44 protein-coding genes (1 of these 44 running past the window's edge) are annotated in these 57,671 nt (G+C 66.7%); 19 read left to right on the plus strand and 25 right to left on the minus strand.

The genetic code is table 11. The features are described 5' to 3' along the window. Positions 1-114 precede the first annotated feature (114 nt). From gyrA to ABWO17_RS13975, 4 genes are all read right to left on the minus strand, one after another. Complete coding sequence (gene gyrA / locus ABWO17_RS13960) at positions 115-2,553, minus strand: DNA gyrase subunit A (RefSeq protein ID WP_353119550.1); 2,439 nt, start codon at positions 2,551-2,553, stop codon at positions 115-117. Between the two features lie 255 nt (positions 2,554-2,808). Continuing rightward, complete coding sequence (gene gyrB / locus ABWO17_RS13965) at positions 2,809-5,205, minus strand: DNA topoisomerase (ATP-hydrolyzing) subunit B (RefSeq protein ID WP_353119552.1); 2,397 nt, start codon at positions 5,203-5,205, stop codon at positions 2,809-2,811. Positions 5,206-5,509: 304 nt separating this feature from the next. Further along, complete coding sequence (locus tag ABWO17_RS13970) at positions 5,510-6,676, minus strand: DNA polymerase III subunit beta (RefSeq protein ID WP_353119554.1); 1,167 nt, start codon at positions 6,674-6,676, stop codon at positions 5,510-5,512. A 138-nt stretch (positions 6,677-6,814) separates the two neighbouring features. Then, complete coding sequence (locus tag ABWO17_RS13975) at positions 6,815-8,149, minus strand: DnaA ATPase domain-containing protein (RefSeq protein ID WP_353119556.1); 1,335 nt, start codon at positions 8,147-8,149, stop codon at positions 6,815-6,817. Positions 8,150-9,068: 919 nt separating this feature from the next. Between ABWO17_RS13975 and ABWO17_RS13980 the strand changes: the two genes are divergently transcribed. Further along, complete coding sequence (locus tag ABWO17_RS13980) at positions 9,069-10,394, plus strand: M23 family metallopeptidase (protein WP_353119558.1); 1,326 nt, start codon at positions 9,069-9,071, stop codon at positions 10,392-10,394. Between the two features lie 542 nt (positions 10,395-10,936). Here the strand turns inward: ABWO17_RS13980 and ABWO17_RS13985 are convergent. Together ABWO17_RS13985 and ABWO17_RS13990 are read right to left on the minus strand one after the other, a co-directional pair. Next, positions 10,937-12,709, minus strand: a complete 1,773-nt coding sequence (locus tag ABWO17_RS13985) for an SDR family oxidoreductase (protein ID WP_353119560.1) — start codon at positions 12,707-12,709, stop codon at positions 10,937-10,939. A gap of 213 nt (positions 12,710-12,922) precedes the next feature. Beyond that, positions 12,923-13,429, minus strand: coding sequence for a peptidylprolyl isomerase (locus tag ABWO17_RS13990; protein WP_353119562.1), 507 nt, complete (start codon positions 13,427-13,429; stop codon positions 12,923-12,925). Positions 13,430-13,722: 293 nt separating this feature from the next. Between ABWO17_RS13990 and ABWO17_RS13995 the strand changes: the two genes are divergently transcribed. Beyond that, on the plus strand, positions 13,723-15,555 hold the full coding sequence (locus tag ABWO17_RS13995; RefSeq protein WP_353119564.1) for an FAD-dependent oxidoreductase: 1,833 nt from the start codon (positions 13,723-13,725) through the stop codon (positions 15,553-15,555). Positions 15,556-16,254: 699 nt separating this feature from the next. Here ABWO17_RS13995 and satP read toward each other — a convergent pair. Then, positions 16,255-16,806, minus strand: coding sequence for an acetate uptake transporter (gene satP, locus ABWO17_RS14000; protein ID WP_353119566.1), 552 nt, complete (start codon positions 16,804-16,806; stop codon positions 16,255-16,257). 418 nt (positions 16,807-17,224) lie between these two features. Next, positions 17,225-18,730, minus strand: a complete 1,506-nt coding sequence (locus tag ABWO17_RS14005) for a class II fumarate hydratase (RefSeq protein ID WP_353119822.1) — start codon at positions 18,728-18,730, stop codon at positions 17,225-17,227. A 790-nt stretch (positions 18,731-19,520) separates the two neighbouring features. On the opposite strand from ABWO17_RS14005, the gene ABWO17_RS14010 reads away from it, so the two are divergent. Both ABWO17_RS14010 and ABWO17_RS14015 read left to right on the plus strand, forming a co-directional pair. Further along, positions 19,521-20,600, plus strand: a complete 1,080-nt coding sequence (locus ABWO17_RS14010) for a glycosyltransferase family 2 protein (protein WP_353119568.1) — start codon at positions 19,521-19,523, stop codon at positions 20,598-20,600. Positions 20,601-20,744: 144 nt separating this feature from the next. Then, complete coding sequence (locus tag ABWO17_RS14015) at positions 20,745-21,932, plus strand: hypothetical protein (protein WP_353119570.1); 1,188 nt, start codon at positions 20,745-20,747, stop codon at positions 21,930-21,932. 225 nt (positions 21,933-22,157) lie between these two features. On the opposite strand, the gene ABWO17_RS14020 is transcribed toward ABWO17_RS14015, so the two are convergent. From ABWO17_RS14020 to topA, 4 genes are all read right to left on the minus strand, one after another. Continuing rightward, positions 22,158-22,940, minus strand: a complete 783-nt coding sequence (locus tag ABWO17_RS14020) for a hypothetical protein (RefSeq protein WP_353119572.1) — start codon at positions 22,938-22,940, stop codon at positions 22,158-22,160. 74 nt (positions 22,941-23,014) lie between these two features. Next, positions 23,015-23,794, minus strand: a complete 780-nt coding sequence (locus ABWO17_RS14025) for a hypothetical protein (RefSeq protein ID WP_353119574.1) — start codon at positions 23,792-23,794, stop codon at positions 23,015-23,017. A 74-nt stretch (positions 23,795-23,868) separates the two neighbouring features. Next, entirely contained in the window at positions 23,869-24,543 is a 675-nt protein-coding gene (locus ABWO17_RS14030; protein ID WP_353119576.1) for a pesticin C-terminus-like muramidase, read from the minus strand. 500 nt (positions 24,544-25,043) lie between these two features. Then, on the minus strand, positions 25,044-27,320 hold the full coding sequence (topA, locus tag ABWO17_RS14035) for a type I DNA topoisomerase (protein WP_353119578.1): 2,277 nt from the start codon (positions 27,318-27,320) through the stop codon (positions 25,044-25,046). A 184-nt stretch (positions 27,321-27,504) separates the two neighbouring features. Between topA and ABWO17_RS14040 the strand changes: the two genes are divergently transcribed. The 3 genes from ABWO17_RS14040 (at position 27,505) to ABWO17_RS14050 (ending at position 33,088) form a co-directional block, all read left to right on the plus strand. Continuing rightward, entirely contained in the window at positions 27,505-28,494 is a 990-nt protein-coding gene (locus ABWO17_RS14040) for a M48 family metallopeptidase (protein WP_353119580.1), read from the plus strand. Positions 28,495-28,806: 312 nt separating this feature from the next. Beyond that, complete coding sequence (locus ABWO17_RS14045) at positions 28,807-30,120, plus strand: VgrG-related protein (RefSeq protein WP_353119582.1); 1,314 nt, start codon at positions 28,807-28,809, stop codon at positions 30,118-30,120. A gap of 460 nt (positions 30,121-30,580) precedes the next feature. Continuing rightward, positions 30,581-33,088: a heavy metal translocating P-type ATPase gene (locus ABWO17_RS14050; RefSeq protein ID WP_353119584.1), complete on the plus strand. Its 2,508-nt coding sequence runs from the start codon at positions 30,581-30,583 to the stop codon at positions 33,086-33,088. A 108-nt stretch (positions 33,089-33,196) separates the two neighbouring features. Here ABWO17_RS14050 and ybaK read toward each other — a convergent pair whose 3' ends face one another. Continuing rightward, positions 33,197-33,661 carry a Cys-tRNA(Pro) deacylase gene (ybaK, locus tag ABWO17_RS14055; RefSeq protein WP_353119586.1) on the minus strand — a complete coding sequence of 155 codons (465 nt, stop codon included), beginning with the start codon at positions 33,659-33,661 and terminating at the stop codon, positions 33,197-33,199. Positions 33,662-33,852: 191 nt separating this feature from the next. Between ybaK and ABWO17_RS14060 the strand changes: the two genes are divergently transcribed. From ABWO17_RS14060 to ABWO17_RS14070, 3 genes are all read left to right on the plus strand, one after another. Next, on the plus strand, positions 33,853-34,338 hold the full coding sequence (locus ABWO17_RS14060) for a DUF2318 domain-containing protein (protein ID WP_353119588.1): 486 nt from the start codon (positions 33,853-33,855) through the stop codon (positions 34,336-34,338). A gap of 188 nt (positions 34,339-34,526) precedes the next feature. Further along, a complete protein-coding gene (locus ABWO17_RS14065) occupies positions 34,527-35,729 on the plus strand; it encodes an ABC transporter permease (RefSeq protein WP_353119590.1) in 1,203 nt (400 codons plus the stop codon). Positions 35,730-35,840: 111 nt separating this feature from the next. Further along, entirely contained in the window at positions 35,841-36,554 is a 714-nt protein-coding gene (locus tag ABWO17_RS14070; RefSeq protein ID WP_353119592.1) for an ABC transporter ATP-binding protein, read from the plus strand. 128 nt (positions 36,555-36,682) lie between these two features. On the opposite strand, the gene ABWO17_RS14075 is transcribed toward ABWO17_RS14070, so the two are convergent. The 6 genes from ABWO17_RS14075 to queA all read right to left on the minus strand — a co-directional run bounded on the left by ABWO17_RS14075 (position 36,683) and on the right by queA (position 41,610). Then, positions 36,683-36,973, minus strand: a complete 291-nt coding sequence (locus ABWO17_RS14075; RefSeq protein ID WP_353119594.1) for a sll1863 family stress response protein — start codon at positions 36,971-36,973, stop codon at positions 36,683-36,685. A 385-nt stretch (positions 36,974-37,358) separates the two neighbouring features. Beyond that, positions 37,359-37,901: a 2-oxoacid:ferredoxin oxidoreductase subunit gamma family protein gene (locus ABWO17_RS14080; protein ID WP_353119596.1), complete on the minus strand. Its 543-nt coding sequence runs from the start codon at positions 37,899-37,901 to the stop codon at positions 37,359-37,361. Continuing rightward, positions 37,901-38,692, minus strand: coding sequence for a thiamine pyrophosphate-dependent enzyme (locus ABWO17_RS14085; RefSeq protein ID WP_353119598.1), 792 nt, complete (start codon positions 38,690-38,692; stop codon positions 37,901-37,903). The genes ABWO17_RS14080 and ABWO17_RS14085 overlap by 1 nt, the downstream gene beginning before the upstream one ends. Then, a complete protein-coding gene (locus ABWO17_RS14090) occupies positions 38,692-39,777 on the minus strand; it encodes a 3-methyl-2-oxobutanoate dehydrogenase subunit VorB (RefSeq protein ID WP_353119600.1) in 1,086 nt (361 codons plus the stop codon). Before ABWO17_RS14090 ends, ABWO17_RS14085 begins: the two co-directional genes overlap by 1 nt. Before the next feature lie 4 nt (positions 39,778-39,781). Then, the gene (locus ABWO17_RS14095) at positions 39,782-40,021 is read right to left on the minus strand and encodes a 4Fe-4S binding protein (RefSeq protein ID WP_007525344.1); all 240 of its coding nucleotides are present in this window, start codon (positions 40,019-40,021) and stop codon (positions 39,782-39,784) included. Between the two features lie 281 nt (positions 40,022-40,302). Further along, positions 40,303-41,610 (minus strand): tRNA preQ1(34) S-adenosylmethionine ribosyltransferase-isomerase QueA, encoded by a 1,308-nt coding sequence (gene queA, locus ABWO17_RS14100; protein ID WP_353119603.1) that lies wholly within the window; start codon positions 41,608-41,610, stop codon positions 40,303-40,305. Positions 41,611-41,819: 209 nt separating this feature from the next. Between queA and ABWO17_RS14105 the strand changes: the two genes are divergently transcribed. The 6 genes from ABWO17_RS14105 (at position 41,820) to ABWO17_RS14130 (ending at position 48,682) form a co-directional block, all read left to right on the plus strand. Beyond that, positions 41,820-42,380 carry a hypothetical protein gene (locus tag ABWO17_RS14105; protein ID WP_353119605.1) on the plus strand — a complete coding sequence of 187 codons (561 nt, stop codon included), beginning with the start codon at positions 41,820-41,822 and terminating at the stop codon, positions 42,378-42,380. Positions 42,381-42,545: 165 nt separating this feature from the next. Continuing rightward, entirely contained in the window at positions 42,546-43,808 is a 1,263-nt protein-coding gene (gene coaBC, locus ABWO17_RS14110; RefSeq protein ID WP_353119607.1) for a bifunctional phosphopantothenoylcysteine decarboxylase/phosphopantothenate--cysteine ligase CoaBC, read from the plus strand. Then, positions 43,790-44,872, plus strand: a complete 1,083-nt coding sequence (locus ABWO17_RS14115) for a hypothetical protein (protein WP_353119609.1) — start codon at positions 43,790-43,792, stop codon at positions 44,870-44,872. The genes coaBC and ABWO17_RS14115 overlap by 19 nt, the downstream gene beginning before the upstream one ends. 280 nt (positions 44,873-45,152) lie before the next feature. After that, on the plus strand, positions 45,153-45,902 hold the full coding sequence (locus ABWO17_RS14120; RefSeq protein ID WP_353119611.1) for a slipin family protein: 750 nt from the start codon (positions 45,153-45,155) through the stop codon (positions 45,900-45,902). Positions 45,903-46,254: 352 nt separating this feature from the next. Further along, complete coding sequence (locus ABWO17_RS14125; RefSeq protein ID WP_353119613.1) at positions 46,255-47,262, plus strand: NAD-dependent epimerase; 1,008 nt, start codon at positions 46,255-46,257, stop codon at positions 47,260-47,262. A 631-nt stretch (positions 47,263-47,893) separates the two neighbouring features. Beyond that, positions 47,894-48,682 carry a ParA family protein gene (locus ABWO17_RS14130; protein WP_353119615.1) on the plus strand — a complete coding sequence of 263 codons (789 nt, stop codon included), beginning with the start codon at positions 47,894-47,896 and terminating at the stop codon, positions 48,680-48,682. Between the two features lie 43 nt (positions 48,683-48,725). Here the strand turns inward: ABWO17_RS14130 and ABWO17_RS14135 are convergent, their stop codons facing one another. Then, positions 48,726-49,136, minus strand: coding sequence for a hypothetical protein (locus tag ABWO17_RS14135; RefSeq protein WP_353119616.1), 411 nt, complete (start codon positions 49,134-49,136; stop codon positions 48,726-48,728). Between the two features lie 91 nt (positions 49,137-49,227). Here ABWO17_RS14135 and ABWO17_RS14140 point away from each other — a divergent pair, with 91 nt between their 5' ends. The 3 genes from ABWO17_RS14140 to ABWO17_RS14150 all read left to right on the plus strand — a co-directional run bounded on the left by ABWO17_RS14140 (position 49,228) and on the right by ABWO17_RS14150 (position 51,952). After that, on the plus strand, positions 49,228-50,160 hold the full coding sequence (locus ABWO17_RS14140) for a ParB/RepB/Spo0J family partition protein (RefSeq protein ID WP_353119617.1): 933 nt from the start codon (positions 49,228-49,230) through the stop codon (positions 50,158-50,160). Between the two features lie 31 nt (positions 50,161-50,191). Further along, positions 50,192-51,217 carry a bifunctional heptose 7-phosphate kinase/heptose 1-phosphate adenyltransferase gene (locus ABWO17_RS14145; RefSeq protein ID WP_353119619.1) on the plus strand — a complete coding sequence of 342 codons (1,026 nt, stop codon included), beginning with the start codon at positions 50,192-50,194 and terminating at the stop codon, positions 51,215-51,217. A gap of 330 nt (positions 51,218-51,547) precedes the next feature. Beyond that, entirely contained in the window at positions 51,548-51,952 is a 405-nt protein-coding gene (locus ABWO17_RS14150) for a DnaJ family domain-containing protein (protein WP_353119621.1), read from the plus strand. A 110-nt stretch (positions 51,953-52,062) separates the two neighbouring features. Here the strand turns inward: ABWO17_RS14150 and ABWO17_RS14155 are convergent, their stop codons facing one another. The 5 genes from ABWO17_RS14155 to aspS form a co-directional block, all read right to left on the minus strand. After that, positions 52,063-53,619 carry a transcription antitermination factor NusB gene (locus ABWO17_RS14155; protein WP_353119623.1) on the minus strand — a complete coding sequence of 519 codons (1,557 nt, stop codon included), beginning with the start codon at positions 53,617-53,619 and terminating at the stop codon, positions 52,063-52,065. Then, a complete protein-coding gene (locus tag ABWO17_RS14160) occupies positions 53,616-54,620 on the minus strand; it encodes a DUF116 domain-containing protein (RefSeq protein WP_353119625.1) in 1,005 nt (334 codons plus the stop codon). Before ABWO17_RS14160 ends, ABWO17_RS14155 begins: the two co-directional genes overlap by 4 nt. 264 nt (positions 54,621-54,884) lie before the next feature. Beyond that, complete coding sequence (gene fmt, locus ABWO17_RS14165; RefSeq protein WP_502914923.1) at positions 54,885-55,970, minus strand: methionyl-tRNA formyltransferase; 1,086 nt, start codon at positions 55,968-55,970, stop codon at positions 54,885-54,887. A 31-nt stretch (positions 55,971-56,001) separates the two neighbouring features. Further along, positions 56,002-56,556 carry a peptide deformylase gene (def, locus tag ABWO17_RS14170; RefSeq protein WP_353119629.1) on the minus strand — a complete coding sequence of 185 codons (555 nt, stop codon included), beginning with the start codon at positions 56,554-56,556 and terminating at the stop codon, positions 56,002-56,004. Positions 56,557-56,784: 228 nt separating this feature from the next. Further along, positions 56,785-57,671, minus strand: partial view of an aspartate--tRNA ligase gene (gene aspS / locus ABWO17_RS14175; RefSeq protein WP_353119631.1) — the 3' portion only. Its footprint extends 991 nt past the window's final position; 887 of the gene's 1,878 nt are visible here — the last part of the coding sequence; the start codon falls outside the window, past its right edge — the gene reads right to left on this strand; the stop codon is at positions 56,785-56,787.

Consider the following 57,671-nt stretch of genomic DNA (forward strand, 5'->3'; position numbering starts at 1 on the left):
CTTACCATTTCGTACCATTTGAAAAGTTTTGAAGGATGGAGAGGGGGTACGGGGGCGAGGAAGGAAACTTTTTCAAAAGTTTCCTTCCTCTCCCCCGGTTCATCTTTCCTTCTTTTACTCTTCGCCGTCCACCACTTCGCGTTCGTCGATGCGGTCGAAGCCGACGACGAGGGCGCCTTCGTCCAGGCGCACCAGGCGCACGCCCTGGGTGGCGCGGCCCACGCTGCGCACGTCGTCGAGGCCCATGCGCAGGATCTTGTTGGTGGAGGTAAGCAGCACCAGGGCGTCGTCGTCGCGCACGGGCATGGCGCCGATGACGTCACCGGTCTTGGGGGTAACCTTGAAGTTCTTCACCCCCACGCCGCCGCGCGACTGCACGCGGTACAGGTCTGCCTTGGTGCGCTTGCCGAAGCCGTTGGCCGAAACGGACATGATCATGGAGGTGGTGTCTTCCTCTGCCAGGATGACGCCGGCCACCACGCGGTCCTTGTTGCGCAGGGCGATACCCTTGACCCCGGTGGCGCTGCGGCCCATGGGCCGGACGTCCTCGCACTGGAAGCGGATGGCCATGCCGTCGTTGGTGGTGAGCACGATGTGGCAGTTTTCGTCCACCTCGCGCACCATGATCAGTTCATCCTCGGGGCGCAGGCCCACGGCGATGAGACCGGTCTTGCGGCACTTGGCGTACAGCGAGGCGCTGGAGCGCTTGACCATGCCGCGCCGGGTGACGAACAGGAAGTACCTGTCCTCGGCGAACTCGCGCACGGTGAGCACGTTGGTGACCAACTCGTCCTTGTCCAGTTGGACAAGGTTGGCGATGTGCACGCCCTTGGCCGTACGGCTGCCTTCCGGCACGCGGTGCACCTTGATCTGGTGCATGCGGCCATGGTTGGTGAACAGCAGCAGGTACTGGTGGTTGGTGGTGGTCAGGAAGTCCTGCACGAAGTCGTCTTCGGACGTGTGCACCCCGGCAATGCCCTTACCGCCACGGCGCTGCTGCTGGTAGTTGTCCAGCGTGGTGCGCTTGATGTAGCCGCGGCGCGACAGGGTGATGACCACGTCCTCGTCGGGGATCAGGTCCTCGATGTCGATGCCGTCCAGCTCTTCTTCCAGCACCTCGGTGCGGCGCTTGGTGGCAAAGGTGTCGCGCAGTTCGCCTATCTCCTCGCGGATGACCGAGCGCAGCACCTCGGGGTTTTCCAGCACCGACTTGAAGAATTCGATCTTCTTCAGCAGCTCGTTGTATTCCTCGATCAACTTTTCATGTTCGAGGTTGGTCAGGCGCTGGAGGCGCATGTCCAGGATGGCCTGGGCCTGGGCCTCGGACAGCTCGAAGCGGCCCATCAACGCATCCTTGGCGTCCTGCGGCGTCTTGGACGCGCGGATCAGGGCGACCACCTCGTCGATGTTGTCGAGGGCGATGCGCAGGCCTTCCAGGATGTGGGCGCGCGCCTCTGCCTTGCGCAGGTCGTACCGGGTGCGGCGGATGATCACCTCGCGCCGATGCTCGAGGAAGATTTCCAGCGCCTGCTTCAGGTTCAGCAGCTGCGGGCGGTTGCCCACCACGGCCAGCATGTTGATGCCGAACGAGCTTTCCAGCGGCGTGTACTTGTACAGCGCGTTGACCACGATGTCGGGGATGGTGCCGCGCTTGAGGTCGATGACCACGCGGATGCCCTTGCGGTCCGATTCGTCGCGCAGGTCGGCCACGCCGTCGATCTTGCGCTCGTTGACCAGCGCCGCGATCTTTTCCACCAGGCTCGACTTGTTGAGCGCGAAGGGAATCTCGCGGATAACAATGGCTTGCAGGCCCTTCTTGCGCTCTTCGATCTCCACCTTACCGCGCACCTTCACGGTGCCGCGCCCGGTGGTGTAGGCGTCGTACAGGCCCTGCCCGGCGTAGACGAAGCCCGCCGTGGGGAAGTCCGGACCCTTCACATGGTCCATCAGGTCTTCCACGGTGCAGCCCGGCTCGTCCACGATGTGCAGCAGGGCGCCGCACAGCTCGCCCAGGTTGTGGGGCGGAATGTTGGTGGCCATGCCCACCGCGATGCCCGACGAACCGTTCAGCAGCAGGTTCGGCACCTTGGTGGGCAGCACCGAAGGCTCGAGCAGGGTGTTGTCGTAGTTGGGCCTGAAGTCCACCGTCTCCTTGTCGATGTCGGCAAGGAATTCGCCCGCCAGGCGGGACATGCGCACTTCGGTGTATCGCATGGCCGCTGCGGCGTCGCCGTCGATGGAGCCGAAGTTGCCCTGCCCGTCCACCAAAGGATCGCGCATGGAGAAATCCTGCGCCATGCGGACCAGGGCGTCGTACACGGCGGAATCGCCGTGCGGGTGGTACTTACCGATGACGTCACCGACCACGCGCGCCGACTTCTTGGGCGGGCGGGTGTAGCCGTTGCCCAACTCGTGCTGGGCGAACATGATGCGCCGGTGCACCGGCTTCAGGCCGTCGCGCGCATCCGGGATGGCACGGCCGATGATCACGCTCAGGGAGTACTCGAGGTACGACTTCCTGAGCTCCTTTTCTATGCTGACCTGTTGCGACACTGGCTTGCCTCGCTTCTCGATGGGCTGTCACTATTGCGGCCATGCCCGGAGAGAACAGATTTTTACTGAGCCTCCGGCGGTCTGACGACAACCATGGAGGGGAGATGTTTTTTACGCCTCCGGCGGGCAGGGGGCTTGCCCCCTGCACCCCCTCAATAGGGAGAATAACCACCCCGATAAAAAGTTTGGGGGGGAGGGGTCCGGGGAGGGAGACCCTTTCCAAAGGGTCCCCTCCCCGGCACTCGCCAAACTCTTCTAGATATCCAAATCCTGCACGGACAGGGCGTTGCGTTCGATGAACTCGCGGCGGGGTTCCACCCGGTCACCCATGAGTTGTTCGAAGGCCTCGCTGGCTTCTTCGGCGTCGTCCACGTTGACGCGGAGCAGGGTGCGGTTTTCCGGGTTCATGGTGGTTACCCACAGCTGTTCCGGGTTCATTTCGCCCAGGCCCTTGTAGCGCTGGATGTTGATGCCCTTGCGGGCCTCGTCCAGCACCAGCCGGAACAGGTCGAAGATGTCCTCGGCCTCACTGGTTTCGCCCTTGCGGTCCACGGTGCAGCGCAGGCTGCCGCAGCGGGTGCGGATGTCGGCCAGGGCGTCCCAGGCCTGACGGTACATCTTGGAGTGGAAGAACTCGGCCCCCACGCGGGTGCGGTGGCCGTTGGTGTCTTCGAAGACCACGAAGGTGCGGCTGTCCTCGTCGGTGTCCTCGTGCTCTGCGGACACGGTGTATCCCCGCTCGGCCAGCCACTGGCGCAGGCCGTTGGGATCTTCTTCGGTGAACCACTGGGGTTCGATGCGGGTCTGGTACTCGATGAAGGCCAGGAACAGTTCGCGGGCGATGCCGATGTTTTCCACGTCGCGCACCTTGCCGGAAACGAGTTCGATGGTCTTCATGAGCGAGACGATGTCCGGCCCGGTGAAGGCGCAGCCCGATTCGGTGCGGATGATGATGTCGTTGCTGATGCGTTCCAGCAGGAAAGCGTTCAGCTCCGGATCGTCCTTGATGAACTTTTCGAAGCGGCTGCTGTGCACCCGGTACAGGGGCGGCTGGGCGATGTACAGATGGCCCCGGTCGATGAGTTCCTGGTACTGCCGGAAGAAGAAGGTCAGCAGCAGGGTGCGAATGTGCGCGCCATCCACGTCGGCGTCGGTCATGATGACGACCTTGTGGTAGCGCAGCTTGTCGTAATCGGTGTCGTCCTCGCCTATCCCCGCGCCCATGGCGGTGATGAGGGCCTTCACTTCCTTGTTGGCCAGCATCTTGTCGAAGCGGGTGCGCTCGGTGTTCAGGATCTTGCCGCGCAGCGGCAGGATGGCCTGGGTGGAGGGGTCGCGGCCCTGCTTGGCCGAACCGCCTGCGGAGTCACCTTCGACGATGAACAGTTCCGATTCCGCCGGGTCCTTGGACTGGCAGTCGGCCAGCTTGCCGGGCAGCGAGTTGTCGGACAGGGCGCCCTTGCGGCGCACCAGTTCCTTGGCGCGGCGGGCGGCGTCGCGGGCGCGGGCGGCGTCCACGGCCTTGTCGATGATCAGCCGGGCGTCCTTGGGGTTTTCGCCAAAGTGCACGTTCAGCTTGTCGTACACGATGCCGGCCACCAGCCCCGCGATTTCGCTGTTACCCAGCTTGGTCTTGGTCTGGCCTTCGAACTGGGGCTGCGGCAGCTTGACGGAAACCACGGAGGTCAGGCCCTCGCGCACGTCGTCGCCGGAAAGCACGGTGCCCTTCATCTTCTTGACCAGGTCGGGCTGGCCCTTGATGTAGCCGTTGATGGCGCGGGTAAGCGCCGTCTTGAACCCGGCAAGGTGGGTGCCGCCTTCCTTGGTGCGGATATTGTTGGCGAAGGTGAGCACGTTTTCCTTGTAGCCCGCGTTGTACTGCAACGCGAAGTCCACGGTAACCCCGTCGGTCACCCCTTCCCCGTCGATGATGGGGTGGATGCCGCTTTCGCCGGAATTCAGGTCGCGCACGAACTGGCGGATGCCGCCGTCGGCCCGGAACACGTGGGTTTCCGCGCTGCGCTCGTCGGTGAATTCTATTTCAAGGCCCTTGTTGAGGTACGACAGTTCCTCGAACCGCTTGCGCAGCGTCTCGTACGAGTACTGCACGGTCTCGAAGATTTCCTCGTCAGGCTTGAAGTGCACCGTGGTGCCGTGGTTGGCCGATTCGCCCAGGAAATCCAGCTGCCCCTGCACCGCACCGCGCGCGAAACGCATGCGGTGGCGCTTGCCGTCGCGGCGCACGGTCACTTCCAGCCACTCGGAAAGGGCGTTGACGCAGCTCACGCCAACGCCGTGCAGCCCGCCCGACACCTTGTAGGCGTCGTTGTCGAACTTGCCGCCCGCGTGCAGCTTGGTCATGACGACCTCGACTGCGGGCTTGCCCTCCTTGGGGTGCAAATCGACCGGGATGCCGCGGCCGTTGTCGCTGACGGTCACGCTGTTGTCGAGGTGCAACTTGACCACGATGCGCGTGCAGTAGCCCGCCATGGCCTCGTCGATGGAGTTGTCCACCACCTCGTACACAAGGTGGTGCAGGCCCCGCGCATCGGTGGACCCGATGTACATGGCGGGGCGCTTGCGGACGGCAGCCAGACCCTCGAGGATCGTGATGCTGTCTGCGGTATAGGTCTGTCCCGTGGGAGTGGTCATCTTTGGGAGTGTCTCCAACTTACGGATTTTCAGCGTTCAAGGCTTGGGGGTGAGGCTTTTTTTACGCCTCCGGCGGGCAGGGCACCCCGCAAAAGGTATCTTTGTCCAAACGCACACGGCGCACATGGCACCGGAAAACGGACTACCTATCAAACCCATTCAGGGGGTGCAGGGGGCTTTGCCAGCTCTGCTATCGCCATCCGTAAGGTTCGCGCTTCGCGCTTACCTAACGGCTGCCGTCCTGCCCGCCGGAGGCACACAAAAACCGTACCTTCCGACGGGGCGCGCCCCACGCAAGAGAGGGTTATACCTCTTCTTCGCTATAGTAGGTTTCTTCCACGATCTTCATGGGCATGATGATCACGGTGTATTCGCTGTCGTCGCTGCCGCTGAGCCCGCAGGGGCCTTCGCTTCCGGTCAGGGTCAGCCCCAGCCGTTCCGAGCGGTAGTGGCCCATGATTTCGATCAGGTTGCGGGTAGGGAAGGCGATTTTCTTGATGTCGCCGCTGTAGGTGGCTTCCAGGGTTTCGGTGGCCGAGCCCACGTCCTGGCCCTGGGCGGACAGCATCACCTCGCCGTTGCCGCCGTTGCCGTCCAGATCGAAGTAAGTGCAGCGGTTGGAGTCGGTATTGAAGATCAGCAGGCGGTCCAGGGCATCCATGGCGTCCTTGCGGGGCAGTTCCAGCCTGGACACCGAATCGGACGACAGCTTGGCCAGGAAGTTCATGTAATCGGGGTACTGGTAGTACGACAGGGGCAGGCTGAAGGTTTCCTTGCCGTCGCCGGTGCGGAAGTGCAGGCGCTTTTCGGAGATGTTCAGTTCCACCTCGTCGGTACCCAGCCACTTCTTGAGCTCGCCCAGGTACTTCTTCTGGATCAGGATGCCTTCGGGCGGCAGCATGGCCATGAGCTCGTCATGGGCGAAGCGCAGCATGGCGAACTGGTGGCCGTTCAGGCCGCAGGCCTCGATGGTGTTCTGGGCGCCGGGCTTCAGGGACAGGCAAGCGATGGCTTCCACCGCGTCCTCGTCGCTGATGCAGAAGGCGATGCGGTCGATGAGTTCCTGCAGATAGTCGCCGGACCACATCACCGAGCCGTCGGCGGGGAATTCAGAAAAGTTCTGGAACCACACCGGGTCGTTCACCGGCAGCTTGTACTTGCGGCGGCCCTGCTCGATGAGCAGGTTGCCGCTTTCGCCGTCCAGCTTGAGGGTGATCTGGCCGCCGGGCAGTTTGCGGAGCAGGTCCACGAAGGCGCGACCCTGCACGCCTGCCAGACCCGGCTGTTCGATGTCGGCGGCGTAGGCGCCCCGAAACTCGATGTTCGAGTCGGTGGCCAGCACGCTGAGAGAACCGTTCTCGGCCTTCAGCCAGATGGAGCGCAGATAGGCCGCGCCCGTCTTGGCGGGAATGATGCTGGCGGCCTTCTGCAGGCCTTCGATGACATCTTCCTTCTGTATTCTCAGAAACATATCTGGATCTCCTGTTGTAGTAGCAGGGCCTGTGTCCAGGTGCGCAACCGGTTCAACATGTGGAAATGAATTGGAATTTCCGGGAACATCACAATGCACCGCGAGGGAACCGAAGGAACAGCCGAAAGGGGGTCGGGCTCATTCGGCCCGAGTTAGGCACTTTCTTTTGAGGTCGGTTACCAAAAGTTGCATATCTTTGTCACTTTGCTGTAATTGCTTGATTTTTCGTACCGCGTACATGGCGGTGGAGTGGTCCTTGCCGCCGAACACCCGGCCCAGGGCCGGAAAGGAGCTGCCCAGCAATTCCCGGCACAGGAACATGGCCACCTGGCGGGCCTGCACGATGTGCTGCTGCCGCTTGTCACCCACTATGTCGCGGGCAGGGATGCCGAACTGTTCCGCCGTGGCGGCGATGACCGCCTCTGGCGTCAGGCTGTTGCCCTTGCCGCTGTCGGTGTGGCGCAGGATCTGTTCCAGTTCGCGGTCCTGGATATCGCGGTTGACCAGCTGCCGATACGCCCCGACCTTGACCAGGATGCCTTGCAGGTGGCGAAATTCGCGAAACCGCTGGGCCAGGGTCAGCGCGTGTTCCTTGGAAAGCTGGATATTGCGCGAGCGGCTTTGCTGCTGGATGAACTTCAGCCGCACGTCAAGGTCCGGTTCGCGCAGTTCGACGATCAGCCCCCATTCCAGGCGCGAGCGCAGCTTGGGTGACAGGAAGTCCAGGTCGGTCAGCTTGCCCGAGCAGGCGAAGACCATCTGCTTGCCGTTGTCGTGGAAGTGGTCGAAGGCAAAGGTCAGCTCGTCCTGCAGAAAGGGCAGGTCGCGCAGGCGTTGCAGGTCGTCCACCACCAGCACCTCGTGGGTGCACAGGCGGCTGCGGGCCTGCTGGCGTTCCTGCGCTGCGGCCGCGCCCGTGGCGGAAAGGCCTTCGAAGCGGGTGCCCAGTTCGTCCACCGCGCCGCAGAATATGGCGTTTTCATCGCGCGATCGGCTCAGTTCGTTGGCAATGGCGCGAAGAAGGTGGGTCTTGCCGTTGCCGTTGCCGCCGCAGATCACGAAGGGGTTGTAGGCCCTGTCGCGCGTGTCGCGGCCATCGCGGGCCACTTCCTTGGCCGAGGCCACGGGGAACTGGTTCTTGCGGTTGCTCAGGAAGCTGTCGAACGTGAACCGCGCGCCGAAGGGGTAGTCCAGTTGGCGGGCCGCCTGGGGTGCCGGTCCACCCTGGGGCGGGCCGCCGTTGCCCGAGGAATAGCGCAGCACGTAGCCGTCGCCCAGAAACTCGCGCAGCCGCGATTCAAAGGTGACCTGCGCCGTGGCCGAAAACCACTGGGCAAAGAACGGGTGCGGAAACTGGACCTCCAGCCGCTTGTCGTTCGTGCTCAGGGTGATGGCCAGCGGGTCGTACCACTGGCGCAGATCCTGCTCCTGGCAGGTCTGCTGAAGGTGTTGGCGCAGGGCTTTTTTCAGCACGGGCGGTGGATCGGTCCTGTGTGAACCCGGCCTAGCCGGGCATTGCGGGTGCGGGGAACGCGGGCCGGGTACGTGTATCGACGGTGCGCGCCGTTGCCTTGCATCTCCAGAGCCTGCGCCGCCGCAAGGCCACCCGGAGAGGGGGTGCGGAAGCAGCGCGGACCGGGGTGGAGGAGTACGGCGAATTGCCGTGGCCCAAGTGCGCATCATTATCATATTGATCGAATCGGAACAAGGCCGGGTGATGGTCCGGACGCGGTCGGTCGGCGGAACGGCATCACCGGCCCGCCGGGTGCGGATTTGCGCCGGGAAGGCTGGCGCCGGGCCGCTTTCTGGCCCACCCCTGTGCCGTGCGCTTTCGCGCGCGGGGTGCTTGGAGCGGCGCAGGAGCAGGCTGTGGGCGTTGTTGCGTGTGGTGCTCCGTTCGCGAACCGGTGGGCACGGCGTGCGCACATGTCGGTTTTATCGCGCCACGGCACCCGCTGGGGCCGCGAGAGGGCCGTTCCGCATCTCGGTCCGGCCAGCTCCGGTTTCGCGCGGCAGGGGCCATTTGTGCAACGATGTGCAGAATCAGTCGGCTGTCTGGACAATTCCCCACGGCGCGGCTAGGGTTGTCCCGTACCTTTCGGTTGGACCCGCCCGCTTGCAGAGGGCGCGCCCCCATTGCCTTCCCGGCCACACGTGCACGGCAAGGCACCCCCCGTGGGCGCTCCCGGTGGCCACCCTGGCCCAGCCACGATCAGCCAGGCGAGTGCCCTCTCCGGTCTTTTCTGTTTCTCGGACCGGGCCACGCGGCGCGGGGCCGCCCCATCACCGAAGCGCAGACCGCACCGGCCCACTCCGGGCGGCATGACAGCCAGCACCGGCTTGTTTTGTCACCCCGGCCGTTTTTCCGGTCTGCCCCATCGCACGAGGTTTCATGCCGTTGCCTTCCGCCAAGCGTTCCGGAATCGTCCTCCTGATCATCCTGCTGCTGGTCGCTGCGCCGTACGTGCTGCGGCGCGGACAGCAACCCGCCGATACTTCCGCCGACACCACGGCGGTCGACTGCAACGCCACCGCACCCGCCGGGCAACTGCCCCCGGAACTGCGCCCCGGACAGCACGCTGACGGCGCCGCGAACGGCCAGCCCGAGGTGGTGGAGGGGGTTGTCTCTTCCGGCGACACGGCGGGCAAAATATTGCAGGAATGGTTGTCCTCGGTGGACGTGCACACCATGGTCGCCGCCTGCGAGAAGGTCTATTCGCTGGCCCGCCTGCGCGCGGGGCAGCCGTACACGGTGGTGGCCAACGCCAGCATGGGCGGTCTGGAGCGTTTCGAGTACGAGATCGACAACGCGCAGAAGCTCATCGTCAGCAAGACGGACGATTCCTTTGCCGCACGGGTGGAACCCATCCAGTACGACGTGGACGTGGTCCGGGTCGAAGGCACCATCGAAGCCAACCTGTTCCAGTCCGTGGCCGACGCGGGCGAATCGCCCACCCTGGCCATCCGCCTTGCCGACATCTTCGGCTGGGAGGTGGACTTCATCCGCGACATCCGCGAGGGCGACAGCTTCACCGTGCTGGTGGAAAAACGCTTCCGCGACGGCGAATTCAAGGGCTACGGGCGCGTGCTGGCCGCCATCTTCACCAATCAGGACCAGACCCATCGCGCCTACCTGTTCCACGACGACCTCGGCATTCCGCAGTACTACAACCCGGAAGGCGCCTCCATGCGGCGTTCGTTCCTGAAGGCCCCGCTGTCGTTCACCCGTATTTCCAGCGGGTACACCATGACCCGCAAGCACCCCATCTTCAGCGACGTGAGGCCCCATCAGGGCGTGGACTACGCCGCCCCAACCGGTACGCCGGTCAAGGCCGTGGGCAACGCGGTGGTGGCATCCGCCGGGTGGGGTAACGGGTACGGCAACCTGATCATCCTGCGCCACGCCAACGGCTACGAAAGTTACTACGGCCACCTTTCCGGCTTCGCGCGCGGGGTGCGCAAGGGCGCCACGGTGAAGCAGGGCGACGTGATCGGCTACGTGGGTGCCACGGGCTGGGCCACCGGGCCGCACCTGGACTTCCGCCTGAAGAAGGACGGCAAGTTCATCAACCCCACCAAGAACATCAGCCCCCGCTCCGAACCCGTGGCCCGCAAGCTGCTGCCCGACTTCCGCCGTCAGATGGACGCCATTCGCCCGTATCTGGACGGCGAGGGGGACATTGCCACCCTGGATGTGCAGAACTTGCCCAGCATCTAGATTTTACTGCATATAATTACGCACACGGCGCGTCGTTCCCTGCGGGGGGGCGGCGCGCCGTTGCGTTGCGGGGATGGGCAAGCCATCGGCAAGCCGCCGGTTGGCGGTACAGCCATGGGCGTGCCGTATTCCTTGCGTGCGGGGCTTTTCCGGGGGGCGGGCAGCGGGATGGTGTCCGTGCGGCAAGTGACCGATGCGTGTCGGTGGGGATTGCCTGTGTTTGGGGCGCCGGAGGCACTGTTCATGATGTGCGTTTCGCGTGAAACATATTGAAAATATGGAGCAAACAGCGAACAGGTGGGCCTGTGATCGCTGGTGCCGATGTGGTGATGGATTGAGCCGTACTCGGCAGATACCCGGCCTGCTGGTGACAGCGAATGTGCGCAAGCGTGTCACCACGCTGGAATACAAGGCATATTTTGGGAACATCCGGCAACGGGGCACACGGCACGGCGGCACCGCCAGGCGTTGGGGTGGTCATCCGGCCTGTTTGCCAGCAGTGTCGGTAGTAGGGCAGCTGGGCCCTGCGGCGGCTGGGTGGGTCAGGATGCCGAAGAGGATTTTCCGTCAGGTGCCCCGGGCAGGGCACAGGCGAAATTGCGTTGCGCGGGCAGGCGGAAGGGAGGCCGCAGCACCGGCGCCCCCGTTGCCGTGGCGATGGACGCCAGCATGCCCCGAAAGATGCGCCCGTGCACCGGAAGCAGGGCATACCAGTACGCCAGCCCGGCCAGCCCGCGGGGCAGGAACCATGACTGCATCCACAACTCGGTGGCTTGGGCACCCGTGGGCGTTGCCCCGGCATCGTCGCCGTGTTCCGCATCGGAAACCGGGCGCACCACGAATTCCAGCAGGGCGTCGCCGGGTACCTTCATTTCCGCCAGTAGCAGCAGGCGCTTGCCGGGCTGCACGTCCAGCACCCGCCAGAAGTCCAGCGCATCGCCCGTGCGCAGGGTTTCCGGGTCGCGCCTGCCGCGCCGCAGTCCCGGCCCACCGACCAGGGTGTCCAGCAGCCCGCGCAGCCGCCACAGCGTGTTGTCCTGATACCAGCCGGTATCACCGCCGATGCGCTCCACGGGTTTCCACACGTCTTCCGGGGTCGCCGCCAGCCGCACCCCCCAGCCATCCCCCAGCAGATGACCGCCCGCGTACTCCGCATCGCCGCAGGCCACCCATTCCGGAACGGCGGGACTGCCCGCGTCGGTCCAGCGGGTGGGCACCGCGTGGGTGCGCAACCGGTCAAGGGCACGACGGATGGCCTCGTCGCAGGGCAGCAGGTCTTGCGGAATGATGTCGCGGATGCGCGTTTCGCCGCACACCACCCGTTGGCGCAGCCCGTGGATGAGCGGCCGGGCCAGCGCCACCGGCACCGGGGTGACCAGATGCAGCCAGTGGGCGGAAAGTTCCGGTGTCAGGAAGGGCACGGGGATGATCAGCCGACGGCGCAGGCCCGCCTCGCGGGCGTAGATGTCGAACAGTTCCCGGTAACTTGGTATGTCCGGCCCGCCGATGTCGTAGGCCTGCCCTGCCGTTTCGGGATGGTCCAGACAACCGGCAAGGTATTCCAGCACGTTGCTGATGGCTATGGGCTGGCACTGCATGTGGACCCAGCGCGGGGTGATCATGACCGGCAGCCGGTCCACCAGATAGCGGATGATCTCGAACGAGGCGCTGCCGGAGCCGATGATTTGCGCCGCGCGCAACACGGTAAGCGGTGCGTCGGCAAGGGCCAGTATCTCGCCCACCTCCGCGCGGGAGCGCAGGTGCTCGGACACGCGGCTGGCCCCGTGCTCTTCCTTTCCCGTTTCCGGGGGCAGCAGCCCGCTCAGGTAGATGACCCTCGGCAGCACGTCTTGCACCCCGCGCAGCGATTGCAGAGCCCGCACCATGCAGTAGGCCGCCTTGCGGTCGGCATCGGCAAAGGCGGCAACGGCGGGGTTCATGGAATGCACCAGGTAGAACACTGCGTTGCACCCGCGCAGGGCCTCGCGCAGGGATGGCTCGTCCAGCATGTCGCCGCGCACGATGTCGCAGCCGGGGTGGGTCGTCCATGGGCGCCCCGCCAGCTTGGCCGGGTTGCGGGCCAGCGCGCGGACGTGCCAGCCGCGTTCCAGCAGCAGGGGGGCCAGGCGCCCACCCACGTACCCCGTGGCCCCGGTAATCAGCACGGTGCCCCGTTTGGAAGTGGTGTGGGGTGCGGGCGCAGCGCCGGAACCGGCGGCCCCGGCATGTTCCGGCCCCGGATGCCCGCCCGAAGGCGTGCCGGACCATGAATCGGTGGCGGAAGCGCCCTGCGTGGGCGTGGTGTTTGCGGGCATGGGGCATCCTTGCCGCTGATGGGCAACTGGTGGGCGGAGTTTTCGCAGTCTGCCCGCATGGTGCCGTACCCCGGCAGGACTGTCAAAGCCGCAAGCCGTTTCCCTGCACTGTTCCCTCAGTGCGCCCGCAGCGTTGCCGTGCCCTGAAATCGAAAAGGGAGGAAACGCCCGTGGCGTTCCCTCCCTCGCGGATGCGTGCGCTGTGCTGCGCGGCTATTCGAAGCGGCTCACGCCGGTGATGACCACCATGTCCGCCGGGGCGTCGGTGTGGATGCCCTGGGGCTTGATTTTCAGCTTCTGGATCTTGTCCACGGTGTCCATGCCCTCGATGACTTGGCCGAACACGCAGTACCCCCAACCTTCGGCGGTTTCTTCGGTGTGGTCGAGGTCGGCGTTGTCCACGGTGTTGAGGAAGAACTGGGCCGCGGCGCTGTGCGGATCCGCCGTGCGGGCCATGGCGATGGTGCCGCGCAGGTTCTTGAGGCCGTTGTTCGCCTCGTTGCGCACCGGGGCGTTGGTGGGCTTTTCTTCCATGCGCACGGAAAGGCCGCCGCCCTGGATCATGAAGTCCTTGATGACCCGGTGGAAGATGGTGTTCTTGTAGAAGCCCGAATCCACGTAGCCCAAAAAGTTGGCCACGGTGGCGGGGGCCTTTTCGGCGTCGAGTTCGATGAGGATATCGCCGGAAGAAGTTTCCAGCAGAATGACGGGATTGCTCATGGGTGTCTCCTGACGGGGAATGTTGCCCCCTCTTTGCCGTCAACCCGCACGAAACGCAAGGGCCGGACCAGGCACTACCCGGTGCCTGGGGGCGCACCTGCACGCACAAGGAACCGCTCGCGCGTCTTCTTCCCGCTTGCCTGTGTTGTTCCGCGTGGCTACACCATGCTATGGTACCGCCAGCAACCGCCAGCAACCGGCATGCAGCAGGCACCCCCCTGATGCCCCCCTGATGTCCCCCTGATGCCTGCCGGAGCCCGCGCACCCCAACGCAGCACCCAAGGAGCCACCCCATGAAGCTCAGCGTTTCCAACTCACGCGGCAAGGATGCCGCCGACCGCGACTGGTTCATCCCAGAGGACGGGCGCAAGCAGCTGACCCAGCTGTTTGCCAAGCTGCCGAACCCCGTGGTGCTCGACGTGTTCACCGACGGCGATGAAAAGAACGCCTTCAACGGCTACACCCGCCGTTTTGCCGAAGACCTTTCGCTGCTCATCGACAAGATTTCCATGCATCACCACGCGCTGGATTCCGAAGAAGCCAAGCGGCGCGACGTGACCCTGTCGCCCACCCTGTTCGTGGGCACCGGAGAGGCGGACCCGGCGCTGGACTACCGGATTCGCTTCACCGGAGCGCCGCTGGGCGAGGAAGGCCGGGCGCTGGTGGAATCCATCTTTCTGGTGTCGTTGCGCCAGTCGGGCCTTACAGAAACCTCGCGGCGCATCCTGTCCGAACTGAAGGAACCGCGCAGGCCCCGGGTGTTCTCTTCTCCGGGGTGCCCGTACTGCCCCGGCCAGTTCATGCACGCGGCCAAGTGCGCCATAGAGCGGCCCGGCCTGGTGGAGGCGGAATGCGTCAATTCCGACGAATTCCCGGACCTGTCCAAGAAGTTCGGTGTCGGCTCCGTGCCGCACACCCAGTACGACGACACCCACAAGGCCATCGGCCTGATGCCCGAAGAACGCTTCGTGCTGGAAATGGTCACCCTGAAGAACGCGGAAGAGCTGATGCGCGAGCACGGCATGGAACCTGGCACAGGGTTGGGTCACGAAGGGCATGACCATGCTTACGGGGGCCACGGTATGGACCCCGAGGGGCTGGACGTGGTGGAAACCGACATGGTGGTGCTGGGCGCTGGCCCGGCGGGCCTTTCCGCCGCCATCTACGCCGAGCGCAGCGGCATGAAGACCGTGGTGCTGGACAAGTCCGTGGTGGGCGGCCAGGTGACCGTGACCCCGGTGGTGGAAAACTACCCCGGTTTCACCGACATCGCCGGGCTGAAGCTGGTGGAGGTGCTTTCCGCCCATGCCCGCCAGTACGCCACCGTGCGCGAAGGCGAAACGGTGCACGAGGTGAAGATCGGCAAGCTCATCGAGGTGTACACCAACCGCGCCGTGTACCTGTGCAAGGCGCTGGTGTTCGCCACCGGGGCCCAGTGGCGCAAGCTGGACGCGCCGGGCGAGGGCCGCTTTTACGGACGGGGCGTGTCGTACTGCGCCTCGTGCGACGGGTTCATGTACCGGGGCAAGCGGGTGGCCATGATCGGCGGGGGCAATTCCGCCCTGACCGACGCGCTGCACCTGAAGAACCTGGGCGCGGAGGTGACCATCATCCACCGGCGCGACAGCTTCCGGGCCGAGAAGGCCTTGCAGGATTCGCTGGAGCGCGAAGGCATTGCGGTGATCTGGGACACCGTGGTGGAAGAGATACTGGGCGACTCCGTGGCCCCGGTGGATAAGGGGGACGGGGGACAGGAAGGCAAGGACGGGAAGGATGCGGCACCCGGAACCGCCCCGGCAGAGGCGGACACCGGGGTGGTGCGCGGCATCCGCGTGCGCAACGTGAAGACCGATGCAGTCAGCGAACTTCCGTTCGACGGGGTGTTCGTGGCCATCGGGCACATCCCCAATTCCGAACAGGCGGCGGAGCTTGGCGTGGTGCTGGAAAAGGACGGGTCCATCAAGGTGGACCGCCACATGCGCACCAATATCCCGCGCATCTACGCGGCGGGCGACGTGACCGGCGGGGTGCGCCAGATCGTTACCGCTGTTGGCAGCGGGGCCACGGCGGCCTTGGCCGCGTTCGAGGATACCCAGAATCCGTACTGGAAGAAGAAGGGGGAATGAGTGGTGCCCTGATGGGTGCGGCCTCTACGAAGACAGTCCCGCGCGATTGATACCCCCCGATTTCGTTATGCCTCCGGCGGGCAAGGGGCCTGCGCTTTGCGGTCGCCATCCGTAAGACTCGCGCGTTGCGCTCGCCTAACGGCTGCCGCTAAGCGATGGCCCCTTGCATCCCCGCGCTCCGGGGGGCGCTGCCCCCCTGGTCCCCCCAGGTTTTCATGCGCGGCGTCCCTTCGACGGCAGCTTCCCTCGGCCAAAGCGCCTTCGGGTGATCTGCCGCCGGTGACGCCAATGCGCACGAATCTCCCATTGTCTTTATGGCGCATGGGTGCCTTTACCCACACGTCTCCTGCACCGCATTCCTTTCGCCGCCAGCTTCCCTCCGGCGCTGGGCGCCTTCGGGTGATCTGGCGGCGGGAAGAATGCGGTGCAGGAGACGCCGGGGGTCCAGGGGGCGGAGCCACCGGAACGCGGGGGTGCAGGGGGCCGTCGTTACACGGCCCCCTGCCCGCCGGAGGCATAACGAGATCGAGCGTGGGCAGAAGGGCGAACGTGCCTTCGTAGAAGCCGGGTGCAATCGCGCACCACCCCTTTCATTCCCTATCGAGGGGTATCAATTACGCGGGACTGTCTTCGTAGAAGCCGCGCCATCAAGGCGCATCCCCTCCACCTCAGGCGACAGCCCCCTCCCCCCATCACTACCTAGTACGGCAACACCACCCGCCCATACTGCTCGTGCAGCACCTCGGCCATGGCCAGGTAACACGCGCTTGCGCCGCACACGATGCCTTCCCACCCGGCAATGGTGCCGATCAGCTCGCTGCCGGTAAAATCGCGGATGGCCAGCAGGGCGAACAGCACGGTCAGCGACAGGAAGATGAACTTCAGCGTGGTCTTGCCCTTCAGGGTGCCCAGGAACATGAAGAAGGTGAACAGCCCCCACATGGCGAGATAACAGCCCATGTAGGCGTGCGGGGTGGCTTCGGCCCAGCCCAGCTTGGGCATGACAATCAGCCCCACCAGCGTCAGCCAGAAGAATCCGTACGACGTGAACGCCGTGGTACCGAAGGTGTTGCCCTTCCTGAATTCCATGATGCCCGCGATGACCTGCGCGATGCCGCCGTAGAAGATGCCCATGGCGAGGATCATCGAGCTGATGGGAAAGAAGCCCGCGTTGTGGATGTTGAGCAGGATGGTGGTCATCCCGAAGCCCATGAGCCCGAGCGGGGCCGGGTTGGCCAGTTTGGTCTCCATTGTCTTCCTCGTTGCTGCGGATGGGGTGGGTGCGTCGGCGTTGCCGGGCAACTGGCGCAACGCGCGGCCTGCCGGGTTCCGAGGGCACGGAACGGCATGCGGGCGCGGCCATGGCGGAACGCCGACGCGATGGATGCCCGCCTGCCCCTTGCCCCGAATGTGCACGGGATGGGCGCGGCGGTGCGGGCGGCGAACCTGTACCGGTGGAACGGCGATGCGATGCGGCGTGGCGCGGCCGGGGTTGGCGGGTTGGCGGTCCGCACCCTGTGGGGCCGCGTGGTCCGGCTGCCGGGCCGGACCCTGCGAGGGGCTATGGCGCGCTTATGCCCGGATGCGGACAAGCACGCAAGATGCGCGGGAGTGTGCGCTTTCACGGGTCATGGTGCTGCCCGCCGATGTTGCGTCGCCCGTCCGGGGCTTACCGTTCCTGCCCTTCTTGCCGGTCATGCGGCCTGGCCATGCGCAACGGGTCCACCGCCGCGTCAAATGCCGCTCCGTCCAGCAACTGCATTTCCAGGCAGGCCTCGCGCAGGGTGATGCCCCGCGTGTGGGCAAGATGCGCCGCCTGCGCGGCCCGGTCGTAGCCCACAACCGGCGCAAGGGCGGTGACCAGCATCAGCGAACGGCCCACGTGCGCGGCAATGCCCGCCCGGTCGGGCTGCATGCCCGCCACGGCATGGTCCGCGAACGAGCGGCACCCGTCCGCCAGCAGGCGCATGGACGTGAGCACGTTATGGATGATCAGCGGCTTGAACACGTTCAGCTCGAAGTTGCCCTGCGACCCGGCCATGCCCACGGCCACGTCCAGCCCCATGACCTGCACGGCCACCATGGTCAGGGCCTCGCACTGGGTGGGGTTGACCTTGCCGGGCATGATGGACGAGCCGGGCTCGTTTTCCGGCAGGCGCAGTTCACCGATGCCGCAGCGCGGGCCGGACGCCAGCCAGCGCACGTCGTTGGCGATCTTCAGCAGGGCCGTGGCCAGCGCGCGCAGCGCGCCGCTGGTCAGCACCAGCCCGTCGTGGGCGGCCAGCGCGGCAAAGGGGTTGGGCGCGGGCGTAAGCGGCAGGCCGGTCATGTCGGCCAGAAGGGCGATGGCGCGCGGGGCAAAGGCGGGGTGCGCGTTCAGGCCGGTGCCCACGGCGGTGCCGCCAAGGGCCAGACGGCACAGGTGGGGCATGGCCGCGTCCAGCCCTTCCAGACAGGCGTCCAGTTGGGACGCCCAGCCGGACATTTCGTCGCCCAAGGTCAGGGGCACGGCGTCCTGCAAGTGGGTGCGGCCTATTTTCACGATGTCGGCGCAGGCGGTGGCCTTGGCCCGCAGCGCATCGCGCAGGTGGCGCACGGCGGGCAGCAGGTGGTCGCGCAGGGTCAGCGCGGCGGCAAGGTGCATGGCCGCCGGAAAGGCGTCGTTGGATGACTGGCAACGGTTCACGTGGTCATTGGGATGGATTGGGGGCTGGATTGGGGGATGTATTGGGGGATGCACGGGGGGCTGGACGGGGGGCTGCCCGGCAGGCGCAGACTGGACGCCGGACGCAGTTGTTCCCTGCGCCGCTTCCGCCAGCAGTTGCGTGGCCCGGTTGGCCAGCACCTCGTTGACGTTCATGTTGGTCTGGGTGCCGCTGCCGGTCTGCCAGACGGAGAGCGGAAAATGGTCGTCGTGCAGGCCCGCCAGCACCTCGTCGGCGGCGCGGGCGATGGCCTCGGCCATATGCGGCAGGCCCCGTTGACCGGACTGGCCGGGAGGGGGCGACGGCAGCAGGCCCAGGTCGCGGTTGACCAGCGCGGCGGCCTTCTTGATGCGCGTAAGCCCGTACACCACGGCCAGGGGCATGCGGTCGGCCCCGATGCGGAAATTGTCCAGCGAACGCTGGGTTTGCGCGCCCCACAGGCGGTGCTGCTGCACCTCCACAAGGCCCATGCTGTCCCGCTCCAGACGGTGGCCGGGCCGGGGAACGGGCTGGGCGGCGGTGGGCTGTTCGGGCCGATTCGGCTGGCTTGGCTGGTCTGGTTGACCCGGCTGATCTGGCATGTGGGGCATGGCGTCCTCCGTGGGGTGTCATGCGGGGGGGGGCGGGCACGGGGGCGGCGCACACGGCATACCCCGCATCATGTACCCTAGCGCCGCCTGCGCGCCCCTGTCCAGCCCAGCCCGGCCCTGTCCCGTCTGTCCAGCCCGACCGGCCCCGTCCGATGCTCCGTCCGATGTCCGCCAGTCCGGTGAGTCGTCCGGCACGTCGCCCGGAGCGTCACCCCGTGCGTCACCCGATGACTCGTCTGGGGAACAGTCCGGGGAATCGACGGGGCGGTACCGGCCGGGATTGCTCTCCTTCCCGGCCTTGCGCACCGCCTGTGACCGGGGGCAGACCCGCGTCGCCCCGCCGTACCTTGTGCATGCGCAATGCGGTTGCGCGCCCGGCGGGTGTCCCGCCCCCGTGCGTGCGCCGCACCCGGCGGAGTGCGTATTTTCCCCCATTCGCGCGGTTTCCCCTTGCGGAAATGGCCGCATTTGCTTCAATACATACAGTTGCACCGTATCGCAGCCGGGGCGCCCCCTGTGCGCCTTGGCACGGTTGCCCGGCCCGGCGCAGATGCCGGGCCTGCCGTCAGCGACACCTGGTGACGCCAGCCCGGTTTTCGGCGTTGTCGCTGTTTTCGGCATGCTGGTCCGCGCCACCCCGGCCACGCGAAGATTCCGGAAAGAGGCTTCCATGCGCACGGTTTCCGTCACCCTGGTCACCTATACCTACGACGACCACGAACTGGTCCGGGGGCTGCTGTCGTCCGTCACCGGCTGGACGGCCATGCCTTCCGCCATCGTGGTCATCGACGACGGCTCGGCGCACCCCTTCGCGCTGGACCTGCCGGAAGAGGTGACCGAGCGCCTGCCCGACATAGAGGTGGTGCGCGTGCCGGAAAACCGGGGCAATACCCACGCCCGCGCGCTGGGGGCGGCCCGCGCCACCACCCGGTTCATTCTTTCGGTGGATGCGGACATCCGTTTTCCCGCGCACTGGCTGGCAGTGTGCCTGCCCGCGGCGGCCCGGCCCGGCGTGGGCATGGCGGGCACGGCCATCCGCCCCCGCACCGGCGACGACCTGCTCTCGCGCTACCTGGAACTGACCTATACCCTCAACCGGGGGGCGTCCGGTTCCGTGCCGTTCCTGCCCGGCGGGGCCTGGCTGGCCCGGCGCGATGCCTTCGAGGCCGTGGGCGGCTTTTCCGGCTACGAGGAACGTTACGGCCAGGACGCCTACCTTTCGCGCCGCCTGCGCGACAACGGCTATCTGCTGTGGGCCGTGGACGGGGTGGAGGCCTTCGAGGTGCGGCGCATCGGGCGGTTGCAGATGGTGCGCCGGGGCTGGCGCTGGCAGGGCCACCACATGAAGGCCGCACTGGACGAGGGCCGCCCGCTGGACGAGGTGCTGAACGTGGTGCTGTACTCCATGCGCGAGCGCATGCTGCGCTCGCGCGCGGCAGACCCGCGCCTGCTCTATTTCGACCTGCTGTATGCCCTGCACGCCCTGCTCGATACCGTGGCCCACGCGGCGGGCCGAGCGGGGGGCGAGGGCGCGCGCGCCGCGTTGCGCCATGCGGCGGCGGCCTTTCTGGCCCCGTGGCCGCAACTGGGCTCGGCCCTGTGCGCCGACCTGACGGAACTGGGGCATGCCCCGCTGCCCACCGACCTTGCCGCCGCGCCCCCCTTCGATCTTGCCGCCGCACTGTCCTTTGCCGTGGGCAACGACGAACTGGCGGCCGTGTGCGGCGGCCTGGGCGAAGTGCTGGGCTGATTCCGCCAGCCGTCGTGTCGGTCCTGTCCCCTTGCCCGTGCCGTTTGCGCCGGGGTGGACAGTCGGACCAGAGCGCTCCTGCCCGTCGCGCAGGCCCTGCCCCCCCATTTCCGTAATTCCGCAATGCCGCAATCGGAGACATCCATGGGATTCTCGTTCAAGCTGCCCTTCCTTTCCCGCAAGAAGAAGCCTGCCGGGGGAGACCTGCTCATCGCCGCTCCGGACTCGCTGGACGGCGCTGCGGCGCCTGCCGGATCGCATGGGGCAAAGCCTGCCGCCCCGGTCTCCGGGGCACCCGCAACCCCATCCGCGGACGGCACCGATGCCACGTCCGGCAAGAAGAAAGGGTTGTCCAGGCGTGCCCTGCGCATCGTGCTGTTCGCGGTGGCCGGGCTGGTGGTGCTGGGGGGTGCCGCTGGCGGCGGCTGGTGGTGGGTCAAGACCAACAGCCCGGAAACCGCCGTGGAGCAGTTGGTGCTGGCCTTTCGCAATGGCGATGCGGCGGCCTTTGAACGGCGCGTGGACCTGGACAGGGTGGTGGATCAGCTGCTGGCGGTACAGTTGAAGGCTTCGGGCGTGCAGGGGACATCGGCCCCCGATGCCCGCGAGACGGCGCAACTGCGCGACGTGCTGCGCCAATCCCTGCTGGCCCTGCCCGTGGGCGCGGCGGGCGAGCGCAAGCGCGAGGACCTGCTGCCGCCCGATTTCCGCGAGCAGGTGGGGGCGTTCGTCCCGGCCATAGCGGAGCGCGCGGGCGACAAGGCCGAGGTGGTGGTGCCCGTGAAGAACGAGGCGCTGGAAACCACCCTTGACCTGCGGGTGGAGATGACCAACGGCAAGGACGGCTGGAAGGTGACCGGCCTTGTGGACCCGGGCGGCCAACTGGCCGCGCACGCCGCCGCACTGGAACGCATCCGCGCCCGCGAACGCGCGGAGGCGGCGGAGGAAAACGCCCGCATCGCCGAACGGCTGGCCGGGCTGGTGCGCCTGGACCGCACCCTGGTGGGCATAGACACCCTGTCCGGGGGGCGCAATTTCAAGGCCCTGGTGGTGCAGGTGACCGGGGCCAACCAGGGCGCGCAGACCCTTGGCCGGGTGGTGGTGGATTGCGCGATACGGGACGAGGCCGGGCGGGTGCTGCGCACCCTGAAGCTGGTGCGCGGCATGCAGATTCGACCAGGCGAAGCGTTTGCCGAATCGTGGGTCATCGACCTGGACGAGGCGGAACCGAAGGATGTCCCGCTGCTGAACGCGGAGCGGCTGACCGGGCAATCCACGGTGCGCTCGGTGGTGTTGGCCACGGGCGAGTCCATCGTCATCAAGGGAGAATAGGAGGAGTAGGGACGAACGGCGGTGTGCCGGCACGGATAGGGGTAAGCGGACAGGGAAACAGCGCGGCAGGGCGACCGGAAGTGCGGGCCGCAGTGCACGGCGTCTGCGGTGGCCTCTGTCACGCGGGTTGCCCCGCCGGACGTTGATTTCTTCGTTCGTTCCAGAGTTATGCTGTCATGCGGGGCGGGGGCGCAAAGCCTGCCGCCCCTTTTCGTTGCCTGCGCGTCATTTTTTGCCCTCGTCCACATGCTCGACGTAGCCGACGCCCTCCATGCCGGGGGCGTCGCGCCAGGGCAGGTCTTCCGCCCGCGCGGGCGGGGTCCAGCCGGGATAGATGGCGGGCAGTTTGTCCCGCATGATGGTGAACAGGTAGTCCCGCGCGGCGGTGCCGAAGTATCGAGTAAAATTGAGTACGCCATCGGGTGGCGAATAGGAAACGCGCAGAACCCGCACGTCGAGCGGCCCGGTGGGTTGGGGGTTGAGCACCAGCAGGAAGGAGCCGAGGTCCACATTGCGATTGTGAAGCAGGATGCGGCAACTGAACAGCCAGTCACGGATGCCGTTGCCGTCCCAGTCCAGTGAACCGATGTGAGGTATGGTCAGGCTGATTTGCAGGTTTTGATCCCATGGTTTGTCTTCAATGAACAGGATGTACGGCTCTTCGGCCTGATAGCGAACGCCCAAGGCTGAAAAAGTGGCCTTGTTCGCAGACGCGGCAGGCAGGAACACGGAAGGGAAGGCGGTGAGGTCCGCGCGTTCGTAGAGTTCGCGGGCAAAGGACCGTGGCGCGTATTCTCCGGCGGGAATGGTGTCAACCATTGGATAGCGGCCTTCCGCGTCCATGATGCCCAGCCGTTGGAACCATCCGTGGTTTCGCTGCATGTAGTTTCGGAAGAATTCCGGTTCCGGTGCCACCACTGGAACCCGCTGCATGGCGGGCAGCGGTTCGGCATGCGCCGGGCGCCATGCCCCAAGGCAGGCCAGCCACAGGGCGAGCGCCAGCAGCATGGGTAGCGCGCGACGGGGACGGGGGGGCCGTGCTGCCCATCGGAAGACGATGTGCAAGAGAGATGCGGGGTGCGTCATTTTTTGCCCTCGTCCACATGTTCGACGTAGCCCACGCCTTCCATGCCGGGGGCGTCGCGCCAGGGCAGGTCTTCCGCCCGTGCGGGCGGTGTCCAGCCGGGATAGATGGCGGGCAGTCTGTCCCGCATGATGGTGAACAGGTAGTCCCGCGCGGCGGTGCCGAAATAGGTTGTTACCTTGCGGATGTTGTCTGGCTGCCGGTAGGAGACGCGAGCCAGCCGGACATCAAGCGGCCCGGTGGGTTTGGGGTTGAGCACCAGCAGGAAGGATCCCAGGCTCAGGTATGGCTTATAGAACAGGATGCGGCACCCGAAGAGCCAGTCCCGGACGCCGTTGCCATCCCAGTCCAGCGAGGCCATGAGGGGGATGGTCAGGCTAACTTGCGGATTGTGACCAAATGGCTTGTCCTCCACGAGCAAGGTATCGGGCTCTTCGGCCTCATAACGAATGCCCAGGTCGGCAAGGGTTGGCTTGCCCGACGCCACGGGCAGGAACGCGGACGGGAAGGTCGTGAGGTCGGCGCGTTCGAACAATTCGCGGGCAAAGGACTGCGGTGCGTACTCCCCGGCAGGTATTGCGTCGGCCATTGGGTAGCGCCCTTGCGCATCGACGATGCCGGGACGTTGCAGCCAATGCAGATTGTCCTGCACGAACCCCCTGAAAATATGCGGTTCCGGAGCCACCACGGGCACCCGCTGCATGGCGGGCAACGGTTCGGCATGCACAGGAAGCCACGCCCCAAGGCAGGCCAGCCACAGGGCGAGCGCCAGCAGCATGGGCCGCGTGCGGCGAGGACGGGGGGGCCGTGCGGCCCCCCGGAATGTGATGTGCAGGAAGCTTGCGGGGTGCGTCATTGGCGCAGCCTGTCCAGGCCCTGTTGCATGAGGTCGGCCTCCGTGTTGCGGCGGGGGTGGTACTTGTAGTCCGGGTTGGAACTGAAGTTGCGCAATTCCTTGATGGCCCCTTTCCAGTCGCCCTTGGTGGAGTGCTCCCAGAATTTGGGAAATTTCTCCGTGCTGCCGTGCTGGTAGAGCACGGAGGTGATGGTGGCCTGCATTTCCTTGGGCAATTCTTCGAACTTGCGGACAGGTTTTCCCTGGGCGTCGGTGTTGTGCGGGGCGGTGTTGTACTGCTGTTGCGCCTTGTCGTTGAAATGGGTGAACATCTTCTCGTTGAGGTGGCTGGCCTGCTCGGGGGTGAGCCTAACAACCATGCCTTTTCCTTTAAGATTTTCCATTTCCTGTTTCGCCTGCGTGGCATTTTTGCCAAGCAGAGGACTAACAGCCTTGATTACGTCGTCACGCACACCGATTTCCTGCAATTTTTCCGCTCTCCATTGCCCCAGGTCGACCCCCGCCCCGATGGTAGCGCTGCTCTTGTCCATGGGCTTGCCGTCCTTCATGGGGATGTAGGCGTACAGGACATTGCCTTCCAGCTTGTGCAGCGTGTCCGCCGTGATCCGGTTGATGTCCTCCGGCTTGTCGGGGACGGCCAGAACGCCGTTGCCGCCTTTGCCGTCGGACACTCCGGGTTGCGCGCTAACGATCTTTCGAAGTTCGTTATTCGGCATACGTAGAGCCCCTCCCTGGTGTCAACGCGGCACGTCCGCTCCGGCCGGGTGTTCGGCTGGGTACGCCCGGCCAATCCGGGCGGCGGCACGCGCCAGTGCACCGGCAGGCTAGCGTACGGTTTTTCCGTGGCGCGGCCCGCAAGAGGGCGGGAAGGGGGTGGGAAGGCCGTCCGAGGGCGGCTCGGCCATGATGGACCAAGACGTGAGCTTGACGTGAGGCGACCCCCCCGTCTGCCGTGCCCGGCGCTTCCCATGGCTGGGCCGCTTCGCTCCGAATGTCTTCCCCGGCGTGGCAGGCAACGCAAAATCCCCCGCCACATGCCGTGGCGGGGGATTTTGCTGATGGAAAACTCAAAACGCTCCCCATAAAGGGGTCAAGGGGGCGCGGCCCCCTTGCGGGGTGCGGGGCAGCGCCCCGCTCCTCATGTCGTTTCTTCCCGGTTCTTGTCGGCGGGCTATTCCTCGCCGCCGCCGTCCTCGTCCAGATCGCGGGAATACTTGCAGGTCTTTTCCGGACAGGCGATGTGGCGGCCCCGGGCGCGGGTGTTCTTGATCACCAGCAGGGGCGAATTGCAGTCCGGGCACGGACCGGGCACGGGCCAGTCCCACAGGGCGTAGTCGCACTTGGGGTAGGCGCTGCACGAATAGAATATCTTGCCACGCTTGGAGCTTTTTTCCACCAGCACGCCCTCGCACCCTTCGCGCGGGCAGGGCACGCCGGTGGAGAAGGGTGCGGTATAGGTGCAGTCCGGGTACTTGGTGCAGGCGATGAACCGGCTGCCGGTACGGGCCTTCTTCAGCACCAGGTCGCCGCCGCATTGCGGACAGGTGCCCACCTTTTCCGGCTCTTCGCGCAGCTTCTGCTCGACCTGGATGTTGCCCTTTTCGTCGCGGGTGAAGTTCTTGGTGTTGCGGCAGGTCGGGTAGCCGGAGCAGGCCAGGAAGGTGCCTGCCTTGCCGAACTTGATGACCATGGGCTTGCCGCACACTTCGCAGTCTATGCCGCTGGGCAGGCCGCCCTTCACGGTATCCATGGCCTGGGAAGCGCGTTCCAGCACGGGGTTGAACCCGCCGGTGAAGTCTTCCAGCAGCTTCACCCAGTCCAGTTCGCCTTCGGCCACCTTGTCCAGCGATCCTTCCATCTGCGCGGTGAAGTCCACGTCCATCAGGGTGGTGAAGTGCCCGGCCAAAAGGTCGCACACCACGGCCCCGAGATCGGTGGGGGCAAAGTGCTTTTCCTCCAGCCGGGTGTAGTCGCGGTCGAGCAGGGTGGAGATGATGGCCGCGTAAGTGGACGGGCGGCCTATGCCGCGCTCTTCCAGTTCGCGCACCAGCGATGCTTCGGTGTAGCGGGCCGGGGGCTGGGTGAACTTCTGTTCCTTTTCCACGGAAAGGGCGGTCAGTTCCTCGCCCACGGAAAGCTTGGGCAGGTCGCCTTCGGCCACTTCCTCGCCTTCCTGCGCCTCCTTCTGGGGGGACGCGGCCAGAAAGCCGGGGAACAGCAGCCGTTCGCCCTTGGCCCGCCATTCGACGGGGCCGCAGGCAATGGTTACCGTGGTGTCGTGAAAGCGCGCCGCCGCCATCTGCGAGGCCACAAAGCGCTGCCACACCAGCCGGTACAGCTGGAACTGGTCCGGCGGCAGCAGGTGGCGCACCGAATCGGGCGTCACGCTTACGTCAACGGGCCGGATGGCTTCATGCGCGTCCTGCGCGCCGCCCTTGGTCTTGAACTGGCGGGGCTTGGCGGGCAGGTGATCGTCGCCCCAGGTGGCGGCGATGAATTCGCGCGCCGCGTCGCGCGCCTCGTCCGCAATGCGCACGGAGTCGGTACGCATGTAGGTGATCAGGGCCACGGTGCCCGCCTCGCCCAGTTCCACGCCTTCGTACAGGCGCTGGGCGATGTTCATGGTGCGCTTGGCCGAATACCCCAGCCGCTGGCTGGCCGACTGCTGGATGGTAGAGGTGATGAACGGGGGCTGCGGCTGGCGCTGGCGTTCCTTTTCGTCGATGCCGGTGATGACGAAGGGCTGGCCCTGCATGGCCGCTTCCACGGCGGCGGCGTCTTCGGCGCTGCCGATAGCGGGCTTCTTGCCGTGCAGCTTGTGCAGGTCGGCCCGGAAGGGGGGCGGGGTGGCCCCGGCCAGGCGCGCGCGGAACAGCCAGTATTCCTCGGGGTTGAAGGCACGGCGCTCGGTCTCGCGGTCCACGATCAGGCGCAGGGCCACGGACTGCACGCGCCCGGCGGAAATGCCGCGCTTCACCTTCTTCCACAGCAGGGGGGAAAGCTTGTAGCCCACCAGCCGGTCCAGCACGCGGCGGGCCTGCTGGGCGTCGAACAGGTTGCGGTTCAGTTCGCGCGGATTGTCCAGCGCTTCCTTTACCGCGCGGGCGGTGATTTCGTTGAACTGGATGCGCCGGATGTTCTGGTTCTTGTCGCGGATCAGTTCCGCCACGTGCCAGGCAATGGCCTCTCCCTCGCGGTCGGGGTCGGGCGCAAGGTAGACGTTGTCGGCCTTGGCGGCGGCTTCCTTGAGGGCGGAAACCACCTTCTGCTTGCCGTCTATGACCTGGTAGCGGGGGGCAAAGCCGTTGGCCTCGTCGACGCCCAGTTCGCTGGTGGGCAGGTCGCGCACGTGGCCCACGCTGGCATGCACGGCGTAGTTGCCGCCAAGGAATTTCTTGATGGTCTTCACCTTGGCGGGGGATTCGACGATGATCAGGTCCTTGCCCATGACTGTTCCTTTCCGGGAAAATACGCTATTGGGGGCGCGTTTCCGGCAGGGTGCCGGAAGCCCCGCCGGAAGAGGGCCGCGTTCGGCCCCGTCAGGTAGGGGAAAATACGGCAATCGACGATTCCGTCAAGCCGCGCGGGTTCGCCCCGTGGCGGCGGACGGCGGGTCCACGAGGTGGAACCACATGCAATCGTTCGTCAATGACAGGGATATGATCCGGTATGCGGAACGGGACATGAGCCGGGGTATGGGCCAAAGCCCGCATGGCCCCGCGCGCGGTTTCCTCCGCATGGCGGGTCTTGCGCTGTGCGTGCTGCTGCTGGGGCTCGCCGGGTGCGCCAAGGCCCCCTACACCGGGCGCAGCCAGCTGATCATGTATTCCGAGGCGGACGAGGCCAAGATGGGCCTTGCCGCCATGCAGCAGGTGCTGAAGAAGGAAAGGGAGGTCACCGGCACGGCGGAATCCGCCCGCGTGGAGCGGGTGGGCCGACGCATTGCCGCCGTGGCCGAACGCCCCCAGTACCGCTGGGAATTCCACACCATAGAGAAGGACGTGGTCAACGCCTTCTGCCTGCCCGGCGGCAAGGTGGCCGTGTACACCGGACTGCTGGACCTTGCCGACACCGACGCCGAACTGGCCGCCGTGGTGGGGCACGAGGTGGCCCATGCCCTTGCCCGGCACAGCAACGAGAAGATGAGCCGGGCGCGCATGGTGCAGGTGGGCCAGCTGGCCGCCATGGTGGGCGTGGCCGCTGCCAGCGGCTCGTCGCAGGCGGCGCAGGCCGTGGGCGACGGCTACGCCGGGGCCATGAACATGGCCGTCATGCTGCCCAACAGCCGCGAAATGGAGTACGAGGCCGACCACATCGGGCTGCTGCTCATGGCCAAGGCCGGGTACGACCCGCATGCGGCCATCGAATTCTGGCAGAAGATGCTCAAGCAGGCGGGCGGCAAGGGCAAGTCGGACTTCATGTCCACCCACCCCACGGAAGCCAAGCGCATCGACGCGCTACGGGCCATGCTGCCAGAGGCCATGCGCTACTACCGTCCGCGTGATGACGGGGCCTCTGGAAGTTCCGGCGGAAGTTCCGGCGGAACCGCCGGGGAGAATGCGGGCGGCAAGGCCCGTGGTGCCGGTACCGGCCCTGGTGGCGCCGCCCTCGCCGGAAAGTAGCCGGACGTCCGCCGTTGTCTGCAATGCCAAGGCCCCGTGCATCCGCGCGGGGCCTTTCGCGTGGGTGCGTGGCGGACGGGCCATGGTCGGGTGCTCGGCAGCTCGTCGATCCGGTGCGCGGCCTTGCTGTTCTTTCCGCTGCCCGTCGGCGCCTTGACGCAGGCACCGCCCCAGCCGCCCGCCTGCCGGTGTTCGACGTTCGTAGCGTCCCCGCAACCTGCCGTCATGCAAGGCAGTGTGTCCATGCTGGCATTCCCCTTGCTTTGCCCTTTGCGCCGCCACTCCGTTCCCCCGGCGGCAGGAGGATTGCGCATGGCCTACGGAAAGAACATCTCCATGGATGCCCTTCAGACATTGGTCGAAGGGCGGGCCACCGAAGGTACCCGGCGCGCCGGGGCCGCCCCCAGGGCAGGCCAGCGCGGTGCCGCCGATCCGCGTTTCGCCGCGCTGCTCGCCAAGGGCGCGGGGTCGGGCGCATCACCCTTGGGGGGAGTGCTTGCGGGCGGACTTGGCGGCGGGGCTGCGTCCTCGCCGCAACTGGCGGCCCTGCCCGGCCTGACGGCGGCGGGCGGCCAGACCGAAAATGCCCTGGCTGCCGATGACCGCGCCTCGCGCGCGGCCATGGACATCGTCAATTCCCGCGCGCTGGCCACCCTGGCCAAGGTCATGGAAGGCGGGACGGGCGGGCTTGATTCATTGCGCGGGGCCATGACCTCGCGCAATCTGATGGCCCTTTCCGGCAACCTGGACATGGCGGCCTCTGGCATGGGCGGCATGGGCGGCGTTGGCAGCGGCATGGGGGGCGGTGCGCCCGCGGTGACCGTTGCCGGCGGCCCGGGGCGCGGCGGCGCGCAGGCTGGCGCGGGCAAGGCCGCGCGGCGCGACCGTTCCGGCAGGACGGACAAGTCCGGACAGCGTGACGGTGCGGGCGCTTCGGCTGGTGACCTTGGGGGGCTGTCCGCGCAGTTCGAGTCGGGCGAGGACGGCATTGCCGCCATAGGCTACGACCGGCACGGCGGCACCTCGTACGGCAAGTACCAGATTTCGTCGCGGGCCGGGACCATGGACCGCTTTCTCGATTTTGCCCGCCAGGCCGCGCCGGATATCGCCTCGCGGCTCGAAGCAGCCGGGCCCGCCAATACCGGCGGCAAGACCGGCGAAATGCCGCGTGCATGGCGCGAAATAGCCGAAGAGCAACCGGCCCGGTTCGAGGCGTTGCAAGAACAGTTCATCCATGAAAGCCACTACGCGCCCGCGTTGCAGGCCGTAAGCCGTGCCGCCGGGTTGGACAAGGGGGCGCTGTCCCCCGCGTTGCGCGAGGTGCTGTGGAGCACCGCCGTGCAACACGGGCCAGCCGGGGCCACCCGCATCTTTGCCCGCGCGCTGGACAACATGGCCGAGCAGCAGTCTGCGCCGCAGGAAAGCGGGCAGGGCGCCGCCGCCGTGCAGGCGGGCACCGCCAGGGCGGGCCGCAACTTCGAAAAGCAGCTCATCCGCGAGGTGTACGCCGTGCGCTCCGGCCAGTTCGGGTCCTCGTCCGAACGGGTGCAGGCCGCGGTGCAGAACCGCCTGGACCGCGAGATGAAGCTGGCCCTGGCCATGACCGACGGCAAGAACCGCGCGTAGCGCGGCTGGCATCATCACAGCCCCGGCCAGATCCGGTCAGGTTCGGACAGGTCTGGACCCCGCCTGGCCGGGGCGGCTCCACCCGCCGCGCCCTCGCCCCCCAAGACGCAACGTTGCGCGCCAACAGCCGATTTCCGGTGATAGTCCGGGTGTCGGTCTTTTGGCGCGCCCGTCTGCGTCCGTACGCATCCGTTCGGGCCGTTTCCCCCCCCCCTCCTGCCGTGCAGCGGCGTTTCCGACCCGCCCGCAACAGAACCGGTCAGGATTCTTATGTTTCACTGCCTGTTCGTCACGGGGTGGGGTGACCCGGCGTGGTTTTTTCCTGCCTGGTCATTCCGGGCGATTGACACCGTGGCTTCTCCCACATACTGTGCACATATGAACACGTGTTCATATGTGCACACAGAATCAACGACCGGGTGGCGCGTGCGCCCCGACGTTTTTTTCACGGAGAACCGCCATGACCGCCTTTCGCATCGAGGAAATGGACTGCGCCAACGAGGTGAGCATCCTGCGGCGTGCACTGACTCCGCTGGTGGGCAGCCCCGACCGGCTGGAATTCGACGTGCTGTCCCGCCGCATGCGCGTGGACATGGACGGACTTGACCTGCGCCCCGACGACGTGGTGGCCGCCGTGGCCCGCACCGGCATGCGCGCCGCCCCCGAGGCGGCAGGCAGGCCCGGTGTGGTGCCGGGTTCGTTACCGTCGGCCAGTCACGCCTGCGCGGACGGATGTTGCCAGCCGCATCCGGCTGGCAACATCGGCCAGGCAGGGCATGACCATGGCGGTCATGGTCATGACGGCTGCTGCGGCTCTGCCCACACTCACGTCACTGCCTCCGACCCTGCGCATGTACACGCCCATGCCATTGCCCCCCGCCCCGCGCAGATTCCGGCCCTGGCCGGGTGCGCGTGCTGCGGCGGCGCGTGCGACGTGCCCTCCTCCGGCAACGCCCCTTCTGCCCTGCTGTCCCTGTTGCCGTCCGGTCTGACCGCGCTGTGGCAGCGCCAGTCCTCGCTGCTGCTGTGCGCGTTGAGCGGCGTGGCCCTTGCGGCGGGCATCGGCGTGGAGTGGGCACGCACCGGCTCGCTGCTGGCCGTGTTCGCGGAATCGGGCGTGCCCCATGCGGCCACCCTGGCCCTGTGGCTGGTGGCGGCGGTGGCGGGCGCCTGGCGGGTACTGCCGCGCGCGCTGCACTCGGTGCGCACCCTGCGCCCGGACATGAACCTGCTGATGGTCACGGCGGTCATCGGCGCGGCGGCCATCGGCCAGTTCTTCGAGGGGGCCTCGGTGGCGTTCCTGTTCGCTGTGGCCAACCAGCTGGAATCGTGGAGCGTGGACCGGGCACGCTCGGCCATTGCCGCCCTGCTGGATATTTCGCCCTCGCGGGCCTTGCTGCTGTCGCTGCCCGCTGGCCTGCCCGGTCCCCCCGTGGAGACAGCCGTGGAAAACGTGCCCGTGGGTTCGCGCATCCTGGTGCGCGCGGGCGACCGCGTGCCCCTGGATGGCACGGTGGCGGCGGGCAGTTCGGACATCGACCAGTCGCCCATCACCGGTGAATCCATGCCCGTGCCCAAGCGGGTGGGCGAGCCGGTGTTCGCGGGCACCATCAACGGCGGCGGTGTGCTGGAGGTGCTGACCACCCGCGCCGCGTCGGACACCACGCTTGCGCGCATCCTGCACATGGTCGAGGCGGCCCAGTCGCGCCGTGCCCGCGCCGTGCAGTGGGTGGACCGCTTCGCCGCCGTGTACACTCCGGCCATGCTGGCCGTGGCCGCGCTGGTGGCGGTGGTGCCGCCGCTGTTCTTCGGCGGGGCATGGTCGGCGTGGGTGTACGAGGCGCTGGTGGTGCTGGTCATTGCCTGCCCGTGCGCGCTGGTCATTTCCACGCCCGTGTCCATCGTGGCCGCGCTGACCAGCGCGGCCCGCAACGGCGTGCTGGTCAAGGGCGGCTCGTTTCTCGAACTGCCAGCCAGTTTGACGGCCATCGCCTTCGACAAGACCGGCACTCTGACCCTGGGCCGCCCGCGCGTGGCCCGTGTGTTGCCCGTGGACGGACATCCGCAGGTACGGGATGCCGCGTCCGCATTGCGCATCGCCGCCGCGCTGGAAGGCCCCAGCAGCCACCCCCTGGCCCGCGCCATCGTGCAGCATGCCCGACAGGTTCTGGGGACCGGGCCGGATGATGGCGCCGTGGCTGTGGACCACCGCACCCTGCCCGGCCTGGGGGCCGAGGGCGTGGTGGACGGCGCGCGTTGGCGTATCGGCAACCGCCGCTTTTTCGAGCAGGATGGGCCGTCAGAGGGGACGCGGGACGCCGCCGGGGGGCACGGCAGCGCGGAGAGCATCGACACTGACGACGCCGACGCCGGGTCTTCGGTGCTGCTGTGGAACGACGCGGGCCTTGCCGCCATCATGGAACTGGAAGACGATCTGCGCCCCGACGCCCGCAGCGTACTGGACGACCTGCGCGCCGCCGGGCTGCGCCGGGTGGTCATGCTGACCGGCGACAATGCGGCCACTGCCGCCCGCGTGGCCGCCGCCTGCGGCGTGACCGACATCCGGGCCGACCTTTTGCCCGCCGACAAGACCGCCGCCGTGGCCGCGCTGGTGGCCGAAGGCGAACGGGTGGCCATGGTGGGCGACGGCGTCAACGATGCGCCCGCGTTGGCCACCGCGCACCTTGGCATCGCCATGGGCGGCATCGGCAGCGACGCGGCCATCGAAACCGCCGACATCACCCTGATGTCCGACGACCTCGGCAAGCTGCCGTGGCTGGTGCGCCATTCGCGCCGCACCCTGGGCGTCATCCGCCAGAACATCGGCTTTGCCCTGGGGCTGAAGGCGCTGTTTCTGGGGCTTGCGGTGTTTCAGGTGGCCAGCCTGTGGATGGCCATCGTGGCCGACATCGGCGGCTCGTTCCTGGTGATCATGAACGGCCTGCGTCTGCTGCGGCCCAGGGCATAAGGATGGATTGACCGGCAATGGCCGGGCAGGATGGCAAATCAAAACGCGGGGCGGGTGGCCGCCCCGCGTTGCGTTTTTGTTGCGGGCAAGTGGGTGGGGAAGGGCGGTTCAGGCCGCCACCTCGGCGAATGCGGCCCCGGTCAGCGCCGCAAGGTCGGCTGGCGCAAGTTCTATCTCCACGCCCCGCCGCCCCGCGCTGACGTAGACGGTGGGGTATTCCTGCGCGGAAGCGTCGATGACCGTGGGCAGGCGCTTTTTCTGGCCCAGCGGGCTTACCCCGCCCACCACGTAGCCGGTCACGCGCTCGGCCACGGCCACGTCGGCCATGGCGGCCTTCTTGGCGCCCACCACGCGGGCCAACTGCTTCAGGTCCAGTTGGTGCAGCACGGGCACCACGGCCACCACCAGCCCGTCGCCCGCGGCCACCACCAGGGTCTTGAACACCCGGGCCGGGTCCACGCCCAGCTTGTCCGCCGCCTCGCGGCCATAGGATTCCGCCGCCGGGTCGTGGGTGTATTCGTGGATGGTGTAGGCGATCTTGGCCTTTTTGGCGCGGTCGATGGCCGGAGTCATGTGGGTCCTCCCTGCGGATGCGGTCGAAGGCTGGCGCGGGCCAGCGGGGACGAAGGATGCCGACACCGCGCCATACCCCCGTTGCGCCCGGCGCGCAACGCTAGCCACGGCTTTCCGACCGGTCAGCGGTTGCTCGCCTTGGCGGGCATGCCTATGTGAGGCGGTACGTCCCTATTTTTCAGGAGCAGTGCATGAAGCTTTTTCGTCTGATCCTTCCGGTCGCCCTCGTGGTGTTGGCCCCGCTTGCCCCGCTGGGAATATCCACCAGCGCCCATGCCTTTTTCGGGTTCGGCGGCAAGTACGAAACCGTGCAGCCGCAAGGCGAAACCATCCGCATCAAGGCCGCCGACATCACCCCCACGGCGAAGTTCTATGCCCTCAAGGACGGCACCACCGAAATCCGCTTTTTCGTGGTGAAGGGCCCCGACGGCACCCCCCGCGCCGCGCTGGACGCCTGCGACGTGTGCTGGCGCGAAGGCAAGGGCTACCGTCAGGAAGGGGCCAACATGGTGTGCGAGAACTGCGGCATGGTCTTCAACACCGCGCGCATCAACGAGGTGCGCGGCGGCTGTAACCCGCATCCGCTGGAACGCACCATGGATGCCAGCGGCGACCTGCTGCTGCGCGTGGCGGAGTTGAAGGCGGGGGCCAGGTATTTCGCCACCGCCAGAAAATAATCCTTACCGCAGGGAACAGCCCTGCGGACGGGGCGCCCGTTCCGGCCCTGACAGGCATGGCCCAGACAGGTCTGGTCAAGACAGGTCCTGTCTGGGCTGCCCGGCTTCTCCGGCCCGGTTTCCAGCCCTGCCTACCGGGGAGTCAGGGACCGACCACGCCGCACTGCAACCCCGCCCGCGAGCACACCATGAACATCCTGACCATTCCGTTGCGCTGCGCCCGCAAGAAGTGGCTGCGCACCCTTTCGCTGTTCTGCATCTTCACCCTGGGGGTGGCCTCCATCGTGGCCCTGCGCGAGGTGTCCGCCGTGGTGGGCGAAAGCCTGGAGCGCAAGCTGACCAGCTTTGGCGCCAACATCATGGTTTCCCCCGCGCGCGAGACGCTTACCGTCAGCTACGGCGGCCTGCCCCTGGGCGACCTGCTGCTGGACGAGGGGCATCTGGCCCATGCCGAAACGGCCCGGCGCATCCGGTCCATCGAGTTCAACGCCAACATCGCCGCCGTGGCCCCCAAGCTGGTGACCATGGCCCGCATCGGCTCGCCGGACAGGACGGGCGGCACCGCCGCACCCGTGGCCCCGCTGCCGGTGGCCGTTATTGGCGTGGACTGGCCGCAGGAACTTTCGCTGAAAGGCTACTGGGCCATAGACGGCGCCACCCCCAAGACCCCGGAAGGGGCGCTGGCGGGCCACACCGTGGCCGCGCGGCTGGGCCTTGTGCCGGGCAGCGTGGTGAACGTCAACGGCCACGCGGTGACCGTCACCGGGGTCATCGGGGCCACCGGCAGCGACGACGACAACGTGCTGCTGGCGGACATCGGCTTCGTGCAGCGGATCTTCAACCTGCCGGACAAGGCCAGCTTTGTGGAAGTGGCGGCCCTGTGCTCGGGCTGCCCCATCGACGACATCGTGGCCCAGTTGCGCACAGCGCTGCCGGGGCAGGACATCAAGGCCCTGCGCCACGTGGTGGAACAGCGCATGTATTCCGTGCACTTCGCCCAGCATCTGGCACTGGTGGTCAGCCTGGTCATCCTGCTCACGGCCTGCGCCATGGTGGTCATGTCCATGCTGTCCGCCGTCAACGAGCGGCGGCGCGAGATAGGCATCCTGCGTTCGGTGGGCTTTTCGCGCTTCGGGGTGTTCACCGTGTTCGCGTCCGAGGCTCTGCTGGTGGGCGTGGCCGCCGGGCTTGTCGGGCATCTGGCCGGGCACGGCCTGGCCCTGAAGGTGCTGGCGCTGCTGCACATGGCCGACGTGGCCCCGCCCGTGTTCAGCCCTGCCGCGCTGGCCCTGACGACGGGCGGCATCGCCGCCGTGTCCGTGCTGGCGGCGGCCTTTCCGGCGTGGAAGGCGTCGCGCGTGGAGCCTGCCGCTGCTCTTGTGTCCCTGTAGCCGATTGCCGCTATGGTCCCTGAATCCTCAGGGCGGCGGCAGGGCATGGCCGCAAAGAGCCGTCCCCATTTTCATCCCTGCACAGCTCGGCCTGTAGAAGAAGGGCACCACATGACTTCAGACCACACCGCCAACACCCCGCCCATCATCGAGGCGCGCGACCTTTGCAAGAGCTACCCGGCTACCGATGGCGGGGCGCCCGCGCCCGTGCTGCGCGGTGTTTCCCTGCGCGTGGCCCCCGGTGAATTCGTGGCCGTGGCGGGTCGTTCCGGCTCGGGCAAGTCAACCCTGCTGAACGTGCTGGCCTCGCTGACCCTGCCCGATTCGGGCACGGTGCTGTTTGACGGGCAGGACATCACCCGCGTGTCCGAGGCCCGGCGCAACCGCCTGCGCCACAGCGACTTTGCCGTGATCTTTCAGGCCCACCACCTGATGCCCTACCTGACTGCGCTGGAAAACGTGCTGCTGCCGTTCATGAACGTGCTTGCGCCAGTGCCAGCCCCCATGGCCGAAAAGGGCCGCCGCGTGCTGGACCGGGTGGGGCTTTCCGGCAAGGCAGGCTCACTTCCGGGCGCGCTTTCCGGCGGCGAGCAGCAGCGCGTGGCCATTGCCCGCGCCCTGGTACGAGACGCCCGCGTGCTGTTTGCCGACGAACCCACCGGCAGCCTGGACACCGCCACAGGCGAGGCCATTATGGAACTGCTGGCCGAACTTGGCCGCGACGGGCTGACCACGGTGATGGTTACCCACAACCCGGAGTACGCCCGCCGCGCCCACCGTACCCTGATCATGCGCGACGGCCTGATGGTGGACAGTCTGGACTGACGGATATTCCCGAGGAGTCCCGTGCCCCGTTCACGGTAAAACCCCCGTCCCGGATACACCGGGGCGGGGGTCGTCATTGCAGGGCAGAATGCCCAGGTGCTGCCCTGGTGGCGGCGCCCATGGAAAGGCTACTTGAAGCGCGCCTTTGCCGAGGCGAAGGCCGCCTCCACGGCGTCCCAGGCCAGCTCCAGACCCGCCTTCATGTCCTTCCAGGCATGCTCACCTGCATGCTGCAATTCGTCCAGTTTGCGCTTGGCCTCGTCGCGCTTGCGGCGCAGGTCGGTGATCTGCTCGTGGTATTCCACGCGGGCTTCGGCCTTGGCCAGCGCGGCCTGCACTTCCAGCTTCTCGAGCTGAGCCTTCCACAGTTCGAGCTTGTCGCGAAGGGTGCGGATGTACTCTTCCCTGGTGTTGGGCATGGTCTGCACTCCCGTGGCTGGAGATTGTGTGGGTCCGGAATGTCCGGCATCCGCGCGGCCTCGTGCCGCGCCTTCACCCGGATAATTAGGCACTGGTGCGTTACGCGACAAGGGCGGGCAGACGACACGACACGTAGTTTCCATGGCCACGGCCTGAAATTATTGATGATATGCTTGATGCTGCCCGCATTGAAACAAAACCGCCCGCCGCGAATGCTCGCGGCGGGCGGTCCTTTCTTGTCATGTTCGCCCCAACGCCATGCGGCGCATGGGGTTTCGCGCGTTTCACGCTCCGCGTTGCCGTTGCGCTCCGGTTGCGGGCGGGGTGGGGCAGCGCGATGCGGTTTGTCGCTATCGGCAGGTATCTCTCTGTCGTTTCGGCAGGTTACCCGACGTGGTCGAAGCCCGCCTGCAACGCATCCGCGTTCTTGGGAATCAGATGGCTGTAGTGGGCGGAAATGACGCTGGCCAGGCTCTTCTTCACCACGTCCAGGTCCACCACCCCGGTGGCCCGCACGTAGGCGCCCAGCGCCACCATGTTGGCCATCTTGGTGTTGCCAAGCTTGTCGGCGATGTCGTTGGCGGGCACGGCCACGGTGCGCACGCGCGCCTCGGCCTGCGATGCGTCCACCAGCGAGGCATTGAGCACCTGCACCCCGCCGTCTTCCAGCCGGGGCTGGAACTTGTCCAGCGAGGGCTGGTTCATGATGATCAGGCTCTTGGGCCGCTGGATGATGGGCGAGCCGATGTCCTCGTCCGATACCACCACCGTGCAGTTGGCGGTGCCGCCGCGCATTTCCGGCCCGTACACGGGAATGTACGTCACGTTCAGCCCGGCGTTCATGCCCGCGTAGGCCAGCAGGTTGCCGATCAGCATCACGCCCTGGCCGCCGAAACCGGCCATGATCACGTCCTGGTAGAGCGCCATCAGCACACCCCCTCGCCTTCGGTCACGTCCTTGTACACCCCCAGCGGAAAGTAGGGGATCATCTCTTCGCGAATGCGGGTATTGGCCTTCACCGCGTCCATGCGCCAGTTGGTGGGGCAGCCGGACAGCAGTTCCACGAAGCCGAAGCCAAGGCCCTCTCGCTGTACGTCAAAGGCCTTGCGCACGGCCTTCTTGGCGGCGCGGATGTTCTTCACGCTGTCCAGCGAGGCGCGGGCCGCATAGGCCACCCCGCCAAGCCCGGCGATGATTTCGGCCATGCGGATGGGCATGCCCTCGCGGTCGCGGCAGCGGCCACCGGGGCAGGTGGTGGTCTTCTGCCCGATGAGGGTGGTGGGGGCCATCTGGCCGCCGGTCATGCCGTACACGGTGTTGTTCACGAACACGATGGTGATGCGCTCGCCCCGGTTGGCGGCGTGCATCACCTCGGCAAGGCCGATGGACGCAAGGTCGCCGTCACCCTGGTAGGCGAACACGATCTTGTCCGTGCGGGCCCGCTTGACGCCGGTGGCCACGGCAGGGGCGCGCCCGTGCGGAGCCTCTACCGAATCCACGGCCAGGTAGTTGTAGATGAACACCGAACAGCCGATGGAGGCCACGCAGATGGTGTCGTCCACCACGTTCATTTCCTCCAGCACTTCGGCCACCAGGCGGTGGGCGATGCCGTGATGGCAGCCGGGGCAGTAGTGGGTGGCGCGGTCCACCAGCACGTCGGGAACCTCGAAGGCCATCTGCTCGTCGTCGGCGAGCGCCAGTCTTTCGTCAGCCTGCATCACTTGCCCCCCATGGCGTCCAGAATGGGCGCGAGGAAATCGTCAGAGCCGGGCATTTCGCCCGGCATGTGCCCGTAGAAGGCCGAATCCACGATGCCGCGAATGGAAAGCCGCACGTCCTCCACCATCTGGCCGCAGTTGTGCTCGATGGTCAGGAAGCGCTTTCCCTGTTCCGCCAGGCCGCGCAGCAGCGGACCGGGGAAGGGGAACAGGGTCTGCGGCCGCACCAGGCCCACCTTGTGGCCCTGGGCGCGCAGCTTGCGGATGGCGGACTTGGCGATGCGCCCGATGGACCCGTAGGCCACCACGATCAGTTCCGCATCGTCCGTCAGGAAGCTTTCCGCCCTGGCTTCGGCCTGCATGTCGGCGTACTTGGCCTGCAAGTGGCGGTTCTGGCCTGCAAGCGCCCCGTCCTCGAGGAACAGCGACTTCAGCAGGCGCGGCTTGCGGCCTCTGGCCCCTTCCAGTCGCCAGTCAGCGGCTTCGGTGGCGGGCACGGCGGCGGGCTTCCACGGGGTGACCGGTTCCTTCATCTGGCCCACGATGGCGTCGCCCAGCACCATGACCGGGTTGCGGTACTTGAAGGCCAGGTCGAAGGCCTCCACCATCATGTCGTAGCATTCCTGGCAGGTGGCCGGGGCCAGTACCAGCAGCTTGTAGTCGCCGTGGCCGCCGCCCTTCACCGACTGAAAGTAGTCGCCCTGCGAGGGGCCGATGTCGCCAAGGCCGGGGCCGCCCCGGTTCATGTTCACGATCACGCCGGGCAGTTCGCTGCCCGCCATGTACGAGATGGCTTCCTGCATCAGCGAGATGCCGGGGCTGGACGACGAGGTCAGCGCGCGGATGCCTGCGGCGGCGGCGCCCAGTAGCATGTTGGCCGATGCCACCTCGCTTTCCGCCTGCACGAATTCGCCGCCCGCGTCGGGCAGGGCGTAGGACATCATTTCCGGAATGTCGTTCTGCGGGGTGATGGGGTAGCCGAAGTAGCAGCGGCAGCCAGCGGCCAGCGCGCCGTGGGCGATGGCCTCGTTGCCCTTGATGAAGATGCGTTCCGGCGTGCCCGTGTCGGTTGTGTTGTGCGGCATGGGGCTACTCCTTCCCGGCCTTCTTGGCCTTGCGCGACTTGATGACGCGGATGGCGACGTCCGGACAGATCAGCGCGCACGAGGCGCAGCCGGTACAGTCCTTCATGGCATCCGCCGGTACCTCGGCAACCTTGTAGCCCTGCCTGTTGAAGCGCGAGGACTGCACGATGATGCCCTTGGGGCACACCGTGGTGCACAACAGGCACCCCTTGCAGCGCTCGTCCAGAAATACGACCCGTGACATGAAACCGTCCTTTGGGATGGAGGTTCGAAAGGCTGGTGGATGTGCCGCGCACCCAGCGCTTGCCGGGTGCCCCCTGCAACCGGACCTGCATGCCGGTGGCGGGGGTGTGCGCCGGGTGGCTCGCGCCGTCGTGCACCCAGACGTGCCCGCTGGCCGACAGGGTGCGGCGCCGCCGCGCGGCGGCTTCTACCTATAGGACAAGTTTCGCCGCTTTTCAAAGCATGGTGCGGTGCCCGGCGATGGGGCCTGCCCCAACCCGTTGGCGTGTCCGCAATCGCCTGTCAGAGCAGCAGCATGGCATCGCCGTACGAGAAGAACCGGTACCCTTGCGCCACGGCTTCTTCGTAGGCGGACAAGACCCTGGTGCGCCCGGCAAAGGCGGAAACCAGCATCAGCAGCGACGATTCCGGCAGGTGGAAGTTGGTGATGATGTGGTCTGCCACCGTGAACCGGTAACCCGGCTTGATGAAGATGTCCGTCCACCCGGTGAAGGCGCGCACCTCGCCGCAGGCACGCACCGTGCCCTCCAGGGTGCGGGTGGAGGTGGTGCCCACAGTGACCACCGGCCTGCCTTCCGCCTTGGCCGCGCGGATGGCGGCGGCGGTGGCCTCGCTCACCTCGATGTATTCGCGGTGCATGGCATGCTGGCGGATGTCCGCGCAGCGCACCGGGCTGAAGGTGCCGTAGCCCACGTACAGGGTGACCTCGGCCCATTTTCTGTCCGTGGCGGCCAGGCGGGCACGCAACTCGTCGGTAAAATGCAGCCCGGCGGTGGGGGCTGCCACCGAGCCAAGGCGGCTGTCGTCCGCGTACACGGTCTGGTAGCGGTCGCGGTCTTCCGGGGCGTCCTGGCTGCCTGTGCTTGTCTCGCGCCGGATGTACGGGGGCAGGGGCAGGTGCCCCTGTTGCAGGAACAGCTGGCGCAGGTTGCCCCGCCAATGCAGGCGCACCGCGCTGCGCCCGAAATCGCCGGGCTGGATCACTTCCACCCGCAGGTCCGGGCCAAAGTCCATGCTGTCGCCGGGGCGGATCTTCTTGGAAGCGCGCAGCAGCCCTTCGGCAGGCACACTGTACCAGCCGTCGCCTGCATCGCGCAGGCCGTCAGTCTTGCGCGCGGCGGCGTCGCTCTTCCCGCCGTCGCCCCCGGCCAGCTCCTCCAGCAGGGGCAGGGGGGTCAGCAGCAGGAATTCCACCTTGCCGCCGGTGGGCCGCACCCCCAGCAGCCGTGCGGGCAGCACCTTGGAGTTGTTGGCCACCAGCAGGCAGCCTTCCGGCAGATGGTCGCACAGGTCCGCGAAGCGGGCGTGGGTCAGCGTGCCCGCGCCACCCTTTCCCTCTGCCCGGCGGTCCAGCACCAGCAGGCGCGAACCGCCGCGTTCGGGTGCGGGGTGCTGGGCGATCTGGTCCTCCGGTAGGTGGAAGCGGTACGATTCCAGCCGGTCGTCTTCCGGCACGGTGCCTGCCGCGCCGTCTGTACCGCCGCCGGAGAGGGCAGCGGGTATCCGCCGTTCGGTTTTGTCCGTGACGGATACGCTGGTGGCGTGCTTCTGCTCGTTTCCGGTGTTGCCCATCGTGTCATCCATACGCATATATTCCTCGCGGGGCTTGCCCGCGTGGTGCATGCCGTTTGCAGTCCGGCACGACATCCGCTAGTGTCGGCGCAGTTTTCGCGGTGGGCGCTGCCCGCCGCATGGCCCGCCATAGGGCCGTACCGGAACCCCGGTCTGGCACTGCCGACCGGTAGCGGATGCCGCCGAACGGCCATGGCCGTCCGCATCATCAAGCACAGGAGAACCCCATGCGCAAGCTCGTCATAGCCGCCGCCCTGTCCGCCACTCTGCTCACCGTGCAGGGCTGCTCCTCCACGTCCATCCCGAATCCGTTCGAACCCGCCCCGCCCGCCAACGTGAACGAGGTGTACTTCGGCGAGTTCCGCGACGTGCCCATTCCCAGCGACATGACCGAGCAGACCAAGTACACGGCGGTCTCGCAGAATTCCGACGGCTCCAAGACCGGCACCCAAGTGTTCGACGGGCGCATCGACCGGCAGTCGCTGGTCAACGCCATGATCCACAACATGACCCGTCAGGGCTGGGCGCTGCGTTCGGTGTTCCGTGGTCAGCGCAGCGTGTTGCTGTTCGAAAAGGGCGACCGCAACGCCATCCTCGGCATCACCGACGGGCAGGCATATTCCACCATGGAAGTGTGGGTGGCCCAGCGTCTGCCCGAAGGGGCTGGCGTTTCCGCTGGCGGCAACACCGCGTCGGAAGGCACGTACCCCACCGGCACCTTCTCCGTGGCGCCCAACGCGCCGGTGCCCGCTGGCGGCGGCGTCAAGGAACAGGGGCTTTCGCAGTAGTCTGTCCGGCGGCGGCTGTCCAGTGCACTGGCGTGCCGCTGCCGACCAGTGCGCCGGCGTGTTGGCGCAGGCAGCACTGTCGCACCATCCGTGGCGCGGGTGTTCCGGCAGCCTGCATGTAATCTGATACGCCCGGCCGCACGCGGCAACGAGCCCAGAGGGAACATGGACGCGCATCTCGCCTTTACCCGCTTTACCGGTCGCAGGCTCCACCTTGGGGTCTGCGGCTCCATTGCGGCCTACAAGGCGCCCGATTTCGTACGCATGTGGCTCGACGCGGGAATGGACGTGGGCGTCACCCTTACCGATGCCGCCCGGCGGTTCATTGCACCGTTGACCTTCGCCGCGCTGGGCGCATCGCCGGTCTTTTCCACCATGTTTGCCGGAGGGGCTGCCCCCGGGGACGGTGCGGCGGGCTCCTCGGCCCCGTCACCTGACGACGACGTGTTCGGGCACCTCATGCCCGGCCAGTCTGCGCACGCCTTCGTCATTGCCCCTGCCAGCGCATCCACCATGGCCCGGCTTGCCCACGGCCTTGCGGACGACATGCTCTCGGCGCAGGCGTTGGCCTTTCCCGGCCCGCTGGTCATTGCCCCGGCCATGAACCCCAAGATGTGGTCCAGCGCCGCCACGCAGGACAACGTGGCCACCCTGCGCCGCAGGGGCCACGTGGTGGTGGAGCCCGGCTGCGGGCGCACCGCGTGCATGGAGGAAGGGCAGGGCAGGCTGGCCGACCCGCGCGATGTCTATCTGCACGGCCTGCGTGCGGCCTGCCCGAAGGACATGCAGGGCAGACGCGTGCTGGTCACCCTTGGCCCCACGCGTGAACAGTGGGACGGCGTGCGCTACTGGACCAACCCTTCCAGCGGCGTCATGGGTGCCTCCGTGGCAGTGGCCCTGTGGCTGCGCGGGGCAGAGGTGCAGGCCGTGTGCGGCCCCGGCACGCCGTGGCTGCCCATGGGCATCATCCGGCATGACGTGACCGGCGCGCGCCAGATGTTCGACGCCGCCGATGCGCTGTGGGATGGCATGGACGCGGGCGTGTTCACCGCTGCCGTTGCAGATTTCAGCCCCGTGCCGCTGGGTGCGGAAAAATTCAAGAAGGCCGACGCGCAGGACGGCTTCAGCGTGGCCTTCACCCCCAACCCGGACATTCTGGCCACCCTTGGCCGCCGCAAGCGGAATGGGCAGACGGTGGTGGGCTTTGCCGCCGAAACGTCCGGCCTTGCGGAAAGCATGGCCCGCAAGCTGACGGCCAAGAATGCGGACATGATCGTGGGCAATCTGGTGGGCGGCGCGGATGCCGGGTTCGGCACCGCAACCAACCGCGTCACCGTGCTGGCGCAAGGCGCGCAGCCGGAGGAATGGCCGGTGCTGCCCAAGCCCGACGTGGCATGGAGGATCGTGGATTGGCTCGCCCGCCGTTAGGCCTGCTGGAAACCCTGCGCCCGTGGCACGGCGCGGGCCTGCTGCACGTGCTGCTGCCCGAAGGGCAGGGCGCGGCATCTGGCGATGCGCCCGTGGCGGATGGAGCCGGTTACGTTGCGCAAAGCGCCCACGGCAGTGGGCCCGGCACCGAAGCCCCGGACATGCGCGCGTTTCCCGCTGCCTGCGATGCTCCCCGGTCCATGCAGGGTGAGCAGGCCTCTTCTCGTTCTGCTGCGTATGCAACCAGCGGCAACGGCGGTGATCCTTCCTTCGATCCGGACGCCTACGATATTCCTCCTGACCCCATGGGCGCCACCTACCCGCAGGATGATGCGTCCATGGGGCATGGCGTGCATTCCGCCCCCAGTGGCACTTCGGGCTACGGAGCCGGACGCGCGCAGGAGTTCCGCCAGCCGCCCCCGCGCCCCTCGCAACCCGCGCCCCCTGTGCAACCACCGAGACAGGGCGCGTATTCCGCACCCGCCGCAGACCTTGCGCAAACCCTGCCGCCCGTGGGCAGCGGCCTTGCCGCCAGTCCCCTGCCCCCGGAACAGTGGCCCGATCCGTGGCGCGTACTGCTCGGCAAGACGCCGCACCCCGCCCCCGTGTTGTGGACCTACTGGGCGCTGGGGCTTGATCTTTCCGGCTGTGCCGATGCTGCCCGGCGCGATACCCTGCGCCGCATTCTGGGGGCGTTGCAGCAGCCCAGGGGCAGCAATGCCTTCTGGCCCATTGCCATGCCCGAATCAGGCGCTGAAGCAGCGTCTTCTTCAGTTGGCGACGCCGCCGACGGTACCGCCCCAGCGGCCACGGAGCCCGTGTGCGATGCCGGATTGTTTCTGGCCGGGCTGGAGCGCATTGCACCCCGCCTGGTGGTGGTGATGGGTTCCAAGGCCCTGCGCGCCTTTGCGCCCGATCTGCGTGCTCGTCCATACCAGCAGATTCCGTGGCGGGGCAGGTTGCTCATCGTGCTGCCCGACATGGACAACCTGATTGCCGCACCTGCCACGGTGGAGGCGGTCATCGCCTATCTGCGCACGGCGCTGAAGCCCGCCGCGTTGTAGCATTCCTTTTTTTCGCCCCTTCGTCTCGCCTGTCCCTCCGCGCGGTTGCTCCCCGCCAGTCTCTCCTTGCCAGCGCAGGGCGCGCCGCATCCTGCCCCACGTTTGCGGTGTGATTCGCGCCGCTCGTTTTTTCTTCCTCTTGCTTTTCCCGCTGCCGTATTCGCGCAAACTCGTGGCGCTCGGGCTGTCCCATGGTTATGATGGTCGTAGGTCCTTTTGCGCGCGAGCCCCCCGGATTTCCGGATCAATGCCGTCCGCACAGGCCGTGCCGGAGGTTGCCATGTTCGAACTGACCACCCTGCTTACCCCTTTCGCCGCCTTGGCCGTACTGGTGCTGGTGGCGTCGCTCAAGGTGCTCAACGAGTACGAGAGGGCCGTCCTGTTCCGCCTGGGGCGGCTCATCCGGCCCAAGGGGCCGGGCCTGATCATCGTCATACCCATCATCGACCGCATGGTGCGGGTAGGCATGCGGGTGCTGACCATGGATGTGCCCAATCAGGACGTCATTACCCGCGACAACGTGTCCATTCAGGTCAACGCCGTTGTCTACTTTCGTGTTGTCGACCCGGTGAAGGCCATCAACGAGGTGGAGGATTACCTGTACGCCACCTCGCAGCTTGCCCAGACCACCCTGCGCAGCGTGTGCGGTGGTGTGGAACTGGACGACCTGCTGGCCCACCGTGACAAGGTCAACCAGGACATCAAGGCGCTGCTGGATACCCAGACCGAGGAATGGGGCATTGCCGTGCAGTCGGTGGAACTGAAGCACATCGACCTGCCCCAGGAAATGCAGCGCGCCATGGCCAAGCAGGCAGAGGCGGAACGCGAACGCCGGGCCAAGGTCATCAGCGCCGAGGGCGAATTCCAGGCGGCGGACAAGCTGGCCCAGGCTGCGGCCATCATCGCGACGCACCCGCAGGCCTTGCAGCTTCGCTATCTGCAAACCATCCGCGAGATGGCGGCGGAAAGCTCCTCCACGGTGCTACCCATTCCGCTGGACCTGCTGCGCGGGCTGTTGCCCAGGGAGTAGCCATTCCTGCCTTGGGGGTGCGTTGATTCCGGTACGGGGCAGGGCGGCAGGCCGGGGCGGGATGCGTCCAGCAAGCATCCGGCGACCGTCCGGCGACCGTCCCGGATCTTTCCCGCATCTGTCCCGGATTTCTCTGTCGCCTGTCCCGGTCTCCTCCGTGGCAGTGCAGGGCGGTCATGTATAGTGGCGCCGTGCCTACCCATGGGACTGGCCGTCTTCCCCTTGTGACCGTCTTCCGCTACTCTCCCCCCGTTGTCACGCCGCCGCCGCTGATACTCGCGGTGTTTGCGGTCCCCCCGTGCCGGGCGCAGCGCAGTGCATGCCCCAGCAACAGCCATCACAGGACGCCAGCATGCATATTCTCGTCACCGGTGCCGCCGGGTTCATCGGCTATCATCTTTCGCGCCGCTTTCTGGAGGCAGGGCACACCGTGGTGGGCCTGGACTGCCTCAACGACTACTACGACGTGCAGCTGAAGAAGGACCGTCTGAAGCAGCTTGAACCCTGTTCCGGTTTTACCTTCGCCCCGCTGGACATGGCCGACGATGCAGGCATGGATGCCTTGTTCGCGGCGCAGAAGTTCACCCATGTGGTCAACCTGGCCGCGCAGGCCGGGGTGCGCTATTCGCTCCAGAATCCCCGCTCGTACGTGCAGTCCAACCTGGTGGGCTTCGGCAACATTCTGGAAGGATGCCGCCACAACGGCGTGCAGCACCTGGTCTACGCCTCTTCCAGCTCCGTCTATGGGCTGAACACGGCCATGCCTTTCAGCGTGCATCACAATGTGGACCACCCCATCAGCCTGTACGCTGCCTCCAAGAAGGCCAACGAGCTGATGGCCCACACGTACAGCCACCTGTACCGCCTGCCCACCACCGGCTTGCGCTTCTTTACCGTGTACGGCCCGTGGGGCAGGCCGGACATGGCCCTGTACCTGTTCACCAAGGCCATTCTGGAAGGCAGGCCCATCAATGTGTTCAACGAGGGGCGCATGCGCCGCGACTTCACCTACATCGACGACATCGTGGAAGGGGTTGTCCGCGTGACGGAGCGCACCCCGCAGCCCAACCCCGAATGGCGGGGCGATGCGCCGGACCCTTCCACCAGCCCGGCCCCGTACCGCATCTACAACATCGGCAACAACAATGCCGTCGAGCTTGGGCGGTTCATAGAGATTCTGGAAGATTGCCTGGGCCGCAAGGCGGTGCGCAACCTGATGCCCATGCAGCCTGGCGACGTGGAGGCCACGTACGCCGATGTGGACGACCTTATCCGCGATACCGGGTTCAAACCGCATACCCCGCTGGAGCAGGGCATAGAAGCCTTCGTGCGCTGGTTCCGCGACTACTACAAGATGTGACGCGGGCGCGTAGCGCCCGCCGAAGCCTTTCGGCTGCCGCTGCTGCTGTTTTCCCTTTCTGCAAGCCGCATTGCCGTGAATGAGAAACGGGCATCGTCCGCAAGGATGGTGCCCGTTGTTTCATGTGAAACCTCGCAACTGCCTGAAAAAGAAGCCTGTCGATGTAAATATACTCTGGTGGTGTGTTTGTTTCCGCAATGCCATCCCGAGCAAAGTTCCCGTTGTTCTGGGGCCACGCCAGTCGTCTCGAAACGGGGTCTCGCCGGGGGCAGGTTTCCCCTGCGCTGCACATGGCAGGTTGTTGCCGGGGCCTGCACCACCTTTTCGTTGGCGAAGTCATTTTCTCGGGCGCCGTCCTCTGCGGACCCGGTACGTTTCCGGGCATGGGTGCGCACGTTTCGTAGTGCCCTGAAATAGCACACACTGTTTGTGCAAGTGCCGATGCCCGAAAGTGTTGTCCCTCGTGGCAAGCTCCGTTTTGCGTGTTGACAGGGTGTCGTGCCTCAACTAGCTATAGCCCTGTGCTTGGCGAGCCCGGCGGTCTCATTTTCCGCCGTTTTTCCCCCTCCGGCGCGCGCACGTTTCATGTGAAACATGAATTTTGCCTCTTACCCCAACAGGATAGGCAGCCGTGGCACGAATCATCGCAGTCGCCAACCAGAAGGGCGGCGTTGGCAAGACCACCTCTTCGCTCAACCTTGCCGCATCTCTCGCCATCATGGAAAAAAAGGTGCTGCTGGTCGATTGCGACCCGCAGGCCAACTCCACCAGCGGCCTCGGCATCGACCAGGAGGAAGTGCGCCACAACCTGTATTCGGTGTTCTTCCAGCCCGATGAAGTGGTAGAGGCCATTTACCCCACCCAGACGCCGTACCTGTCCATCCTGCCTTCCACCACCGACCTCGTGGCGCTGGAGCTGGAACTGGTGGACAAGATGGCACGTGAATACTACCTGGCCGACCTGCTGAAGCCGCTGGATGCCCGGTTCGACTACATCATCCTCGACTGCCCGCCGTCGCTGGGGCTGATCACTCTGAACGCCCTGTGCGCCGCGCGCGAGCTGCTGATCCCTCTCCAGTGCGAGTTCTTCGCGCTGGAAGGCATCGTCAAGCTGCTGCAAACGTACGAGCAGGTGAAGAAGCGGCTGAACCCCGGCCTGTCGCTGCTGGGGGTCGTGCTGACCATGTACGATGTGCGCAACAAGCTGTCCCGCCAGGTGAAGAACGAGGTGCGCAAGTGCTTCCCCGACCACCTGTTCGAAACGGTCATTCCGCGCAACGTGCGCCTGTCAGAGGCGCCCAGCCACGGCAAATCCATCATCCACTACGACATCAAGTCGAAGGGGGCGGAATCGTACCTGGCTTTGGCCAAGGAAGTGGTGCTGCGCAGGCCGCAGCGCCGCGAAGGGCAGGGCGGGTAGTTTTGAAAGGCGGTTCGCCGCGCTGGTGCGCGGCGAACCGTGTTTATTTGGGGTTGGCGGGTGTGAATTCGAAGCAGATGTGATCCTTGAAGTGCTTCTTGCGTACCGAGGCGCCACACTTCACGCAGTCGAAGACCAGCATGCCGCTGAGGGTTGCGTTGCGCAGCATGAACGGATGCAGGGGGTCGTGCTCCCAGTCCTCGGTGGTTGCGCCGCAGCAGTCGCAATGCACGTCGGCGCAGAAAGGATACTTGAAATCCCAGTAGTCCTTGAATGTCCGCCAGTCGGCCATGGGTTCCGGCCGGGCGGAAGGGTACATTTTTTCCAGGGCCTGTTCCAGCAGCGGCGCCACCTTGTGCTGCACGGCGGCCCAAACCTGCGGGCTCAGCAGTACGCCGTAGAGTTCGCCATGGCGGTCGTGCAGATGCACCACATGCGCTTCACGTTCAGTCATCCGGGTGTCACTCCGTAAGGGTGTTTGTTCGTCAGTCCACAGATTTAGGTAAAGATTCAGGTCTATGCGGCCCAAAGTCAAGGAGAACACGATGGCAGGACCTTCGCGCGGATTAGGCAGGGGACTCGATGCCCTGTTCAAGGGCTATCAGGAACAGCCCAAGCCCTCGGACATCCGCACGCTGCCCCTGCGCGCGCTGCGCCCCAATCCCGGCCAGCCCCGCAAGATGTTCACGGAAGCGGCGCTGGAAGAACTTGCCGCCTCCATCCGCAGCCAGGGTGTGTTGCAGCCCCTGCTGGTGCGCCCCATTCCGGGCACGGAAGGCGAGGCTGAAGGCGCGCAGCAAGCCTACGAGATCGTGGCGGGCGAGCGGCGCTGGCGGGCCAGCCAGATGGCCGGGCTGCGCGAAGTGCCCGTGCTCATCCGCGAACTGACCGACCAGGAAACGCTGGCCGTCGCGCTTATCGAAAACTTGCAGCGCGAAGACCTGAACCCCATGGAAGAAGCGCTGGCCATGCAGGAACTGCGCGAGCAGTTCGGCCTGAGCCAGGAGGACCTGGCCCAGAAGCTGGGCAAGAGCCGTCCTGCCGTGGCCAACACCCTGCGCCTGCTGCACCTGCCTGAAACCGCCCGCGACGACCTGCGCGAGGCGCGGCTGTCCGCCGGGCATGCCCGTGCCCTGCTGACCGTGACTGACCCTGCGCCGCAGGACACCCTGCGCCGCCGCATCCTGTCCGACAGGCTTTCGGTGCGCGAAGCAGAAGCGGCAGCCGCCCACTGGCGCGACCGGGGTGCACTGCCGGAGCCGCTGGCCGTGCCGCCCAGGCGTGAGGAAGCACGTCCCGCGCGCCCGCCGCAGCGGGTGGCCCCTTCCATGCGCAGCCTGCAAGGGCGTCTGCACGAGGCGCTGAGCCTGCGCGTATCCGTCAGCGGTACGGAAGAGAAGGGCAAGATCACCCTCAATTTCGAATCGGGCGAGCAGCTTACGCAGTTGTTGTCGCGCCTGGGCCTGGAACAGCGCTAGTACGGCGTATTACACTTTGTAGGTAGGTTTGATGGTCAGCTACAGCATCGATGGCGTTGCCCTGCACGCGCTGGTGGCCCGTTTGGCGGGTGCCCGCGTGTGCGTGGTGGGCGACGTGATGATCGACGAATATCTGGTGGGTGATGCCCAGCGCATTTCGCCCGAAGCCCCCGTACCCGTCATCTGCGTGGCCGAGGACCGGCACCTGGTGGGCGGCGCGGGCAACGTGGCCAAGAACATCCGCAGTCTGGGCGGTGTGCCGCGTCTGGTCAGCGTGTGCGGCAACGGGCCGCGTTCCGCGTTGTTGCGCCGCGTGCTGCGTGACGAGGGCGTGGACGCCGAGTTCGTGGAAATTCCCGGGCGGCCCACTACCCTGAAGACCCGCGTCATCGCCCGCCAGCAGCAGATGCTGCGCATCGACCGCGAGGAAACCAGTCCCATAGGCGGACAGCACCTTGCCGAGCTGCTGCGGCTGGTGGATGCGGCCAGCGCCGACTGCGATGTCGTGATCGTGTCCGATTACGGCAAGGGTGTGGTTACCGGCGAATTCATGGACGGACTGGAAGAGCTGTGGAAGAAGCGCGGCACACGTCCCGCCGTGCTGGTGGACCCCAAGACGCCCAACTTTCATCTGTACCGCAACGTGTTCCTGCCAACGCCCAATGCCAAGGAAACCAGCGAAGGGGCCCATTTGCCCACGGGCACGCGCGAGGAAATCCTGGCGGCAGGGCGGGCGATCTTCGGCACGCTGCATTGCCAGCACCTGCTGACCACCCTTGGTCCCAAAGGGATGGCCTTGTTCGAGGCGGCAGACAAGGTGTGGCACATTCCTACCACCGCGCGCGGTGTGTTCGACGTGACCGGCGCCGGGGATACGGTCATTGCCACCGTGGCGCTGGCCCTTGCCGCCGGGGTAGGGTTGCTGGAAAGCTGCATTCTTTCCAACTATGCTGCGGGCATCGTGGTGGGGCAGGTGGGGGCGGCGTCCGTGCTGCCTGCTGAACTGTGCGAGGCAATCGCCACGTTGCCGGTACCCCACGTGGACCGCTGGGCCTGACCGTTCCGGACGTTCGGTTTTTTTCAGGGTTCCCGCAAGGGAACCCTGCTTGTTTTGGTGACAATGTGCGATTTCACGTGAAACACGAAGCGTAAACGAAGGACGTAGTGTAATACGATTCGTTGGCGTTGCGTGGGCGGCGAGACCGTATGGCGGAGCACGTCGCGACGGGCTGTACGTTAGGCCACGCCGGGCATTGCCGACGGCGCGGCAGAGGGGTATGCGCAGAAAGACGCGGGCGCCGCACTGCGGACGCCCTGGAACCGGCCCTGCCCCGTCTTTTGCCAAGAGCGCGCGCAGCGCGCCCGCCAACCACGCGCAGGAGGTCGCATGGACGCCATAACGCTCATTGCCGAGCGGCGCATAGCCGAGGCGCAGGAACAGGGCGCGTTCGACAACCTGCCGGGCGTGGGGCGTCCCTTGGAACTGGAGGACGACGCCATGGTGCCCGAAGACCTGCGCATGGCGTACAAGGTGCTGCGCAACGCAGGGTATCTGCCGCCGCAACTGGACACGGCCCGCGAGATACAGACGGTGATGGACCTGCTGGAACACTGCGCGGATGAACGCGAGAAATACCGCCAGATGCAGAAGCTGAACCTGTTGCTGCGCAAGGTGGGCGCCAGCCGCAACCGACCGCTGAATTTCGAGGAGTACGAAGCGTATTACCGAAGCATGGTCAGCCGCATGCGGGTGGCGGGTCAGGCTGCTGACAGGAGTGGTGGCGAAGTGTAACCGCATCGAGGGCCGAATGGGAGACCGCACGTGCGGGCCAGCGCAAAGGGGCGCCCGGAGCTGTTGCTCCGGGCGCCCCTTTGCGCTGGCGGCATGAGGGTCGCGTACGGCTACCCCTTGCGAAGAACGACGCCGTAAAAGAATTCCCGGGCCGGGGTGTCGGCGGGTGTGCTGTGCTGGACTTCAACGGTGAGGGGGGCGGCCCCGGGGGCACCGGCGGTGGACAGCAGCCGTTCGATCTGGGCCTCGTTCTCCGCCGGGTTCAGGGTGCAGGTAATGTACACCAGGCGTCCGCCGGGGGGCAGGGTGGCCAGGGCGGCATCAAGTATCCGGCCCTGCAATGCGGCAAGTACATCGAGATCGGCAGGGACGCGGCGCAGCTTGATGTCCGGACGTCGCGACAGGGTGCCGAGGCCGGAACAGGGCGCATCGATGAGGATGGTCCGGAAGGTGCCCGGAACAGCAGGCGAACCCGCGCTGTGTTCCGTGTCTGCCCTGCCAAGCGGATGCGTCGCGCCCCTCGGGTTCGTCATGTCGGGCGCGTACAGTGCACTCGGGGGCTGCGTTGCGGAGGCGCGGACCACGGCGGGCACCGCAAGGCCCAGCCGTTCGGCATCGGCGCGCAGACCACGCAGGCGGCCCGCATTGGGGTCGCTGCACAGGCGCACGTCCACGCCGCGCTCCAGCAGGGCCAGCGCCTTGCCACCGCGTCCGCAGCAGGCATCCCACACCGGGCCTTCCCAGATGTCCGGGCGCAGGGCTTCCAGCACTTCCTGCGATGCGGCTCCCTGGCGCGACAGCAGCCCCTGGCGCTCCAGCGCGGCCACCTCTGCCGGAAAGCCGCCCACCGGAAAGACCACCCCGGCATGGCCGCAAACCGCGCCGCCGTGATCGGAAACCAACTGGTCGCGCAGCTCCTGCCAGCCGGGGCGGACGGCGTTGACGCGCACCGCCGGGGCCGGAGCTTGCGAACTGGCCGCCAGCAGGCTTGCGGCACGGTCCATGCCGTACGCATCGCACCACAGGTCCACCAGCCAGCGCGGCGCGGCATGGTACACGGAAAGAAAGTCGCGCGGGTCGGGCAGTTCGGCGCGGTACATTTCCGCGTTGCGGGCATTGTCACCCAGCCGGGCCACGTTGCGCAGCACCGCGTTGGCAAGTTTGCCGAGGCCGGAGCCGAAGCGCTGGCTGATGTGGGTGACGGCCCAGTCCACCGCGGCGTAGTCGGGGATGCGGTCCAGATGCAGGATTTCATGCGCGGCCACGCCAAGGGTCAGCAATGCCTCTGCCGGAAGCTTCTCCGGGGTCTTCAGGAAGCGCCGCAGAAGCCACGAAATGCGAATTTCCGACCGCAGATAGCCGTAAACGAGTTCCGTGGCCAGGGTGGCGTCCTGGCGCGAAATTTGAGGGTGCCGCAATGCGGTGCCGTCGGGCGATGCAGGGGAAAACCTAGCCGCACGAGTGCCGCGTGCGGGCGTGGTGGTGGCACTGTCTGCTGCGGGTGCGTGCGCATCAGCGACAGGCGCGGGACTGGCAAGCACTCCATCCAGTGCCGCCTGCACCTCCTGCCCTTTGCGCAACACGTTGTCCAATGCGGCAAGGGCGGCGGCACGGGCTGGGGGCAGGTGCGCGCTCTTGCGGTGTGGCTGGGGGCGTCGGGTGCTCATTGCGATTCCGGGGGTGTGGTTGGCGCGGGGGCAGGGGTGGAGGCTGCGGGTGGGGCTTCCGGGGCATCGCCCTCGTCTTCTCGTTCACAGCCAGCATTTCCCTCAGCTGCGCTCTCGACCGGGCGGTGGCCAAAGGTGGCCACGGCAACGGTGCCGGGCACGGCGGCAGGGGCGTCTGCCTTGTCCGCGCAATCCAGCGGCAGCACGTTCAGGAAATGGCGCAAGGCCTTTTCCACGTTGGTCAGGCTAACCAGGGTATCCAGACAGGGGCCGTTGGGCCGCTCGTTGAGCACGCCGTACACGGGAATGGGGTGGGTGTCCTGTATGCCGCTGGCAAGGTCGCGCTCGCAGGCCACGGCAATGATCAGCCGGGGTCGCTCCTTGACCACGATGCGCCGGGCAATGGTGCCGCCGGTGGCAATGGCCAGCTTGACGCCGTAGCGGTCGCGCAGGGCCAGCAGTTGCTCTATGGGGCACTGGCCGCAGCGCTTGCAGTGGTCCACGCCGTAGGTCAGGCGCACCGCGCAGTTGCTGGATTGCAGGCAGTGCGGCAGCAGGATCAGCACGTCGGACGGGGCGAAGCTGCCCGTTTCGCCGCGCACCAGCTCGTTGTTGACCTTGATGAACGAGTGGCGCACCTCTTCGCGCGAGATGCCGAACAGCCGCCCCAGCAGTTCCATGAGCGGCAGGAACAGCTTTACCGCCACGCCGCGTACCCGCTGCGAGCCGAACCACGGCCGCCCGGTGTAGATGTGCAGCACAAGGCCCAGCGTGGCCCACACGATGAGCGCGATGCACGCCACCAGCAGCGCGCCGGTGATGTCCGGCACCAAGGGATGGATATTGCCGAGTCCGATGTACGGGATGATCCACCCCACCAGCAGCACCAGGCACAGGGCAGCGGAAGTCAGGCTGATGAGCCCGATGAACAGCCGCTTGCGGGCGCCGTGGTAGTCCTCTCGCGGGAGGGAATCCGGGTTCTTGCGGATGGGTATGGACATGGGCTTGGTACTTGCGGAAGCGCGGAAAAAGTTGCGGCGTTGCGGAAGGGGTGGGCCGGAACGAAACGGGCAGCGGTCTGCGGGGCCGGAAGCTGGCCGGAAGTGTCACCAGGCGCGCGTGCCCCGTGGCCGTGGCAGGTTCCATGGTTGTCGCCGAGCGCGCGGGCGTTAGCCTTCGGCAGGTGCGACGTGACCGGTGCAACGCGTCAGGTGCGACGCGTGACGCAGGTCCCACGGCAGACGATGCTGCCGCGCGTCAGCCGCCTATACGCACACGGCAAGGCCGCCGTCGCACTCGCAGGCGTTCAGGTAGCCGCACAGAAAGGCGCGGGCATCCATGGGCTTGCGGTCTGCCGGGCGGATGGAATCAACAAGGTACAGCCGGTCGGCGCAGGCGATGGCCAGTTGTTCGTCCACCAGCCCGACTATCGTACCGGGGGTACCGGGCGTACCGGGGGTACCGGGCGTACCGGGGGCGGTGCCCTCGGATTCCGGGGCCTCCGACCGCAACGGGCCGATGCGGCCGGGGCCGAGGGCCACGCGCAGTTCCTTCTGGCCTTCACGCTGGATGGTGCAGTACGCGCCCGGCCACGGGGTTACCCCGCGAATGTGCGCGTGTACCTGCGCGGCGGGGCGGTTCCAGTCGATGAGGCCATCGGCCTTGGTCAGTTTGGCAGCGTACGTTGCCCGGTCGTGGTCCTGTGGAATGGCCACGGCGGTACCGTCGGCCAGCTTGCCGAGCGCCGTCAGCAGCAGCCTGCCGCCAAGGTCGGCCAGTTGGTCGTGCAGGTCGCCGGCGGTGTCGTTGATGTCGATGCCCATGGCTTTTTGCAGCAGCATGGGGCCGGTATCCAGGCTGGCTTCCATGCGCATGATGGTCACCCCGGTCACGGCGTCGCCAGCCATGACGGCCCGCTGGATGGGCACGGCGCCGCGCAGGCGCGGCAGCAGCGAAGCATGCACGTTGACGGGGCCAAGGCGCGGAATGTCCAGTACCGATTGCGGCAGGATAAGCCCGTAGGCGGCCACCACCAGCACGTCGGGCCGCAAGGAGCGCAATTCCGCAACGGCGTCCTCGGTCTTGAAATTCAGGGGCTGGTACACCGGCAGGCCGTGTTCAATGGCCAGCAGCTTCACCTCTGGCGGGCGGCACTGCTGGCCGCGCCCGCAGGGGCGGTCGGGCTGGGTGTACGCGGCAATCACCTCGCAGCCGTCCCATTCCAGCAGGTGGCGCAGGATCACGGCGGCAAAGCCCGGCGTGCCCATGAACACCACGCGCAACGGAGCGCGGGGCGCGTCCGGGGGCGTTGCCACCTGTCCGGCTTCGGTGGTGCCGTTACCGTCCTGCATGCCGTCCTGCCCGGCGTGTTGGCCGGTCATGCTAGCGCGCTCCCGTGCGCGTCTTGGCCGCTGCCGTGGGCATGGGCCGGGGCGCGTTCTTCAGCATCTTCTTGACGCGCGAATCGTACAGGGTGCGCTTCAACCTGCTGATATGATCGATGAACAGGGTGCCCTTCAGGTGGTCCACCTCGTGTTGCAGGCACACGGCCAGCAGGCCGTCCGCGTCCATGCACACCTCGTTGCCGTCCAGGTCCCGCGCGGTCAGGCGCACGGACTCACTGCGGGTGAGCGTGGCACGGTAGCCGCCGGGCACGGACAGGCAGCCTTCTTCCGAGTCGATCTTGTCACCGGTCAGCTCCAGCCGGGGGTTCACGAAGGTCATCAGTGCCTCGCGTTTTTCCGGGCCGGACACGTCCACCACGATCAGGCGGCAGTGCTCGCCCACCTGGGGCGCGGCAAGGCCGATGCCGTCCTGCCGGTACATGGTTTCGGCCATGTCGGCGGCAAGCTGGCGGATTTCGGCGGTGATCTCGGTGATGTCCTCGCATTCGACGGCAAGGCGCGGGTCGGGATATTGCAGCACTTCTCGGATCATGGGCGGTCCTGTGGTCTGGGCGTTTGATGCGGTCACCCTACGGTAAGCACGCCGTGCGGGCAAGAAAAGGGCAAAGGCGCGGGCCTCGTCGACCGAACGATGCGGGGCGATGCGGGGCAATGGGGCGCTGGGGGCGATACGGGCGACGGAGGCAGTGAGGCTGGCGGCGAAACAGCAGGGGAGGAAGGGTGTTCCCTTCCTCCCCCGTGAGCAAACCGGTATGGCGGGCTAGCCTTGCGCGGCGTCCGTGGGAGCCGTGGGAGCCGTGGGAGCCGCGTCCTTGGCGGCATCCTTGCCCGTTTCGCGCAGGCGCAGGCCCAGGTCGCGCAACTGGCGGGCGGACACGCTGTCCGGGGCCTGGGTAAGCAGGCAGGTGGCCTTCTGGGTCTTGGGGAAGGCGATGACGTCGCGGATGGACGACGAGCCGGTCAGCAGCATGGCCAGACGGTCCATGCCGAAGGCGATGCCGCCGTGCGGCGGGGCGCCCATTTCCAGCGCCTGGGTCAGGAAGCCGAACTGCGCTTCCGCTTCTTCGGGCGAGAAGCCGAGCGCGGCGAACATGCGGCGCTGCTTTTCCGCCGTATGGTTGCGGATGGAGCCGCCGCCCAGCTCGTAGCCGTTCAGCACCATGTCGTAGGCGCGGGCGCGGGCCGCCGCCGGGTTTTCGACCATGACGTCCATGTGGCCGTCCTTGGGCGAAGTGAACGGATGGTGGCAGGCCACGTAGCGCTTTTCTTCCTCGTCGTATTCGAACAGCGGGAAGTCGGTCACCCACAGGAAGTTGAAGGCGTTCTCGTCGATGAGGCCGAGGTGCTCGCCAAGGCGCACGCGCAGGTTGCCCAGCGCCGCGTTGACCATGCCCGGCGCGCCCGCCTGGAAGAACACGATGTCGCCCGTTTCAAGGCCCAGCGCGTCCTTCAGCCCGGCGCGTTCCGTATCGGACAGGAACTTGGCGATGGGCGACTGCCATTCGTCGGGGCGGATCTTGATCCAGGCCAAGCCCTGTGCGCCGTAGATCTTCACGAACTCGGTGAATTCGTCGATCTCCTTGCGGGTCATGGATTCGCCGCCGGGCACGCGCATGGCCTTGACCAGTTCCGCCGTGGCGAACAGCT

It is taken from the genome of Nitratidesulfovibrio sp. (genome assembly GCF_040373385.1).
GTDB lineage: Bacteria > Desulfobacterota > Desulfovibrionia > Desulfovibrionales > Desulfovibrionaceae > Cupidesulfovibrio.

Bases quoted from the DNA above. Each gene is read 5' to 3' on its own strand.
- gyrB (WP_353119552.1), bottom strand. From the start codon at position 5,205: ATGACCACTCCCACGGGACAGACCTATACCGCAGACAGCATCACGATC.
- ABWO17_RS13970 (WP_353119554.1), bottom strand. From the start codon at position 6,676: ATGTTTCTGAGAATACAGAAGGAAGATGTCATCGAAGGCCTGCAGAAG.
- ABWO17_RS13980 (WP_353119558.1), top strand. From the start codon at position 9,069: ATGCCGTTGCCTTCCGCCAAGCGTTCCGGAATCGTCCTCCTGATCATC.
- ABWO17_RS13985 (WP_353119560.1), bottom strand. From the start codon at position 12,709: ATGCCCGCAAACACCACGCCCACGCAGGGCGCTTCCGCCACCGATTCA.
- ABWO17_RS13990 (WP_353119562.1), bottom strand. From the start codon at position 13,429: ATGAGCAATCCCGTCATTCTGCTGGAAACTTCTTCCGGCGATATCCTC.
- ABWO17_RS13995 (WP_353119564.1), top strand. From the start codon at position 13,723: ATGAAGCTCAGCGTTTCCAACTCACGCGGCAAGGATGCCGCCGACCGC.
- satP (WP_353119566.1), bottom strand. From the start codon at position 16,806: ATGGAGACCAAACTGGCCAACCCGGCCCCGCTCGGGCTCATGGGCTTC.
- ABWO17_RS14005 (WP_353119822.1), bottom strand. From the start codon at position 18,730: ATGGGCCTTGTGGAGGTGCAGCAGCACCGCCTGTGGGGCGCGCAAACC.
- ABWO17_RS14010 (WP_353119568.1), top strand. From the start codon at position 19,521: ATGCGCACGGTTTCCGTCACCCTGGTCACCTATACCTACGACGACCAC.
- ABWO17_RS14015 (WP_353119570.1), top strand. From the start codon at position 20,745: ATGGGATTCTCGTTCAAGCTGCCCTTCCTTTCCCGCAAGAAGAAGCCT.
- ABWO17_RS14020 (WP_353119572.1), bottom strand. From the start codon at position 22,940: ATGCTGCTGGCGCTCGCCCTGTGGCTGGCCTGCCTTGGGGCATGGCGC.
- ABWO17_RS14025 (WP_353119574.1), bottom strand. From the start codon at position 23,794: ATGCTGCTGGCGCTCGCCCTGTGGCTGGCCTGCCTTGGGGCGTGGCTT.
- topA (WP_353119578.1), bottom strand. From the start codon at position 27,320: ATGGGCAAGGACCTGATCATCGTCGAATCCCCCGCCAAGGTGAAGACC.
- ABWO17_RS14040 (WP_353119580.1), top strand. From the start codon at position 27,505: ATGCAATCGTTCGTCAATGACAGGGATATGATCCGGTATGCGGAACGG.
- ABWO17_RS14045 (WP_353119582.1), top strand. From the start codon at position 28,807: ATGGCCTACGGAAAGAACATCTCCATGGATGCCCTTCAGACATTGGTC.
- ABWO17_RS14050 (WP_353119584.1), top strand. From the start codon at position 30,581: ATGACCGCCTTTCGCATCGAGGAAATGGACTGCGCCAACGAGGTGAGC.
- ybaK (WP_353119586.1), bottom strand. From the start codon at position 33,661: ATGACTCCGGCCATCGACCGCGCCAAAAAGGCCAAGATCGCCTACACC.
- ABWO17_RS14060 (WP_353119588.1), top strand. From the start codon at position 33,853: ATGAAGCTTTTTCGTCTGATCCTTCCGGTCGCCCTCGTGGTGTTGGCC.
- ABWO17_RS14065 (WP_353119590.1), top strand. From the start codon at position 34,527: ATGAACATCCTGACCATTCCGTTGCGCTGCGCCCGCAAGAAGTGGCTG.
- ABWO17_RS14070 (WP_353119592.1), top strand. From the start codon at position 35,841: ATGACTTCAGACCACACCGCCAACACCCCGCCCATCATCGAGGCGCGC.
- ABWO17_RS14075 (WP_353119594.1), bottom strand. From the start codon at position 36,973: ATGCCCAACACCAGGGAAGAGTACATCCGCACCCTTCGCGACAAGCTC.
- ABWO17_RS14080 (WP_353119596.1), bottom strand. From the start codon at position 37,901: ATGGCGCTCTACCAGGACGTGATCATGGCCGGTTTCGGCGGCCAGGGC.
- ABWO17_RS14085 (WP_353119598.1), bottom strand. From the start codon at position 38,692: ATGCAGGCTGACGAAAGACTGGCGCTCGCCGACGACGAGCAGATGGCC.
- ABWO17_RS14090 (WP_353119600.1), bottom strand. From the start codon at position 39,777: ATGCCGCACAACACAACCGACACGGGCACGCCGGAACGCATCTTCATC.
- ABWO17_RS14095 (WP_007525344.1), bottom strand. From the start codon at position 40,021: ATGTCACGGGTCGTATTTCTGGACGAGCGCTGCAAGGGGTGCCTGTTG.
- queA (WP_353119603.1), bottom strand. From the start codon at position 41,610: ATGCGTATGGATGACACGATGGGCAACACCGGAAACGAGCAGAAGCAC.
- ABWO17_RS14105 (WP_353119605.1), top strand. From the start codon at position 41,820: ATGCGCAAGCTCGTCATAGCCGCCGCCCTGTCCGCCACTCTGCTCACC.
- coaBC (WP_353119607.1), top strand. From the start codon at position 42,546: ATGGACGCGCATCTCGCCTTTACCCGCTTTACCGGTCGCAGGCTCCAC.
- ABWO17_RS14120 (WP_353119611.1), top strand. From the start codon at position 45,153: ATGTTCGAACTGACCACCCTGCTTACCCCTTTCGCCGCCTTGGCCGTA.
- ABWO17_RS14125 (WP_353119613.1), top strand. From the start codon at position 46,255: ATGCATATTCTCGTCACCGGTGCCGCCGGGTTCATCGGCTATCATCTT.
- ABWO17_RS14135 (WP_353119616.1), bottom strand. From the start codon at position 49,136: ATGACTGAACGTGAAGCGCATGTGGTGCATCTGCACGACCGCCATGGC.
- ABWO17_RS14140 (WP_353119617.1), top strand. From the start codon at position 49,228: ATGGCAGGACCTTCGCGCGGATTAGGCAGGGGACTCGATGCCCTGTTC.
- ABWO17_RS14145 (WP_353119619.1), top strand. From the start codon at position 50,192: ATGGTCAGCTACAGCATCGATGGCGTTGCCCTGCACGCGCTGGTGGCC.
- ABWO17_RS14150 (WP_353119621.1), top strand. From the start codon at position 51,548: ATGGACGCCATAACGCTCATTGCCGAGCGGCGCATAGCCGAGGCGCAG.
- ABWO17_RS14155 (WP_353119623.1), bottom strand. From the start codon at position 53,619: ATGAGCACCCGACGCCCCCAGCCACACCGCAAGAGCGCGCACCTGCCC.
- ABWO17_RS14160 (WP_353119625.1), bottom strand. From the start codon at position 54,620: ATGTCCATACCCATCCGCAAGAACCCGGATTCCCTCCCGCGAGAGGAC.
- fmt (WP_502914923.1), bottom strand. From the start codon at position 55,970: ATGCAGGACGGTAACGGCACCACCGAAGCCGGACAGGTGGCAACGCCC.
- def (WP_353119629.1), bottom strand. From the start codon at position 56,556: ATGATCCGAGAAGTGCTGCAATATCCCGACCCGCGCCTTGCCGTCGAA.